The organism is Pseudoalteromonas sp. A601, assembly GCF_002165575.1.
Lineage (GTDB): Bacteria > Pseudomonadota > Gammaproteobacteria > Enterobacterales > Alteromonadaceae > Pseudoalteromonas.
On sequence record NZ_MXQF01000007.1, the window covers coordinates 57,672 to 115,342 of the forward strand.

Here is a 57,671-nt window from a genome sequence, read left to right on the forward strand (position 1 = left end):
GATTTATAGGTAAACTGAATTTGCCTCGATAGCTCAGTCGGTAGAGCAGAGGATTGAAAATCCTCGTGTCCGTGGTTCGATTCCGCGTCGAGGCACCATTATTATTGTAATAATGTTTAAATATACTTAAATGTTGTTACGCGTGCCAAAGCACATGATTTAGTGTGCCGACTTAGCTCAGCTGGTAGAGCAACTGACTTGTAATCAGTAGGTCAACCGTTCGACTCGGTTAGTCGGCACCATTTATTTTAGATAATTTGAACAGAGCAACTGACTTGTAATCAGTAATTCATTTAAGTTATCCGTTCGACTCGGTTAGTCGGCACCATTTATTTAGATAATTTGAATAGAGCAACTGACTTGTAATCAGTAATTCATTTAAGTTATCCGTTCGACTCGATTAGTCGGCACCATTTATTTAGGTTAAATGTTTTAAACATTTAATTAGCACTATTAAGTGCCTCGATAGCTCAGTCGGTAGAGCAGAGGATTGAAAATCCTCGTGTCCGTGGTTCGATTCCGCGTCGAGGCACCATTTATTTGAAAAGGCTTCGCAATAGCGAGGCTTTTTTAATAAAAAAATTTAAGTTAATCAATCTTTAAAATTGATATGTGCCATAGCACACAGTTTAGTGTGCCGACTTAGCTCAGCTGGTAGAGCAACTGACTTGTAATCAGTAGGTCAACCGTTCGACTCGGTTAGTCGGCACCATTTATTTTAGATAATTTGAACAGAGCAACTGACTTGTAATCAGTAATTCATTTAAGTTATCCGTTCGACTCAATTAGTCGGCATCATTTATTTAGTTAATAGTTGCTACTGTTAACAAGCACTGTTTAAGTGCCTCGATAGCTCAGTCGGTAGAGCAGAGGATTGAAAATCCTCGTGTCCGTGGTTCGATTCCGCGTCGAGGCACCATTTATTAAAGTTAATCAATCTTTAAAATTGATACGTGCCTAGCACACAGTTTAGTGTGCCGACTTAGCTCAGCTGGTAGAGCAACTGACTTGTAATCAGTAGGTCAACCGTTCGACTCGGTTAGTCGGCACCATTTATTTTAGATAATTTGAACAGAGCAACTGACTTGTAATCAGTAATTCATTTAAGTTATCCGTTCGACTCGGTTAGTCGACACCATTTATTTAGATTTATTGTTAATTTAGCAGTAAATCAGCACAGTTGATGTGCCTCGATAGCTCAGTCGGTAGAGCAGAGGATTGAAAATCCTCGTGTCCGTGGTTCGATTCCGCGTCGAGGCACCATTTATTATAAAGCCCTGCACTCGCAGGGCTTTTTTGTTTTTGAAATAATTTGTTATTTAGATAATAAAGTTTGCCTTCTACTTGGCAGTGATTTTTAATTCTAGCACCTAGCACCTAGCACCTAGCACCTAGCACCTAGCATCTTTCACTTTTAACCTTTCATCTTATTAATCCTGCACTTTAACGTACTGTATGCTAAGAATTTGTAATGTTATGTAAAGTCAGTTGAGCAAATAGGAATTGAATGCTTGAATTACACTTAGTGATCGATGTATTCAGGGTTAAACATGAACTGGCAATTAAAGCCGAGTATTGTTGCATTATCTGTGCTGTTCATTGGAGCATGCACCACACAGCTTACTCAGCAAGAGCGTGTGCAACAACTCGAAACGCTGCCAAATAATTGGCAGCAAAAACTAGAACAACAAACGGCTGGGACAGTCGCAAATGATTGGTTACAGCAGCTTGAAAATCCACAAGTTTATGCACTTGTCGATCAAGCTCTGAAGCATAACCAGTCAATTTTACAAGCTAGCTATGATGTTGCTATAAAAGAGCAGCAACTGGTTGCCACAGGGGCTGCTCTTTGGCCAAGCTTAGACCTATCTACACGTACAAGTAGAAGTAAAGATAATCGTCCCGTTAGCTACAATAATGCCAGCTCTGCCGATTTGGCATTGAGCTATGAGGTTGATTTATGGGGTAAACTATCAGCAGCAGAGCGTCAAGCAAACTTAGAGTATTTAGCTGAAAAAGCAAATTTTGAGCAGTCTCGTCAGCAATTGGTCGCTGATGTCGTCAGTGGTTGGTTTAATGTAATAACTGCCCAGCAGTTATTAGAGCTATATCAACAAAGAGAAAAAATAGCAGAGCAAAATCTTGCGATTATCGAATCTGGCTATCGCCAAGGCTTAAATGAGGCGCTTGACGTGTACTTGACTCGTAACGAGCTAAATACTGAGCGCTCTAATATTGCTGAGCAACAAGCTACATTAACAGAGTCTATACGGACACTTGAGCGTTTAACTGGCGAGTATCCAAAGGGGGCATTGAGTATAGATGCAGACTTACCGTTGCTTGATAAACCAATCCCTAAAGGGCTACCTTCAGAACTTATTACCCGTAAACCAGATTTGATGGCAAGTTGGTATCAGTTATTGAGTACTGATGCTGGTTTAGCATACGCTCATAAACAGCGCTTCCCTAGCTTAAATCTAACTGCTTCACTCGGCGACAGTACTGATAAAATGAGTGATTTATTTTCGCCATCCAGCTTAGCCTGGTCATTGGTTGGCAGCATCGCGATGCCGATTTTTGATGGTGGAAGACTAGCTGCAAATGAAGAACAAGCACGTCTTACAGTAAAACGCCAAGAACAAATATATCTTGAAACTTTATATGATGCGTTTGGTGATGTTGAAAATGCAATTACACAAGAGGTGTCGCTACAACAGCGCTATGAAAAAACACTTGAAGCACAAACTAATGCGATAGCTGCTGAGCAATTATCGTTTGAGCAATATCAAAGTGGTTTAGTAGATTACACGACTGTGCTTGATGCACAGGATCGCTCTTTCACTGCGCAAAACTCAGTTATCAATATTAAAAATCAACTCATCCTTAATAGAATCAAGTTACATATTGCCCTTGGTGGCGATTTCTCAGAGCCTAACCAAGAGTCAGAAGAGCAATAACTATGAATAATAAACTTCGTAAATTTCTAATTCCAACCATTATTATCGCCGTGACAGCGACAGTTATTCTCGTTATCAAAGGAAATCCTCCGCAGAGTAAGCGCTTTGGCTCTGCGCCTAAAGCAAATGTGACAGTTGCAGTGTTTCGCTTAGAGGCTAAGCCTTATCAAATTATGATCAATAGTTTTGGTACAGTAAAGCCAAAAACACAAAGCATGCTAGTGTCGCAAGCATCGGGGCAGATAATTAAAATTAGTGACCAGTTTCGTGAAGGGGGCTTTTTTGATAAAGGTGAAGTGTTGCTTGAATTAGATGATAGAGATCATCGCGCAGAGGTTAAATCTGCTCAAGCTAACCTTCTCACTGCCCAGCAAGCCTTACTGGAAGAGGAGGCGCGTGGTAATCAAGCACAAACAGATTGGCAGCGTTTAGGAAATGGTGAACAAGCAAGCTCTTTAGTGCTGCGTAAACCGCAACTTGCTGCTGCACAGGCAGAAGTGCTTTCAGCTCAAGCGCAACTAGAAAAAGCAGAACTGAATCTAGAACGTACTAAAATTACAGCCCCTTATGCAGGCAGAGTATTAAGCCGCAGCGTCGATTTAGGTCAAGTGGTAAATAATAACACTGAACTTGCCTCGATTTATGCAATCGACAGTGTCGAAATTCGCCTTCCAATTAAAAATAAAGACTTACCTTTTATCGAATTACCAGAACAGTTTCGCGATGGCGTAAGTAATGAGCAGGGCTCCGCAGTTGTTTTTCGCTCCGATCTTGTTGGCGAGCAACAATGGCAAGGGCAAGTGGTACGAACTGAAGGTGCAATAGATTCATCTGCTCAGCAGCTTTATGTGGTTGGACAAATTCACGACCCATATAAAGCAACTGCAAATAATCAATACCCAATTAAAATTGGTCAATATATAACGGCTCAAATAAAAGGTGTTGAGGTACAAAATGCCATTGTTATTCCTAATAGTGCTATTTACCAAGGCAGTTATGTTTATATTGAAGAGCAAGGGATCTTAAAGCGCAGAGATATTAGCTTAAGATGGCAAAATGCGGATGATGCAATTATTGCATCAGGCCTTAGTGCCGGCGACAATTTAGTTATTACGCCGCTAGGACAAGTGAGTTCAGGTACACAAGTAAACATCATGGGTGAGCAAGCTTACCAAAATACCCGTGGTAACAAGCAAGGCCGAGGTGAACGCCCAAGTAAAGAACAACTAGAGGCAATGGCCAAAGAACAAGGCATTTCAGTTAAAGAGTTAATGCAGCAGCGTCGCCAAGCTCGCGGCCAAGGAGCTGGGCAATGATTGCTTGGTTTACTAAAAACCATGTAGCCGCCAACTTACTGCTTATTAGTATTGTGTTGTCTGGGCTATTTAGTTTATCGACTCAAATTCCTTTAGAAGTTTTTCCTTCATTTGAAACGGATCGTATCAGCGTCAAAGTCACATTACGTGGTTCAACCCCGGAAGATGTTGAAAAGGGTGTCACTATTCGTATTGAAGAAGCAGTGCAAGACTTGGAAGGAATTGAGCAAATTTCAAGTAGCTCTTCTGAGGGGTCATCATCGGTCAATATTGAAATCGAAACTGGTTATGATGCTCGTGACTTATTGGCTGATATAAAAAGCCGAGTTGATGCTATAAATACCTTTCCTGTAGACGCAGAAAAGCCAGTAGTAGCACTTGCTCAGCGTATACGTGAAGTTATAGCGGTAACAGTTTCGAGTGAATATGGTGAAAAAGAAACCCTCGAATATGCTGAAAAAGTACGTGATGACTTACTGCGTATTCCATTAATAACGCAAGTTGAGTTAAGCGGTGTTCGTGATTACGAAATCGCAGTTGAAGTAAGCCAAGATGTACTACGCCAATATGATTTAAGCCTTGCGCAAATATCATCTGCTATTTCTCGCTCAAGTACCGATGTCTCTGCGGGTAACTTAAAAACTGAAGGTGGTGAAGTACTTATTCGCTCAAAAGGCCAAGCCTATCGCAAAGATGAGTTTGCTCAAATCGTAGTTAAACAGCAATCTGACGGCACTATTATTCGCTTAGGCGACATTGCTAGTATTACTGATGATTTTGAAGAAACCCCAGTGCGCACCCGCTTTAATGGTAAGCAAGCTGCATTTATCGACGTTTATCGTATTGGGCCGCAAAGTGCGATTGATGTGGCTGATGCAGTAAAGGACTATATTAATGAACAACAAACAAGCCTACCGCAAGGTTTTCAGCTCAGTTACTGGGATGATGATTCGCAAGTTGTAAAAGGGCGTATTGCCACTTTAACAACCAATGCGATTCAAGGTGGTATTTTAGTGCTGGCGTTACTGACGTTATTTTTACGCCCAGCCATAGCAATATGGGTGTTTGTTGGTATTCCGGTATCGTTCATGGGCGCATTTTTAGCGATGCCTTTGTTTGGTGTTACGCTAAATATAATGAGCTTATTCGGGTTTATCTTAGTGCTGGGTATTGTTGTTGATGATGCGATTGTCACCGGCGAAAATGTTTATACTCATTTAAAAACCGCAGAGTCTGGTGAGCAAGCTGCTATTCGAGGTACGCAAGAAGTAGCGACACCGGTAACTTTTGGTGTGTTAACAACCGTCGCTGCATTTCTACCGCTGGCATTTATCGAAGGCGGACGTGGTGCTTTGTTTGCGCAAATTCCCGTAGTGGTTATCCCGGTATTACTATTCTCATTAATTGAATCTAAGTTCGTTTTACCAGCGCATTTAAAATACATCAAACTGCGTAACCAAAAATCAGAGCCTTCAAAGCTAGAGCGTTTACAGCAGCGTTTTGCCGATGGCTTTGAAACGGCGATTATGAAGTATTATCAACCAGTACTTAATTTAGCACTAAAAAATAAGTTAGCTACAGTAAGCGCATTTATTGGTATATTTTTAGTGATTTTAACACTGATATCGAGCGGATGGACTAAGTTTGTTTTCTTCCCGCGCATCCCGAGTGAGACTGTACGTGCCAACGTTACTTTCCCAGCGGGTACACCTTTTGATGTGACTAATAAATATATTGTGCTTATGGCAGACAAAGCCAAAGAGTTACAAGATAAGTACCGTGATGAAGATGGCGAAAGTGTTATCTTGAATATTTTGGCAAGTACCGGTGGTCGAGGAGGCACATCAAATACTGGCTCTGTACGTTTTGAAATTACGCCAGCAGAAGAGCGCGAATCTAATATTGGCTCGCAGCAGTTATCGAGCGAATGGCGGGACTTGATTGGTGTGATCCCAGGGGCAGAAACAATTACTTTTAGAGCTGAGATTGGCCGTAGTTCAAATCCAATTGATGTTCAGCTCTCTGGTAGCACAATTGAGACATTAGAAACCGTCGCTGAAAAAATTAAAGAGCGTTTAGCAACCTACCCAACGGTATTTGAAATTGCAGATAGTTTGTCAGACGGTAAAGAGGAGCTGCAAGTTGAACTGACCGATCAAGGTTTAGCGCTGGGTTTAAACCGTACTGATGTATTACAGCAAATCCGCAATTCGTTCTTTGGTTCTCAAGCGCAACGTATTCAACGTGGTCGTGATGATGTACGTGTAATGGTAAGGCTACCACTTGAAGAGCGTCGTTCAGTAGCAGATTTAACTGATATACTTATTGATTTACCAGGTGGTGGCACAGTGCCATTATCACATGTTGCTACGCTCAAAACAGGTGAGAGCCCATCGAGTATTCGCCGTATCGATCGCTACCGTACTTTAAATGTGACCGCTGATGTTGAGAAGAACAACACCAATATGACGGTTCTTCAAGCGGATCTTAAAGGTTACTTAGACGAGCTTGTGCAACAGTACCCTGGTGTTAATTATACCTTAGAAGGTGAGGCGAAAGAGCAACGAGAGTCGTTTGGTTCACTGGCGTGGGGCTTGTTGTTTGTATTCTTTATTATTTACGCATTACTCGCGATCCCGTTTAAGTCTTACTTACAGCCATTGATAGTAATGAGTGTGATCCCATTCGGTATGATAGGTGCGGTAATGGGGCATTGGATCATGGGCATGGACTTAACCATTATGAGTCTACTCGGCATGTTAGCGCTTGTTGGTGTGGTCGTGAACGATTCATTGGTATTGGTTGATTATGTAAACAAAAAGCGCAGTGAAGGTGGTGACTTACTCGAAGCTGTAAAGCGCGCTGGTGCGGCACGTTTTCGTCCTGTAATGCTAACGAGCTTAACGACCTTCATCGGTCTAATGCCATTATTATTTGAAAAAGCCACACAAGCGCAGTTCTTAATACCGATGGCAGTTAGCCTTGGCTTTGGTATTATCTTTGCGACATTCATTACCTTGTTACTAGTGCCCGTAAATTATATGTTGATGGAACGCTTTCAAGGTTGGTTTAAGTAGTTAGAATTAATCTTTCTGCTTAAAATAGACAAACAAAAATGCCGCAGTTTAGCGGCATTTTTTATTGAGATTAAAACAAGAGGTTGAGTTATTTCTTGTATCGCTCAAACCATGCTAGCGTGTGCTCTACTTTAGAGATCATGCGAGATGGGCGCCCTGCAATACCATGGTGTGAGCCAGGCACACGAATAAGAACTGTGTCTACTTTTTGTAACTTGAGAGCTTGATAAAACTGCTCAGATTCTGAGATCGGCGTGCGTCGGTCTTCTTCACCTGTCATCAGCAAAGCTGGTGTTGTAACATTGCCTACGAGTGATAATGGTGAACGCTGCCAATAATGCTCCACATTATCCCAAGGCATACCTGGGAATTGATTGCGGATTTGGCCGATATAACTGTCAGCCGTTAACGTTTTACTCAGCCAGTTAATTACCGGCTTTGTGATTGCCGCGGCGTTAAAACGATTAGTTAAGCCAATGGCGTAAGCTGTGGCAATACCGCCTGCAGAGCCGCCCGCAATAAATAAGTTTTCTTCATCAATAAACCCTTTAGCTATCATGGCATCAACCGCTGAATTATGGTCTGAAAAATCTTCTTTAGAGCTATATTTTCCATCGAGTAATAAGGCGAAGTCTTTACCGTAACTGGTTGAGCCTCGGTAATTTACATACACCACAACATAGCCTTCACTAGCGTATCGTTGTAGCTCAGCTGTAAAGTTTGGCCCGTAAGCGAGATGTGGGCCACCGTGAATTTCAAGTAATAAAGGATACTTTTTAGTTTTGTCGAAATTAGGTGGGGTAATGTACCAACCTTGAATATTTTCATTGTCAAATGATGACTTAACATTTAACTCATGGACCTCACCCAGTTGCTTATGACCTAGTAAGTCTTCATTTAAAGCCGTTAAGGTTTTACTTTTTCCTTTGTATAAATACGCTAAATCAGCAGGGCGCTGACTACTACCTTTGGTATATGCAATTGCTCCGTTTTTAGCGAGGCTGAAACTACCACTGATATACGGGCGACCGATAGAAGTTCCTGATAGTGAGTCAACTAGATCGGATACTTTACCTTTGAATGATAATTTTGCCAGCTTGCGCTTACCAAAATCGTCATATTGAATAATAAAATCACCTTTACCTGACCATTTGTAATCAGCAACAGAGCGGTCAAAGCTATTACTTACATTGGCAATTTTTTTATTACTTTTAGTAATGACATTGAGCTGGTAATTTATATACGGAACAGGAGCATTATCACGGGAAATAAAAGCAATTTGTTTGCCATTTTCTGAGTAGGTAGGACGAAACTCTCGACCAGGTAATTGAGTTAACTGGGTATAAGTCTTTTCGTTTATATCCACTTCATATAAATCAGATTCAGTGGTGCGATATTCCCAATCAGTATGTTGGTCTGATGAAAAAGCAAGTTTGCTATCATTAGGAGACCATGCAAGTGGTCCATAATGCTGGAAATTACCAGTCGTTAATTGTCGGGCAGTGCCGCCATTGGCAGGTATAACAAATACATGACGATAGGCTGGCTCTAAATAGCCCGAACCGTCTGCCTGATAACGCGCTTTTTCATAAACCTTTACAGGTTTTGACCAAGAAGCTTCTTTAGGCTTTTTAGGTAATTTAACGGACTTTACAAAGTCTGTTTTACCAGCGGGTATATTCATCGTAAATGCGATGTTGTTACCATTGTTAGACCAGCTTAAACTGCGAATTGATTTTGGCAGCTGCGTTAATAATGCTAATTTGTCTTGCTCTAACCAATACACGTAAAGTTGATTACTGCCGCTTCGATTAGATGTAAACGCGATTTTTTTAGAATCGGGTGACCAAGTCGGTTGCCCGTAATTATGTTCATCAGCGAGTAATGGGTAATGCTGATTTTGTTTTACATCGTACATCCAAATACTGCGTTTTGCAGAATCTTTCATGATGTCATAGCCACTCCTTAGGTAGATAATTTTCTTACCATCAGGACTTATTTGTGGATTATTAACATATTCTAGTTGAAAAATATCTTCGGCAGTGAAGGTGTCATTTGCGTAAAGGTTTACGCTGTAGGAGGCACATAGTAGCGCCGAACTTAATGTTAGTAATGCATTTAATTTCATAGTTTTTCATTTTTGTATAATAAAACACCATCCTATGACGCCTCAATTTTTTGAACAAGAAAATTGAGATTAATCAGCGCATCGTTAAGTTAAATGGCAATACATACAAAACTGCTAATGACGATATTTTTGGGGGATATGGGCAGGCTTTATTCACGTTTACTTAAAGTAGGGCAATCATGACTGTTTGAAAATAAAAATGCCGCAATGAAGCGGCATTTTTTATCTATAAATTTTACTTACTGTTTATTTAATGGCTTTTTTTACTTCACGCCAGTCAATAATCTTAAAGTTTTGTGGCTGAAGTGGCATACGGTTGTAGCCGTCTTGCACTATAAGCATGCCTTCAGGGTAACCAGGTAAAGCTGCTGAGGTAACAGTTAAACCGTCTGTTTCACCTGCGCCATCAATGCCTTTATCAAGATTCGCGATGACATTAAACTTACCCGCAAAGCTCAAGCTTGGCTGAGTATCATCTGAGATATTATAAAGCACATAACTATTATCGCCTTGGCTTGATACCACTAAATAGCGCTCATCATCGCCATGGTAAATTTCCATACCTTCAACATCTGCCACAAGTTGTTCATTAACACCTTGCAGCATAACTGGTGAATTACCCGCTGTAGGCTCTGCACCGATATACCAGATACCTTGATCTTCTTCGCCAGCAAATAATTGGCCTAGTTTATCATCTGCAGTACAGCCTTCAGGTTGGCTTGGTAAAGTAAACTCTCTGACTAATTCGCCGCTGACGTTATTTTTCTCACCGGTTAATTTGTATTGCTGAAATAAGCCAGATTTATCATTTACATAAACATAATGGCCAGAATCAGATGAATACATACACATACCGTAAATTTCAGCTAGGTTTGTTGCCACTTCTGTTACATGTTGTACCTTGTTGTCGTTATCGACTGTAAAAACGCTGATGCTGTTCAGTGTACGGTTACTGGCAGTGATCCAGGTGTTAGTTTGATTGTTTATACCTTGATGTTGACGTACATCAACATTATTTAAGCGGCCAATATCTAGCGACTGTACTTTGTTACCCTCAAGGTTATAGACCATTAACCCACGGCGTTTATCTGTGCCCAATATTAAGCTGTTTTTAGCGTCTTGCTCGTTGACCCAAATAGCCGGATCATCAGCTGCATCACCAAATGCTGCAACGGGTGTTGTTTGTGCATTGGCATGAATATGAGTCATGGCAACTTTATTTATTGAAGGCGCAGGCTGTGCACTGTAGTTAACGTTTGCTTCGATATATGCGCCCGTTTCATCATCTATTAAAACAAGCTGTGCTTGACTATCATTAATCAAATTTGCTGCAACGGATTCAATTGCTAACTCGCCACTTAGTGACCATTTGCTTAGTTTTTCTGTTTGGGCATTATAGGCATAAACCATATTGCCATCAGTGGCACTGAGCCATAAAGTACCGTCTTGTGATACTGATAAAGCCCCGATTTCAGTTTTTAATTCACCGTAGGGCTCAACTAGTGCAACAGGCTGTTTATTGGCATCTGATTCGGCATCAGCATTAATTGCCCACACGCCGAGCTCTGCTTCACCAACATACAGAGTTTTAGTTTCATCATTTACGGCACAGCCTGAAGCCTCAGTGACTGCTGAGAACTCACGTACTGCAATGTTTTTAGCTTGGCTTGTCGCTAAATCATAAATAATAGTTTCGCTTATTAAACCACGAACATCAGGCACAAATGCAGATACGGTTTCGGTATTGTTGTTTTTAAATAAACAGACGGCATCAGGTTGGGCTTGAGGCGGACTAATGCGAGTGAGCTCTTCTAGCTGCCAAGATGATGCATTGTTGACTAGATTAAAAATAACGACATTGTCTTGATTGTTATCAATACTTGCGAGTATGAAATGCTGCGCCGATATTTTTTTCAGTGAAATTGACTCGAAGTTACCAGCCAACAACACACTGCTTTGTTTGCTATCGCTAAGTAATAAACCTTGGCTTTCACTTGCTACTAACCATTGATTATTACCAAGAGCAGCCGCTTGTGACCCTTGCATATTTTGTTGTGGGCCAAACGGCGTTACCTTGATAGAGCTTGTTGCTAATAGCGCTTCGTTTTGAACGGCTTCTTTATGGTTACTACACCCGTTGAGTACAGTTAAAAGAAGTGCGCTTGATAGCACTGTTGAGATTGTATTTAGTTTGAATTTCATTTTTTATCCTTTACTTTCCAATGTGCTTTTCAGTGCTAAAACGTACTTCACCCAAATGGTTGATAGCGCTAACTTTGAGTGTTTCACCATTGATTGATACACTTAAAAAGCCTGGGGTTGCTTCTGCATAGCGGGTAAACTCACGCTGTTTCACAAAGCGTGCTTCACTGCCTCCACCAGAGACAAAGTGAGCAATATTGCTATTTTCAGGTTGGTTGTATTGCAAGTCGTGCTCGTGTCCTGCGATATAAGCCTGCACGTTATGACGCTCCATAATGGGTTCTAAAATATCGCGAAGACCTTGGTTACGACCAAAGCGTTTACCACTTGAATAAAGCGGGTGATGGCCAACCACAATCTTCCATTTTGCGTCACTACCCGCAAGTTGGGTTTCAAGCCAAGTAAGCTGGGTTTTATAACCTTGCCCTTGAGTTGAACGGTATTTGTCGCGGGTTTTATATTCAGGCTGAATTGGGTTGGTATCTAAAAATACCATCAATACTTGCTCGTTGTTTTCAAGCTCAAACGCTTTGCTGTAATACCTTGCTGGTAATTGCCAGCGCTGACTTTTATTTGTGTAGTCAATTTGGGCTTGAGCATTACCTAGGTAATCGTGATTACCCAAAACAACGTACCAATCTTCAAATGTGTGCGGGCCGTGGTAAATATCTTCATAGGCTGATTGCCAAAGAGGATCGTTAACGCTTGCCACGCCATTTGGATAAAAATTATCGCCAGTTGAGACGATAAAGTCGGCATCGGTTTGGTACATGGCTATCTCTAGTTGGTGAGCCACTTCTTTTTGATAAAAGTGGCCATTGTGTCCCCAATCACCAATAACCATAAAGTTAAGGCTATCAGGTAGCGTATTTAATTTGGTTATTTTTTGCTGTTGATAAAGCTCATCTTTATATATAACTGGTTCGCCAGCACTGAGCGCTGATGAGCTCAGTAGGGCAGCCACTATGAAAGACAATTTAAACATGTTCTAACTCCAAAAAAGCACGTGATAGCAAGCCATTACGTGCCTAATATGATTATGGCTGTTATTAAAATGCGTAACGTAACATTAGCTGAATGACAGGACCTGCTTCTTCAGATTCAAGCTCGTACTCATCAAAGTCACGGCTGTTTTGGTCATCAAGTGAGTCAAACTTGTTGAAAACTTCATCTTTACTGGCATCAAGTAAGTTTGAACCAACTAGGCGAAGGGTTACGTCATCCCAGCGCTTTTCAACGAATAGCTCTAAGTCAGCACCGTAAGAGGTTGTTACTTCTTCACCCACAAAGCGTCCGTATGCATCACCTTGGTTGCGGTAAGTTGCACCAAATGATGCACGTAATGTTGGTAAATCTTGAATAAAGCCAATGTTATAAACATAATCAGATTGGTCGTTAAATTTACGCTTGCCAAAACTGTCTTCAACTTCACTGTCGAGCCAAGAGTAGTTTAAGAAGATACCGGTGTTAGGCATGTTTAATGCGCTAAGTGGGGTTGATAAATCAAACTCAATACCTTGAACTGTGCCATCGCCGGTATTTTGTGGTTGCAGTACAAATGTACCTTCGCCCTCAGAGCCTTCAACACCTGTACTGGCAATTTCGATTAAATCGCTAACGTCACGATAGAATACGTTCACACCGACAACACCACTTTTACCTAATCGGTATTCGTAGCCTAAATCGATACCCCAAGATGATTCTGGTTTAAGGTTTGGGTTACCTAAAAAGTCATTATCAGCGAGTTCTTCTTCAAGTAAGGCGGGTGTCATGTAGTCAAAGTCAGGGCGACGTAAGCTACGTGCAACAGAGGCACTCACCCGACCATTATCACTTACGCTGTAACGAAAGTGAGCCGACGGTAAGAAAAAGTCATAATCATTTTCGGCTGTTACGCCCTCATTGGTATCGTTAATGCTTGAGTCAGTTGACTCCCAACGCACACCCATTTCCCATGAGAACACATCAGCTTCGTGTTTAATGAGTGCAAATAAATCAAAGCGGTCTTCTTCAAGCGTATTAACGCCTCCGTCTACTGCTTCAAACTCGTTATTGAATACAGCGAGTGACATAGGTGTCTGGTAAAATTGGTCCCAGCTAGTAAGTGTTTGCTCACTCTCATCTTCAGCTTCAAAAATTGCGGTGTCACGTTCTTTACCTTGTACAAAAGCACCAAACTGAATTTCTTTTGAATCACCGACTAGTAAACTGTGCTGCCATTGTAATGACCACTCTTTATCATCGATATCAACGGTTTCTTCTGCTTCTTCAAAAACCATGGGTAGTTCGGATGTATCAAGCTCAACTTCTTGCTCGTAAACGGACTCTTCAAAGCTTGCATAGCCTACTTTGAACTTACTGGTACCGCCCAATAACGGTAATTCATAACCTGAGTTAATGTTGTAGTTAGTTTGGTCAATAAACGAAACGTTTGCGTTATCAGAAAGTAAATTACCGCCTTCTACAACCGATCCTGACGTGGCCGTTGCGTCGTCATACTCAAAAGAGCGTTCGTCTTCGGTACGGTCGGTATCAACCCACATGGCGCTAATATCAAATTTGCCGCCATTATCAAATACTTTTTCAAAGCTGGCATTGAGTGATGTGTCATCACCATCTCGGGTATCAGATTGATCTTCACGGTTATCAAAATCATCTGTAGCGTAATTAGGGTTATTTTCAGGGCTATCGCCATAACGGATGCTTGATTTTTGTTTTGGGTTATAACGACCTTGTAAATTAGCACCTAATAGTAAACGGCCACCTGCAAACTCAGTACCGTAAACACCGGCAAAGCTTTCTTTTAGCTCACCGTCATCATAGCGTAAGCCACCTGCGCGAATGTAACCACCGTCTAAGCTGTAGCCATCGCGAAGTACAATGTTAAGGGTACCCGCTATTGCATCGGCAGAGCGGTTGGCACTTGATGAACGAATAATTTCTACACGCTCAATTAATTCTGCTGGAATACGGTCTACAAAAAATGAGCGATCAGCGCCAGCACCTGGCACTTCCTCGCCATTGATAAGTACTTTTGTGTAAGCAGGGCTTAAACCGCGCATACGTGCGCCGTCAGACTCAAGTACGTCAGATAAAAAAGTAACACTAGGAACACGCTTTAATGCATCGCCCGCTGTGAGAGGTTCAAAACGTTGAAAATACTCTTGTGAATATTCAAGTGTTGGTGCTAATTCTTGCGAGCGGTTGCGATAACCAATCTCACCATATACAACAAGCTCTTCAGAGACTTTTACTTCAGGCTCTGATAGCGATGTTTGCTCTTGTGCATTCACGCTAACACTAAATTGACTCAGTGCTAATGCCGTTACAACAGCATTTAATTTAAATTGTTTCATTGATTTGCTCCGGTTGTCCTTGGTTTGGTGAGCAAACTAAAAAAAGTTAATGACGCTAATGTGACAGTTTCATCGTTAATGAGTGAAAAAATCTTTATTTACAGGCTTTCTAATACCTATTTGAGCTTTTAAAACAGCGCTGAAGGTCGCTAAAAATGGCTGTTGCGAGATAATTTATTTATAAACTTTAATCTGAATGTCATATCAATGAGCCAAAATGACCCTGACGTATAAAATGATCCCGCGCTAGCATATGGATCAAACCAAGCTTAAGAAGATTCAATATCATGCGATATAACCCATTTACCAGCCATGTAAAATTAACTAATACGATTATTTTATTCTTGGTTATTGCTGTAGCAATATGCGCTTACTTTGGCGAACTTAAGCAATGGCAAGAAATTGCATGGCTCGATATTGTCGGTGAAGGCGGTATTGTGTTGATGACCCTAAGCTGGATAATCGCTTTACTTATCTCACGCCCGCCAGGCAAAGTAACTACCTTATTAGTGCTGGGTTTAGGTTTGTTTATGTTTTCAGCCACGCTTGATTTACTCGATGAGTGGTTAAAACAACCTTCGCAATTATGGCTCACTTGGTTTGAATCATTACCAGCACCATTTGGTATGTCGCTAACCAGTGTTGGGCTTTATTATTGGCATCAAGAGCAGTTTGTTTTAAATTGTCAATTACGTCGACGTGAAGCACATTTAAGAGAGCATGAAAAAGTCTGCCCTGTAACAGGGTTATATCGAGTTAACTATTTACATTCGCTAATACAGCAACGCCAAAGTGAACAACAAGCAGCCACCTTAGGCATTATTGATATTCGAGACTTTGCAAAGTTTAATGCGCAGTTTGGTTTTAGTGAAGGTGATAGGTTACTACGAGAAATTAGTGACTTATTAGTAATGAATTGCCGTTTGAATGATGTGCTTTGTCGCTATGCGGGAGATTGTTTTGTTGTGCTTATACCGGGTACAAGTCAAAGCCAAGCAAAAGAATTATTAGCGCAAATGAAAGCGGCGCTTAACCATTGTGCGTTTAAAGTCGCAAAAAGCAAAGGTGCACAGTTTCAGCATATTTTAACTGCCACAATGGCTATGGATTTAGCGCAAGACCCAGTGCAGCAAACCAGCCAACTACATCAACAATTACAACAACAAAAGGCGCTTGCAGGTGCAGCAGTATATTAGCCTAGATGATAAGTACATCAGTGCTGAAGGTATTATCACTGCGCTGGTGGAGCTTGCTCAAGGACGTGGGATCCCGCTACATAAGTTGCTCCGTGGTACGGGTATTTTTGAGCAAGACTTGTATGATTTATCACAGCGCTTTAGTTTGTCGCAGCTACTGGCATTAATTAGCCAGTTTAAAACCTTAATGAAAAGTAACGACAGTGGCTTTTTACTTGGTCATCAATTAGTTAATGACTTTAGCCCTGCAATGCAAAGTGTTCAGCTAAGCCCTACGCTAGGTGAGTCTTTAAAACAATTACACCTAATTCGCGCCACGCTTGCGCCTTTATTTTTTACTCGCCAGCATATTTTTCACGATGATTTTTATCTGTACTTACAGCCAAGTGTTGGTATGGACGAGTCATTAAAAAATTATTGCTTTGAAATTTACAGCGTTGCGTTTATGAGTTTACTCAAAAGAGTTAGCAATCACTATCCGCACTGTTATTTTGACTTTACCTGTAAACGCCCGCGGCATATTCAAGAATATGAGCAACATTTAGGTTTACGGGTACGGTTTGAGCAACCGTTTACTCGCTGGCATTTAAATAAACAGTTATTGAAGTGCCCAAACCCAGAATCAAGCACGTTGCGCTGGCAGCAGTGTTTAGCTCAAGTGCAGGGGGGAGCGGTGACGTTTGTCGAGGCTGTGTGCCAACGAATTCATCAAAATAAAAATAATAGCCTAGTTAGTAGCGCAGAATACTTTGCAATGAGCCCAGCTACGTTTAAACGTAAGTTAAAACAACACGGTATGAGTTATTCACAATTACAAGATGAGCAAAATAAACTCAAAGCTCTGCATTTACTGGGGGTTTGCCAGCAAGGTAATGAGCAAGTCGCAGAGCGCTTAGCATTTTATGATATTCCCAATTTTCGCCGCGCTTTTAAGCGTTGGACCGGCATTACACCGAGTCAGTTAAAAATATAATAGCTAATTTTAGTCACCCTAAGTTAGACTCATGTTATTACAATCTTTTACCGAGTTTTAATATGATTGAGTACCCAGTTGATCAACTCCCTCAGCTTATTGATGAGCTATTACAGTGCGACACCACAGCACGAAAAAACAAATTATTAGCTGATGCTAAAGAAAAACTCTCCACTGAGCATTTGTCGCTATTATTCGAAGCCTTGCCAAAAGAGCAGCGCTTGGAGGTGTGGGAATTACTTGATGAAGACACCCAGCACGAAATATTTATAAATCTAGGCGGTGATAGTTGTCGGTGGCTCTTACAAACCTTAGATGAAACACAAGGCTTTAAGTTATTAGACGAAGTAAGCGTTGCAGAGCTGCTTGAGCTAGAAGAGTTTATTCCTGAGCGTTTTATAGCATATGCTCGCCAGCAACTTGATGAAGTACAAACTAAACAATATGAGTTAGCGCAGCAGTTTGATCCAGAACAGCTGGGCCACTGGCTTGATTTTGACGCTTTAAAGGTGTCAGAAAAGCTGACCGTTGGTGGCGCACAAAAAATCTTACACAAAGGGCTGCCACAGTTTACCGAAGTGATTTATTTAGTTAGTCGAAAAGGCACGCTTATTGGAGAAGTCAGTGTAAATAACTTATTAAAAGCCGCAGAATCAGCTTCATTGTTAGAGTATGCCAATTTAGATGTAGCTTCACTGCATGCTGATGACGACTTATATGAAGCAGCTGAAGTGGTGATCCACAGTGAAGCTATGGCAATGCCGGTGGTAGATGCTGAAAACAAATTACTTGGCCGTTTAAAAATATCCTCTGCTTACGAATTACGCCAAGAAGTGACCGATGAAGCGGCTGCTAAAGCGGGTGGTTTACGTGAGGATGAGGACTTGTTCTCAAGCGTTGCAAAATCAGCTAAAAACCGTGGTATTTGGTTGGGTATTAATCTAGCAACCGCCTTTTTGGCTTCGTGGTTTATCGGCTTGTTTGGCGCCACTATTGAGCAAGTTGTTGCTCTAGCTGTGTTAATGCCTGTGGTAGCGTCAATGGGCGGTATTGCAGGTAGCCAAACGCTTACCGTGATAGTACGAGGCTTAGCGCTGGGACAAGTAACAGATTCGAATCGTAAAGCATTGCTGAAAAAAGAATTACGGGTAGGGGCCGTCAATGGTTGTGTATGGGCTATTGTTATAGGTGTACTCACTAACCTTTGGTTTAATGATGTTATGCTCAGTATTACTATTACGGTCGCAATACTGTTGAATTTAGTGGCCGCGTCGCTTTCGGGGGTTATTATACCGTCAATTTTAGACAAAATGAAAATAGATCCTGCTTTGTCTGGATCTGTTATTCTAACCACTGTCACTGATATTGTTGGCTTTGTGACCTTTTTAGGGTTGGGTAGTTTGTTACTTCTTTAAAAGGTGGCTAGATTTATTCACTAAATTGAGTTTGAAGTGGGTACGGAAATAGCGAAAGGGTTAGCACTTTTTTGCATTATTTTTGTGAAATGGTTATGTCCATCAGCTTATCTGATTTCAGTTTTATTTCTGCTTTATGAATTTTTCGTGAATAAGTGGTCGCAGGCTATTAACTACTACTTTTTTATAATATTGTGGCTTTCTCTGCAACCAGAGATTCATCAATTTTAAAGGAAAAATAATGTCAAAAAAGCCAGCTAAAGCTAAGAAAAGTGACGCAAAACTTGCTAAAAAAGAAGTAAAATCAATCAAAAAAGAAATCAGTGCACGTAAAGAAAAAGTTGCTAAGCAAAAAGCAAAAATCGGTAAGCTTAAAAAAGCACTTAAGAAGTCAGCTTAATTTTAAGTGGCAGCAGAAACGCTGTTTAGTGCTCGACAATGATGATAAAGCTATCACCATTGTCGGCATCTCCTTCCTTAACTAATTTTTATAGAAGCTACTCTTTAACCATAGTTAAAAGCTATAAGTGATATTGCCGTAAATAAAACGGCCATCTAGGCTATATGGTGTAAACGGGCTATAGCTAAATATTTGATTAAAATCACTAAAGCCAATATTACTCACAGTATCTTGTGGATATTGGTCAAATAAGTTGTTCGCACCGACTGCCACTTTCCATTGCTCAGATGGGCGATACGCCACTTCAAGATCAGTGATCCATTTTGCTGCAATGACTTCATCGCCTTCAGGCGTACTTGAAGTATCCGTGACTTCGCCGTAGCGAGTTGCGCGTAATGTTGTTTGAAAATCAGCGAAATCCCACGTTGCTGATAGATTCCATTTATCGGCTGGGGTGCCTTCTTCAAAGCGCGTGATTTCACGACGAGCAAAATACTCGTAGTCATCGCCCAGTGCTTCAAGTTCTGGTGGGTTTTCTTTTACATGAGTCACTTCGGTATCATTAAAGTTCACAGCAGCGCTTAAGCGTAAATCACCATAATTTTCTAAATTTAACGAGTAGGTTGCCACAATATCAACCCCTTGCGTGCGTGAGTCAATTGCATTAGTGAAGTAACGAACGCTTTGCGTGTTTAGCTCGCCTGACTGAGCTAAAATTTCTTCAACTTCAGTCCCTTGTAGATTTTCAGATAACACAATTCGATCATCAATTTCAATACGGTATGCATCAAGCGTTAGGCTTAAATTACCTCGAGTAAAGATAAATCCAGCTGTCATATTCACCGACTCTTCAGCATCAAGATCGCGGGCACCAAGCGCTATTGCTGCTGGCTCATCTACTGGGAATAAGCCAACTTCACTAGGAACACCGTTTTCAAATACCGTGCTCACAGATTTATAACTAGTTTGTGCAAGCGAAGGAGCTCTAAAACCTGTACTAATTGCGCCACGAAGCGATAATGACTCGTTAATGCTATAGCGTGATGCAAGTTTTGAGGTAAAGGTACTGCCAAAATCGCTGTAATCTTCAAAGCGCCCAGCTAATACAAGATTCCAATCTTCAGTTAAATAAGTATCAAACTCAGCAAATACAGCTATATTATAACGGCTTCTATCAGTGGTGTTCTGTGGTGAAAAACCGGCTAATACTTGTGCTCCGCCAGCAGCAATCGGATCACCGTTGTCATCAAGTACAGTAATATAAGAAGCTTCTTCACCGGCTTTTATTTGATATCTCTCGTGGCGGTACTCAGCCCCAATAGTAACAAACACATCATCAGGTAAGCCAAAGTCAAAACTGTTGTTTGCATCCATGTTTACTAGGTATTGTTCGTAAACTAATGCTCCGTTATCAAACTCGGTAGGGCTATCTATGCCCATTGAGGTATTTATACTGTTACTTACGCCTAAACCAAAGTCATTTAAACCATAGTTAGTACTTACATCCCATGCCCAGTCTTTGGTTTCGCCATTCAGGCCAATAGCAAATGAGTAGTCGTCTACGTCAGTATCAATTTGTGGTAAAAAGCCGTCAGGGTAAACCTCAGGTAAATTACGTATGTCGCTCGCACGGCGATAAAAACCAGCTGAGTTACCTTTACGATTTGAATAGCTAGCAAATGAATACAGTGACAGCGAATTGTCAAAATCGTAGCCTAGGTTGTAAAACAGGGTGATGTCTTCAATATCGGCTTTACCAAAACGGTGGTTATAGCGGTCAAAGTCAAATTCACGTGAGTCTAAAGCATCATTTGCATCGCGGCTGTATTGCTCACGTTCGTCTATACCAGAACGATTGGTCGGTTCATTATTACGCGATTCAATAGATATATTAATAAAGCCGTTATCAGCCAACGAAAAGCCAGCATTAGCACTAGCAGTACGTGAAATACCATCTTTTAGTTTACGGTCGCTGCCTTTGGTAAAGCTTAACCCGCCAGCTTGGTCAGCGCTGGTGCCTAACAATTGGGGGGAGCCTGCCATTTGTGTGTTGTACTGGCCAAAGGTGTAACTAACGGTTCCACCGTCATCGGCATCCTTAAGGATGATGTTGATCACCCCTGCAATGGCGTCAGAACCATATTGCGCAGCTGCACCATCGCGTAGTACTTCAACGCGCTTGATAGCTGAGGTTGGAATATTATTTAAATCGACTGCAGTTGAGCCACGCCCTACAGTGCCACCTAAATTTAATAATGCACCTGAATGACGGCGTTTACCGTTGACCAACACTAGAGTGTGATCTGGCGCGAGGCCACGAAGCACTGCAGGTTTTGCATGATCAGTGCCATCAGCAAGGGTAGCACTTGGGTAATTAAAGCTCGGTAATTGTGCGGCAAGAACTTGGCTGATTTCTAGCTGACCTGTTGTTGCAAGGTCGCGGCTTGTTAATAAATCTACAGGCACTGTGCTTTGGGCAATACTGCGTAAGCTACGGCGTGTACCAGTGACTGAAATAACTTCAACCTCTTGTGCTGTTGTATCCACTATCTGTTCAGCAGCGATTGCAGTCACTGAAGCCCCAAGTGTAGTTGCAATGGCGAGTTGCAATGGCGAGTTGCAAAGGTAATTTCTTAAAAAATGTCATAGTTGATCCCATCTGACTATCGTGTTTTAGCGCAGTCTATATAGCCAATTAGGAACAAACAAATAACATTAAAGTATAGTATATGTGTAACGAGTACGACTTGTTAACCTATTTTTTATAATGTTAAGCAGGTGTTTACGCACTGACAATTATTTTATTTCTGCCGTCGGTCTTAGCTCTATATAAAGCGGTGTCGGCTGCGCAGATTAATGCTTCATAGGTGCGGTATTGGTTATTGTTTTCGCAGGCAATACCTTGGCTAACGCTAATTTTAACGCCTGGCGGTAGGCCAATATCGGTAAAGGTCATGGTGTTTATTTGTTGCTGTATATGTTTTGCCACTACGTTTGCGCTTTCACGGTTACAGCGTGGCAATATCACTGCAAACTCTTCACCGCCGTATCGCGCTGCCAAACAATCTCTTGAAGGAGCGCAATCTAGTATAACTTTGGCTATTTTTTGCAGGCATTTATCACCTTTAATATGGCCATAGGTATCATTGAATTTTTTAAAGTGATCCACATCAATGAGTATACTGCTTAATGCTTGTTTACTTTGGATGCTTTCTTGCCAGTATTTTTCTAATGACTCATCGAGCGTTAACCTGTTTGCTAAACCAGTTAAATGATCGGTCGATGCCTGTATTTTTAATTTATTATACATAGCTTTATGTGAGCTAATATCATGCAAAATACATAAATAGAGTTTTTGTGCGTTCGCTATGCTATTTGGAATACTTGAAATAGATAAGTCGGCTTCAATAATATTGCCATCAGATTTAGCTATTTTTACTTCGTTTGGGCCAAAGTTAAGGCGAGTGTCTTTAATATCTAGCCAATTTAATAATGTATACATGTATTTGTCACGATCAGTATTATATAAAAAGTCTAATATACTTTTACCAATTAACGCTTGTTGTGAGTCCCCCAATAATTGAGCGGCTACTGGGTTTACAAATTCAAAATTACCATGTTGGTCGATTACAAACATGCCCTCAGCTGTGCCGTTAAACAATTCAATTAAAGAACCAAATTGCAGATGAGACAAAGAGGTAGACAGGCTATTTCCAACTTGCTCTGTTTGTACATGTGTAGCCAACAGTTGGCTGTTATTATTAGTTTGGTTAGACACGTTAATTCCTTTACGCTTTACTATACGTTTTTGGTGTCTACTAATTTATGAAAAAAACAGCAAATATACCTTCTGGTAACCTTCTGATTTTAAATTGTTGATTTTAATGTTTTTATAAATATTCACAGGTTCTTAAAAAACCTGTGAACTATATAAACTTAGTGAGTACTAGCGCCTTAATTAAACCTCTTCTTCATTTTTAACTTGAGGATCGCGGCTTTTATAGCTCTTTCCGTTGCACTCTACGATGAAAATCATACACACTACACCAGTATTTTTATCTGTATCAGCAATATGTATTGACTGGCCGTTCTCAATCAAAGAGAAACTAAAATCTTGAGCGCAGTCGCCTTCAACATTTGTAAAGCTTGCTTCTGTAAATACAAAACCTTGCTCAATTGTTGCATCATCTAACGTGTAAACCCCTAGGCTGTTTCTTTCGTTAACTGTACCACCGCCAGATACTTTTTGAGCATTTTTATAATAAGTAAATACCGCTTCATTATTACTATCTAATTTAATGCTTACCGTAAAGTTATAGGTTTTATTCTCGCTCATGTTACTTCCTTTTTAATTTGGTTTATAATGTGAAATCACTAATTCCTAAATCAATAAGTTTGTTTTTTAGTGTGTCTAGTTTACTTGCTTTATTTAAACAGCTGTATGCCTGAATGAGAGGGTGAATTTTATTTATACTTTTACTGCCATGATTTTTTTCAATGCTCGTATTTATAATTTTATTGCATGCTGCCAGTTTCTCTAATTTATTGCTAGCAAGTTTTGCTTTTATTATATTTATTCTTAAAAAGTTTAAATAGTTTTCAGCTTTGCTCATGTCATTAATTTTCTCTTTAAAATCGGAACTACTTTCAAGCTTGGCTAAAAGCTCTTTCGCTTCATCAAAATATTTACGATTAATAAAGTAGTGAACTAGGCTAAGTTGGATGTTGATAATACTTGTGTTTGAAAACCCCTGCTGATTGACATAACCTATAATTTCTTCGAGTCTGTTACTCGTTTTGTCGTTATCTAACAGCATCAACTGATATGCAAGAGACCGATAGTACTTTCGTATGAAGTTTTGATTTTCTGGATCTTGAGCTTTTGCTTGCTCTATTGCATCCGTTGCTTTCACTGCTTTTATATAGGCGTTATTCTTTTGCGGGAAATAACTTAAAAGGTAGCTTTGTTGCATATATGTATTTGAAATATCATTTAGTAGGCTTGCATCATCTGGCTTTATAGCTAATAAGGTATTTAGCTGAGCTATTGCTTGATCAAGCATATTAAATGCTGCGTTAAAATCACCTAAATTTTCTTCTGTTTTTGCAAGCCAGCTGATGGTGTCGGCTTTGTCGCGCAATAAGTTTTTATTGTTTGGCTTTAGTTTAAGGGCTTTGTTTTTAAGGGCGAGCGACTCTGTAAAGCTTTGTTTTGCTGCGTTATAGTTAAATTGCTTTAAATACAATGACCCCAGTGAATTATGTGAGTACGATAGCTCCATAATGGAGTTAAAGTCATTCGGTGCTAACGAATACATGGTTTCACTATAAGCGTGGTATTTTTTAAATAATGGCTCAGTGGCGGCGTAGTCACTGTTATCATAATTAAGTTGACCCAACCAAAAGGCATTAGCTCCTGCAAGCGTGAGTATCTCTATGTTGTTTGGTTGGGTTTTTAATAATGCCTCAAGACGAGTGCGGGCGTTTTCAAAGGCGGTAAAGGCTTCGTCTGTTTTACCGCGGGAATAGGCCACTTCTCCCATAGCCTCAAGGGTTTGTGCATATTGAAAGCGGTTGTTAAAGTCTGTTTTTTGGTCGGTAAAACTAAACAGAGAACTGGACTCTTCGGCTTGATTGGTAAAGTATTCAAGTGCTTTATTGCTTATGCCATCAAGTAAATCCATACGTTTTACACTACGCAGTTTATCGGCAAATTCACCTACCATAAAGCCGAGTAAGCTCTCTGCTTCTAGTCGTTTTTGTTGGGCTACTTGCTCAGCGTGGTAGCTGCGGACACTCATCGTAATGGCAATGACACTGATAACAAAAAACACCCCAGTGGTTAATTGTAGTAAGCGTTTATTACGTTTTGCTTTTTTGTTTGAGGCTTTAAGCAGAGCAGCTTCAGAGTTTGATATTTTAAACAGTGGGCTATTAGCAATACTTTGCGCTTCTTGCAGTGGTTTACCTTGAGCTAATAAAAAGTCAGGGTGTTTTTGCTCGTTTAGCCAGCGCTCAGCAGCGTGTTGCAATCGGCTTTTTATCGCAAGGCTTTCTTGGTGCTCGCTTATCCAACTAATAGCACGTTGCCAATGACGCAGTAATGCTTCATGCGCTAAGCTAAAGCAGGCTTGCTCATTTTTAAGATGTGATACAAATAAGCGGCTGTCGACCATCGCTTGTACTAGCTGGGTTTGCGCTGGATTGCTTAGCTCATCCCAACGTGCAGCGCGGCTGGTCAGGGTTTCACCATCTGCGTTTAAGGTAATTAATCTTGATAGTATTAAACCCAGCTCGGCTTGTTGTGGTTTGGGTAATTGCGTAAATACTTGTTCGGCTTTTTGGCCAATAGCGCCTTCAATACCGCCTAATGCTTGGTAGTGTGAAACTAATAATTCATCGTTGTCACTACGCTGTAAATACAATTGTTGCAAGGTGTATTGCAACATGGGTAGGGCATCTGGGTTATTAATGGTGTCGTTACAGAGTATTTCATCCAGTGGTGTTTGGTGTTCAGGATCAAGCTGCCATTTAAGGCCAGCAGCTAAAGCTGGAAGGCGTATCATCTGTTTGAGTTCAGCGCGCGTTGGCGCAAGTAAATCAAAATGAGCACCATTGGCTTTGCCTGCCATTAAGCTTGGCTCGTTGACAATATGGGGATAGAAGTCATTACGGCAAGCACTAAAAATTATCATGCAATCGCTGCTAGCAAATAACTCAATTAAGGCGAGAAATTGACTGCGCTCTTGCTCGCTAAATAACGCTGATGAGAGTAATACTTCAAGGCGGTCAATAAATAAAAACAAGTAGGGTTTTACTTGGTTTGCTTGTTGCTTTAGTGATTTTTTACATAGTTCAATTACTTGCTCTGGTGATGTTAACAGCAACTCGCATAGCGCATCTGCACTAATATCGTTGAAAACAGGGGTATGGTTAATTTCTAAATCAAGTAAGGTCGAGGCTAAATCAAGAAACAATCGCTCTTTGTTAATATCGGCAAAATCGAGCTGACAGTATGATTCAACCCGAAAACCATCGTAGCCGGCGCCACTCATTAATGCTGGTAAAACACCGGCGTTGACTAATGATGATTTACCAGAGCCACTTGAGCCAAGTAATAAACAAAACGCGCGGCCATAACTAATTTGTGCTGAAACACGTTGTAGCAAGGTGGAAATTTGTTTGGAACGACCAAAAAAAACATTGGCTTGCTCGGGTGAAAAAGCGCTTAGGCCAACAAAGGGCGAGTCACCTTGCCAGGTTGTATTATTTGCTTTTTGCTCGTCATCAAGGGTGAACCTAATAGGAGCAATAACACGATAACCACGTTTACGAATGGTTTCAATGTACTTAGGGTCGCTCGCTTTATCATTAAAGGCTTTACGTAATTGAGTGATAACTTTGTGTAACGGGTTGTCACCTACAGCAATATTTTGCCAACAATGATTTATTATTTCGTCACTGGAGAGTAGTTCACCTTGCTTTTCACAAAGTAATAACAGCACATCCATTGCTTTGGGTTCTAGTTGCTTGACGTTATCGCCCAAGCGAAGGGTGTTTGTTGCTGGCGTTACTTGCCAATCACCAACAAAAAAGATAGATGTGCTCATGCTTTGCTCATTATTGTTATTTAAGCAGTATTTACTCTATTAGCATCCTACTGCAAGAGTAAATTTAATACAATATTATGAGGTTCATGAGGCTGACAAGATTAAACAGTAGCCGTTAAAGCTTTATTTTTGCCCATCTGCATGGCACTTATAAGCCACATTATTAAACCACCAGCAAATAAAGCAGCTGCAACGTAGCCGGTTTGATTGGGTAGAGCACCATTTGCTATAACTAGCCCACCAACCCAAGGGCCAATCGCATTTGCAACATTAAATGCGCATTGCACTAATGCTCCTATCATGGCATGGCCGTTTGGTGACACATCCATTAGCATAGTTTGAATAACGGTACCTAGACCTACGCTACAGCCAATAAAGAAGATAACTACATACATGAGCCAAATATGCTCACTTGCACTGACGTACATAGCTGCAAAGGCAATAGCGCTTAATAGTGCTATGCCTGTTGTATATAACGGTGAGTGATCTGCCGCTTTACCGAGTATGTAGTTACCCAATGTGCAGCCAATACCAAACATAATCATAGCAATAGAAATAGTATAAGCTGGGGTGTGTGTAACTTGTAAAATTGTATCGGCTATATATGTGTATATGCAAAATACACCACCAAAGCCAATAATTATGATGCCTAAAATAGACCAGACTAATTTATTTTTAAGTACGCTTACTTCACCTTTTATATTTGATGCTTGTTGATTGTCTTTATTTGGCACTACTTTATAAACCAAAAAGAATGCGATAAAAGCCAGTATGGCTGCACCAGCAAGGCAATAACGCCAGCTAAAATTTTGCCCGATTAAGGTAACTACGGGTACACCCACAATGGTTGCGACGGTCAGGCCCATAAATACTTTAGACATAAAGCTTGCTCGTTTACCTGATGGGGCAATGTCTGCTGCCAGCAATATAGCAGCGCCAAAATAAGCGCCGTGGGGTAACCCACTTAAAAACCGAAACAGTACTAATTGCTGTAATGATGTTGCAATAGCACTTAGACCATTAGCTACACACATCATAGCTAAAAAAATTAACAAAGCTTTACGCTTACGCATATTAGCCGTACTGAGCATTAATATAGGTGCGCCAACCACCACACCTAATGCATAGGCGCTTATCGCAAAGCCGGATTGCGCAGGTGTTGATGCAAATGTTTCGCTGATCAACGGGAGCATCGGCATCATAGAAAATTCAGAAAGACCTAAAATAAATGTGCCAAGTGCCAGCACCAATAAAATAGCAGAAGTACTTAGCGCATTGTTAACAGCGCTAGGTTGTAAAGACATAATTAACCCTTGTAGATAGAAGCATAAAGAATATGAGAGAAGAACAAACTATGTTAAAGCTCTGAACCAGTAATGCAGAATACGTAATATTGGTATACTTTAATTTTATTAGGAACGTTCCAATAAGTGTGATTTTACAGCTCGATATTTAATAATCAATGATTAATTTGATCTATTAGCAAGTAAATAAGGTATTGTGTGGGTCAAGTTTAAATAAATATTGCGGAGCAGTAAGATGAAAAAATTAAGTAGTATAGTATGCCTATTAGCTATTTTGCTTGTGGTACTTCCTGGGCCTTTGTATAAATGGCAATTAATTGAGCTTAGTACCGCTTTTACCGGCATTCGCTATGGTGTATTTGCTGCAATTGCAGGGCTTATTCTACTTGTTGTTCAAGCTGGTTTTTTTCGTAAAAGCACATATTGGCCATTATTTGCTATAAGTGCAGTACTTGCTATTGTTGCTGTGGCTATGCCTCTTAGTATTATGAGTAAAGCTAAAAGTGTACCGCCTATTCATGATATTTCGACCGATGTAGTTACCCCACCTGAATTTGTTGCTATAGCAAAATTACGAGCCGATGCTCCTAATCCGGTTGAGTACGCAGGACCAGAAACTGCCGCGCAGCAGCTTAAAGCCTACCCAGACCTAACTACATTAAGATTTAAAGAGAATACAAAACATGTGATCCGTGTTTCTATTGACTCGGTAAAAAGCTTAGGTTGGGAGCTAGTCAGTGCTGATATTGAAAACGGAATTATTGAAGCCACAGATACGACCATGTGGTTTGGCTTTAAGGATGACGTTGTTATCCGAGTGATTGCTAAAGGTGATGGTAGTGAGCTAGATATCCGCAGTAAGTCACGAGTAGGTAAAAGTGATTTAGGTAAAAATGCTGAGCGTATAAATCAATTTATTGCGCAATTAAACACAGAGCTTAGTCAACTTTAATCACCTCAGGCCTTTGGTAGGGCATGCTGCTAGGTAGCATGCTCACTATTTGTAATTATATAAAACAGGGGGTGCGACAATTTGTCGCGTTTTCAGGCTTGTTACCAAGTTATATACTTTGCTCATCTTAAACCTATTGTAAATAAACAATAAAATGAGCAGCAAATTATCACTATCTCATCCTCAGTATGTACTTTCTCCTTTAGCTATTAGTATTGCATGTTTACTTTCTCCCTATGCAGTTGCTGATAATTCAATTGAACATATTGAAGTTCAAGGCCAACATCTCAATTCACATGCAAATTTAGGTAATGCAGATCAGCTACTAAGTGAATTGGGCGTTGATTTTTCTGCCGCGGGCGGTGTGTCTAGCCTACCTATTCTAAATGGTATGATGGGCGATAGAGTAAAGGTTTTAGTTGATGGGGCAGATATTACAGCGGCATGCGGTAATCAAATGAATCCACCTTTGTCTTATATATCAGCAAACCAAATTACCTCATATCAAGTGGTGGCAGGTGTTTCACCTGTGAGTGCTGGTGGCGATAATATTGCAGGGGTGATCAGTGTTAATTCTATAGCTCCTCAGTACAGCAATAGTGATTCATTAAGCTGGCATTCGGGTTATGTTTCTGCACAATACCGCAGTATTAATAACGCGCAAGCTGTGGGCGTTGGCGCTCGTATTGCCAGCGACACATTCAGTTTAAGTTATCAAGGCGCATATGAAGACGCGGATAGTTACGAAGATGGTAACGGAGATCTTGTTTTAGATACCTTGTATCGCGCCCAAAACCATGCACTAACAGCTGCATTAAGAGATGAAAAACAACAACTAGTTGTTAAATTAACACATCAAAAAATACCGTTTCAAGGGTTCCCAAACCAATATATGGATATGACTGATAACACCAGTTACGGTTTGATCAGTCAATATAAACGCACTCTCGAAAGCGGTGAGTTTCAAGCTCAGATTAACTATAACGATGTAAAGCACGAAATGGGTTTTTTCACGGCTGAAAAAACTGGCATGATGCCGATGAATACCGATGCGCAAGATATGAGTTATCAACTTAACTGGCGTTTAGAACTCGATAAAGATACTACATTATTATTAGGACAAGAATACTTTGGTTATCGCATTGATGATTGGTGGCCTGCGATTGAAGGTTCAATGATGATGGGGCCAAATGATTATGTAAATATAAATGATGGTGAACGCGATCGCTACACTGCTTTTGCAGAGTTACAAAAGCAGCTAGATAAAAAGTGGTGGGTATCAGCGGGCGCACGAATTGAATATGTGCACACGGATGCTGGCGAAGTACAACCTTATAGTGATATGACCATGGATGGCGGCATGGACGATATGTCAGGTATGGATGCAATGGGTGATATGTCGGGTATGGGCGACATGTCATCGATGATGATGGATGACCCAAATCAAGATGCAGCAATGGCATTTAATGCTATGGATAGAGAACGCAGCGATACATTAGTAGATGCAAGCCTACTCGTGCGCTATCAAATAACAAATGAAGATGAGCTAGAACTTGGCTTAGCACGTAAAAGCCGAGCCCCTAATTTATATGAACGTTACAGTTGGGGAGTGAGTACCATGTCAACCAGTATGATTGGCTGGTTTGGTGATGGTAACGGTTATATTGGTAACCCTGATTTAGAAGCAGAAACCGCACATACACTCAGCAGTAGTTATACTAAATCTGCGAAAGATGATACTTGGCAGATAAGCGCCAATGTTTGGTATACCCAAGTTAATGATTATATTGATGGCACAGTTGTGGGGAACACTAATCGAACTGAAATGGCCATTACGCAGCGAAATACGCTCCAGTTTACTAATTTAGACGCTACATTATATGGTGGAAAAATTGAAGCTGCTGTACGTGTGAGCGATAGCAAAAGCGCAGGTATATGGGACTTAACAGCGGCTATTACCAGTACTCATGGTGAACGTGATGACAGTAATGAACCACTTTATCAAATTATGCCATTACACAGTAAAATAGCATTAGCACAGCAAATGGGTAATTGGCAGAGTTCACTCAGTTGGGAGTGGATTGATAGTAAAACACGTATTGATCCTCGTCGTCTCGAAAATCAAACAGATAGCTATAGCTTATTAAATTTACAGACGAAAGGTACGTGGGATAAGCTAACCGTTAAACTAGCTATAACAAACTTACTTGATGAATACTACCAACAGCCATTAGGCGGCGTGAGTATCGCGCAGTTTAATGTAGATCAAAGCCAAGGCTTTACGCAACTTGCAGGACAAGGTCGCTCGATTAATTTGGGTATGAGTTATAGTTTTTAGAATTTTTAATTAAGAATAAAGCTATGACTATAAATAGCTTTATTCTTCTTCAGTTTCATCTACATGATCAAGTTGGCTTTGCTCTAACGCTAACTTTTCACGCTCAGCCTTTGAAACATAAGCAGGCTTATTACTTTTATGTAATTTTGCGTTAGCGCGTTTATCTTTTTTCTGAAATTTAGTGACGATCTTCTTTCTACGGTTCATGTTTGATTACGCTAACAGCTACTTAAAATTGGTGGCGTAGTATACAGCGTATAAGCCATGTTTAGCTATTTAAATATTCAATCTTTAATAACTGGTACAAAGCTGGCTAAGAGGGAGTTAACAGCGTTACAATTATAACTTCTTGCCTACCTTTCATTTATAGGAATTTGCTTTGAAAAAGTTTGTTATAGCTAGCCTCGCATTACTCACCGCCAGCGCTCATGCTAATTTACACCAAATCAGTGATGATGCGGCTGCATATGCAGTAGATACATACCAAAATGCACAAATTCATACTTTGACTAATTTAGTGTCATACCCAACAGTCAATCAAGAGGGAGTAGCTACGCCTACTAACCCAGACTTTATTGGCTTTAAAGCGTTGTTAAAAATGAAAGCGGCAGAGCTTGGCTTTGACTACCAAGATTTAGGCTACACCGTGTTGATTGGCATGGGGCAGCAGGCTGAAAAAGTCACGATTGTGACCCATGGGGACGTACAACCGGCTGATGCGAGTAAGTGGCAGCAAAGCCCATTTAAAGTAGATAGCACGTCGGAGCCGGGTAAATTAATAGCCCGTGGTACTGAAGATGACAAAGGCGCAATCGCTACAGCACTTTATGCGATGAAAGCCATTAAAGATCAAGGCATAAAGCTTGAAAACCGCATAGAGCTGATGATTTATTTAGCAGAGGAGTCTGACTGGGCACCGCTTGAAGAGTTTATGAAAACCTATCAGCAACCTAAATACGCAGTAACGATTGATGCATCGTATCCAGTTGTTGTAGCAGAAAAAGGCTGGAGCTTAATTGCACCCACGTTTTCAGGCAACTCAGACCAAACAAGTGCATATGTAAGCAATTTAGAAGGCGGTGCATTTGTAAGCCAAATCCCAGAAGACGCCAGCGCTATCTTACATAATGCGACAGAGGCAGATATTGAAACGCTTAATACCAATATTGCCGCACTCAAGGATGTCAAAGTTGCCGTTACTGAAGTTAATCAAGGTATTAAGGTATCAGTAAAAGGCACGTCGGCGCATTCATCAGAGCCAGAGGCGGGTTTTAACGCCATTGCCCACCTAGCAGAAGTCTTTAAAGATATTGAGCTTGAGAATAATAGCGACGGCCAAGCAATTGAGTTTATAAACCAGCTCATAGGCTTGGATTTATATGGCAAACAGTTTGGTGATATTGCGTATACACATGACTTTATGGGGCCGATGACAGTTTCACCTACGTTATTAAAACGAAATGATAGCGATATTACTTTATCTGTTAATATGCGCCGCCCAGTAGGTAAAGATGAAACTGTGCTAAAACAACAAATCGACTCGGCATTGGCTAATTGGCAGGCTATTAATCAGGTTACATTAAAAGATACACAGGTGATCATTGGCACACCGATGCTGCTTGATAGCGCACCCCATGCCCAAGCATTACTGGATATATTTAAATACTTTACGGGTGATGAAGATGCTGGCTTTGTGTCGATAGGAGGGGGCACCAACGCAAAATTATTTGATAATGCAGTGTCGTTTGGCCCATCTATGCCTGGTAAAAAATACACAGGTCATTCAGAGCATGAGTTTATAACCACTGAGCAGTTAAAGTTAAATCTTAAGATGTACACCGCAATGATGATAAAACTGGGTAATATGTGATGACTTTAATTTAGCCTATACAAACGTACTTAAAGCTCGACTACTCTATGACTAGTAGTATCCATGTTGAAAAAGGCATGGATACTATTTTGCTTTAAAAATCGCAAGGTGGATTCTCAATAATTGCTTGTGATGTTACTTGGCCGAATAATGCTTGAGTAGCAGCATCACCTGGTAACGTATCACTGAATGTTAATAAGTCTGCAGATTCACCGGTTATTGTTTCGTATAAAACAAGCGAAGTGAGGAGTTTACCTAACTGTTTTGCATGGTTTCCATCTGAGCTATGAAGGTCTAACCCGGGGGACAGCATTAACGCTTTATTCCATGTTAATCCAATAGGTGCAACACAACTGTATTGTTTTTGTGCAATTCTTGTGTGTATACCGTGCACGTAAACGGCATCTTCCGGCCTATTTTTCAGCGGATGTTCTGGAAAAAGAATTGGCGTGGCTCCTATCGTTTTAGCACGTTGAATCCAAGTAACTGTCGCATCTATAGGGTACAAAACTGAATGACTTTGAGAGTATTTTTGCCCTTGTAAAATAACATGTGTCCATTGGTTATTTTGTAATGCTTCAACAATACTTTTGTTGTTGATAATAGTATCGAGAAACATACCCCCATGAGTTTCAATATTAATAGTTTTATCGGCTTTGACATGAGTGAATATTTTAGTTAGTAAAACCTCAATGCCTGCGACATGGCTGTTACCCAGTATTAAAACATTATATGTATCAAATTCCCTATTGTTGGGAATAGATAAATTTTCCGTCGATTCGATAGGTTGGAATGGATCATCTGTAACCGGAACTTCATCCTCTGGAGTGTTTGTAGAGCCTCCGCCACACGCACTTAGCATAAATATTACAGCATAGATAATTAAATGTTTGTTCATCATTCCCTCGTATTTATTAGTTTCAAGCGCAGAATGCAACCCTGTTATAGTTGAATATTGCGTACCTATATTTTATTTTTTGTAAAAATATAGAGTCTTATGCTAGGTTAAAAATAACCCACTATGTTATGAGTACAAATTAAACTTGGTGCGCTATTAAGTACAAAAACATCTCTTTATGTCAATGGAAGGTTGATTTTTTGTATCTTGGTTTTAAGCATAGCATAGGTACACGGGTTAAAAGCAAGTAAGCGAATGCAATTTGTTTGAAGATCTTTTAGTTGTAATTGTGCACATAATTAGATCTATCTTTTATAAAGTACCTAACAATTGTGCCTTAAAATGGTAAAAATTTTCTATAAGGATAATAAATATAAAAGCTGAGTAGCAGTTACAATGGATTTTTTAAATTTAGCATTTACTTTCCCTACAGCCATTTTTACGGCGCTTCTTTTGGTTGTGATACTTTTTTGGCTGATAACCCTTGTTGGTTTTGCCTATATAGGTATGTTCGAATCAGATCTCGATATTGATGCCGATGCAGCGCAAAGCCCAAGTATATCTTCATGGTTTAACATGGGGTTTGGGGGGCCAATTACGGTTTCATTGAGCCTCATTGTGTTGACAAGTTGGCTTATCTCTATATACGCTCATAAGTCCTTTCATTCTTGCTAGGTAATGGCATATTATTTTACATTTTTGGAATATTAATGGTGGCTACCAGTGTGTTAGTGGCTATGCCTATCGCCGCGATTATTTCAAAACCTCTACAGCGCTTTTTTAATAGCGCCGAAACTTCAAAAAGCTCTGACTTATTAGGCTTAGAGTGCACAGTTGTCACGGGCAAAGTAACAAGTACATTTGGTCAAGCGCGCGTGCAGTTTCAAGGTACTGAGCAACTTATTCAAGTTCGCGCAGATACTGAACAGTTTACCTCAGGTGACACAGCCGTGTTGCTTGAACACCTCAAAGATCAACGCTGCTACACCATAACTCGTAAACCGTGGTAAGCAGATTGCCTGAAATGGTATGCGTAGAATATAAAAACCGATAATTACGTTAGAGGACATAACATGGAATTTTTATATAATCTCATCCCTATACTAACATTTGTAGGTATAGCAATAGCGATCATTTTTGCTATCTTGCTTATCGTTGGTAAGTTTTACCGCAAGGTTGAGCAAGGCCAAGCTTTAATCATCAACAAAATGAAAAACGAGCCTGATGTCACTACAACGGACGATATTGTTTATCCTGTGAACCATAAAATGGAAGTCATGGATATTTCGACTAAGCGCATGGTTCTGCAGCGCGTTTTAAACTGTTTTCGCAAAGCATTACCAATGCGCTGAATAATGCAAAAACCCCTGAAGCCTGTGATGACCAACTTTCACGGCTGCTTATCCAGCTAGAGGAACTTGAATCTCAATTTAGTGAGTTTGATGAATACCTCAGCGAAATTATCGCCAATCAAGCATTGTTTGATGTAGAATTTGAAAAAGCCGTTTTAGAGGTCGTGACACCACAAGCAGGCGTTATTCATAACTTTAAAGCAAAAGTAGGTGATATTGTAAGCTCAGAACAAGTCATTATGCACCTACGTGAAAAACGCCATGGCGAACACACTGCAGATAAAAAATTACCGCTGGAAGAGGAAGTTGCGTTATTAAGAGAAGAAAACGAGCGACTCAAAAAACTGCTAGCACAACAGCAACTAACAGCAGCTGGTTAATTTTCATTGGGCAAGTATCAGCGCTCATAACGTATAACCATCACTTGCCATAAAGTAATACGTGGAGAGTGGAGTAAGCTACTAAGTATCGTATTTGCCATAAACATTAAAAAGCCAAGCAAAGTAGCTTGGCTTAAAAATAATTAATAGTTAACTAACGTATTAATTTAAATGAGTTGACAGTGATATCTCAGCATTCATTAGTTTTGAGATAGGACAACCTTCTTTGGTTTGTACACACAGTTCGTCAAACTTTAATTGTGAAATACCCTCAATCTTAGCCTCTACATTAAGCGCAATGTGGCTTACTTCAAAGCCATCATCTACCTCATCTAGGCTAACGGTTGCGGTGGTTTTGATATCATCGGCTACATAATCCGCTTCAGTGAGTGCCAGTGAAAGCGCCATGCTGTAACAAGCACAGTGGGCTGCTGCAACCAGCTCCTCTGGGTTAGTGCCGGCTTTGTCTTCAAAGCGGGTGTTGAACCCATATGGCTGGCTCTCAAGTGCACCACTTTCGCTACTTATTGATCCTTTACCTGATTTAATATCCCCTGACCAATTGGCTGATGCTGATTTTTTAATCGTCATAATGTCTCCTTGGGTTTGTTGTGTAAAGTTTGCAATAACATTGCAAGCTCTTCATGCTTATACCGGCTAATCGGTATTTACACGATACTCAAGTAGGGTTTTGCAATATTGACACCAAGGTTTATTTTGCGTTTCGCCGACACCGCTCTGAACAGTAAATTACGTTGTCCCAGTCCCGTTGCCATTTTTTTCGCCAGGTAAAGTCACGCTTGCAAACGGGGCAGTTTTTTTGCGGTAAATGTAATTTCTTATGTGCCATGTTTACCATTCTTTTTAGTGTTTTTGGGTCACGGTGTAATACTTACGAGGGCTTTGAGTATCGCAGGGATGGCCCGTTGTACATCAACCCGTTCACGGTATTGCCACAGCCTATCGCGCGCTTCTTTTGAGGCTTTTGTTAAATCTACCATGGGTTCGGGGTAGTCTTCGCCTATTTTAAAGTCGTTAAATAACGCTTCCATTGGCGTTTGTTGCCATGGTTCATGTAAGTATTCAATGGGCAGTTTTTCAAGTTCTGGGCACCACTTTTTAATAAACTCTCCGTTTGGATCTTGATCCTCAGATTGTTTAATCGGGTTGTAATGGCGAATAGTGTTGATACCTGTCACTGAGGCTTGCATTTGTATTTGCGGATAGTGAATGCCTGGCTCAAAGTCTAAAAAGTAATTAGCTAAGGGGAAGCTTGCTTGCTGCCAGCTAATGTTTAAGTGGTGGGTCACAAAGCTCACTAACATGGCGCGCATTCTAAAATTAATGTAGCCGGTGTGCTTTAAACAGCGCATGCAGGCGTCAATAATCGGCACACCTGTTTGCCCCTGGGCCCAACGCTGTATATCCTCAGCGACCTGATCGTCATCGCGGTAGGGAAATTGATAATACCCCGCATTAAGCGCTTTAAACTCCATTGAACATTCGCTTTCAAACTTTTGCATAAAATGGCAATGCCAATGCAAGCGCGAGACAAACGCCGCTAGTGGGCGCTTCCAGCATCGTTTGTCAGGGTGTTTTGAGTCATATGCATCGATTGCTTTTTGGTACACTTGCCTAAGGCTAATGTTGCCCCACGCTAAATAAGGCGAGAGCCTAGAGCAATGGATTTGGCTTAAACTGGGACTTGAAATGCCTTTTTGATAGCCTTTGCCTCTACTTTCAAAAAAACTTTGCATAACTTGCTGGGCTTCCAACGCACCGCCAATTTGAAAGTGCGGATGTTGCTCTGTGTAGCTATCGGGTAACGTGGGCATTTGGTAATCATTTAATGCCACCGCATTGACGTTTTTCCAGTTTGGAATAGCAATAGGGCTATGCATGTATTGATGCCAGTGTTCGTTCCAGCCTTTACGGCTTTTAGCCCCGCGTATAACCCCACCGGTAGGAAACTCAAGCCAGTTTATTGCATGGTGTTTACACCATTTTTTAACTGCTTTGTCGCGTTCAAACGTATTATTTAAGCCAATTTCTTGATGGCTCAATAAGCTAACAATTTCAAACTGCTTGTTTAATGAATCAAGTAGCTCATCCATTGGGCAATTGAACAGATAAACGCGGGCATTAAAGCGCGCGAGCTGTTTATTCATTTCAATCAACGATTGATAAACAAAACGCCAATGACGCTCGTTATAATGAGCATCATCAATGAGCAGTGGCTCAAAATTATAAATAAGCAGGGTCGGTAGTGCGCTGTCAAACGCGTACTTAAGTGGCTGATGATCAGATAAACGTAAATCTCGTTTAAACCAGACTATATTAACCTTTTCGCGCATTATTAACTGCTTAATGGCCAATCTGCAGCATCGGCAGAGTCTATGCTATAAACCTCATCACCTCGCCAGCGCTTAATAAAGGTATTTTCGGGGTCATAAGTGTGAGTTTGTTTAACTAAATTAAAATGCCTGCCAGAGCGAGGATCAGCACCCACCCCAGCAAGGTATTGCCAGTTGCCCCAGTTTGCTGCCACATCGTAATCAATGAGTTGTTGTTCAAAGTAAGCTGCACCAAAACGCCAATCTAATTTGAGCTCATTCACTAAACAGCTAGCAACAAGTTGGCGTCCGCGATTAGACATATAACCCGTTTGATTTAGTTGTTTCATACACGCATTGACAATGGGGTAGGGGGTGGTGCCCATGCACCATTGTTTAAAGCGTCCAGAATAAAAACTGGTCAGTGGTTTGTTTGCACTTATGCCACTAAATGCAAATAATTGATGGTCATAGCGCACACTATAAAGCTGAAAATATTCACGCCAAAGTAGCTCAAAGTAAATCCAGTAAGTTGAATCATTCGCGCCGTGTTGTTGCTCATACTTTTGCAGTGCGTGCATTGTCTGTCGCACCGACACATTACCGTTGGCAAGCCAAGGCGAGAACTTAGTTGAGTTTGCCATGCCATCAAGGGCATTGCGAGTCAGTTTATATTCGCTCGGAGCTGAACTTGAAAAATACTGTCCAACGTGGTGCTGAGCTGCTACTTCGCCTGCATCAAACTCACAGTATAACTGCTCAACCTTAGGTAAAGATTTAGGCCAAGGTACTGGGGCAATTAACGGCGCAGGGAAATGGCTCGGTCTCTCAACGGGCGATTTTATAGAGAGGTTTGATGATTCTACCTTTTTACGAAATTTACTGAATGTTGACGGCAGATCACTTAGCTCAAAGGGCAGTTGATGCATGTCATACAAGGTAAATGTATTACTTTGTTTAAGTGTAATTTCGCTGTATTTATCAGTGATTGCACTGAGTGATTGCCGTTCGTATAAGCCAACTTGGTCGCTACAGTAAATTACTCGGGTATTATGATGAGAGTAATAATGATCAATCACGTCCAGCGGCGATTTAAAATAAACAACTAAGTGTTGCCCACGTGCATTAAGCTGACTGTTTAATTGGTGCAGCGATTTAACCAAAAACGCCCATCGTTGTTCGCCCAGTATTTGGCAGTTAAAACGGTTGCTTTTAAACCAATCAGGGTCAATGCAATAAATAAAGCTGATTGATGAGCTTTGCTCGCATGCATGGCGTAGTAGCGCGTTGTCAGATAACCGTAGGTCGTGAGTGAACCAATATACAGAGTGTGTCATATAATAAACTTGTCATTAGGGTTTTATTAATCCATTTTGTGTCAATACGTGACAAACACTGAACACGTTTAATACGTGTGACTTTTTATTTTATCAACATTAAAGCGAGCGATACGTGTTTTTAGATTTAACTCAATCCCTTGAAAAACCAAATATCTATAGTCAATTAGTCGGCGGCATAACGCCAAGGCCGATTGCGTGGATAAGTACGCTTAGTAGTGATGGAGTGGCAAATATTGCGCCTTATTCATTTTTTACAGTGGCGAGCGTTAACCCGCCTGTATTGAGTGTTACCCAAGTTAACCCCGGTGAAAAGCGCAATAAAGACACTCTAAACAACCTGCTGGCGAGCAAAGAGTGTGTGGTTAATATTGTCAGTGAGCAGCAAGTTGAGCAAATGAACCAAAGCTGTGCAAACTACTCATCTGAGGTCAGTGAATTTGATGCGGCACATATTGAATCAACAGCAAGTCGGCTTGTTAAACCCATCAGCGTAAAAGCGTCAAAAGTCCGCTATGAATGCTCCCTCCGCGAGGTGATTACCATTAGTGAACAATCAGCTGGTGGGCAAATGATGTTACTTAATGTTGTGGGAGTTTATATTGACGATGCAGTACTTGTTGATGGTTATATCGACCCCGTTGCTTTAAAAAGCGTAGGTAAACTGGGCGGAGATGAGTTTACTAAAACAACGGACATGTTTAGTTTAAAGCGGCCAACTTTATAACGCTGCCATTAAGCTTATAGGGGAGTGCTTTTTTAAAGTGTTAAACGAATCAGTGTTAATGTTTAAAGGCAGATTGGATTAACAGACGCGATCTGACAGTCGCAAAAGTGTCTATCGCAGGTATTCAAATAACAAGTGTCAAAAGGTAAGACGCGGTCTCATTTTGAGTAAAAGCTTAATTAACCATCAAATTAATCAGTTCGGGGGGTCTGTAGCTGATTGATTTCTCCCCTGCGACAATTTGTCACATTCTCAATATTCCTAAAATCTTTATCATAAGCGCCTATTTTTAAAATAAAAATTTTAATAGGTCATATTTATGAATAACCTCATGGCACTTTCTGCCATTTCACTTGCACTGATAAACTTTAACGTATTTGCTAATAATAAAAACGATAATATTGAACGCATAAATATTACTGGCTCACACATTAAACGCACTGATTTTGAAAGTGCCAGCCCGGTAACGGTTATTGATGCTGCGCAAATTGCTCAGACAGGCATAGTAAATGTGGAAGACTTACTACAGCGTATGTCTTTTTCTGCGGGAGTTGCAGGTAATGCTACTAATGCCTATTGGACCAGTGGTGGTTATGGCACGGCTCAAGTTAACCTTCGTGGCATGGGGATCAAACGTACTTTAGTTCTACTCAATGGGCGACGTATAGTTAATGGCGGTACAGGGGCAAATAGTTCAGTTGATGTAAATATGATACCTACCTCAATTATAGAACGAGTTGAAGTTCTTAAAGATGGTGCATCAGCTATATATGGCGCTGATGCGGTCGCAGGGGTGGTTAATATCATCACTAAAACACAACTAGATGGCGCCGAGTTCACCGCTAAAATAGGTGCTGCCGATGATGGTGAAGGGCAAAGCCAAGAGCTAAGTTTTAATATAGGTGGTGAGTTTGAACGAGGCCATTTTGTTTTTAGTGCAAGCTATATAAATACCGAAGCAGTCAGGCAGTCAGACCGAATTGAGTGCGCTAAAAGTGAAACGATTAATGATGATGGTAGTAGCCAGTTAGATTGTTTTGGTAGTGCGACAACCGCTGGTGGACGGGCATTATTAGCAGATGGCAGCAGCGTGCAGTTTAATCAAGACCCAAATGGTGATGGTAATAGCTATGAAGCTTATGACTCAGCTAAACACGGTTTTAATTACATCAGTTACTTAAATGCCGTTAACCCAAGCGAACGTATTAATTTATCGACTAATTTTACCTATCAGCTGACCGACAACTTAAATTTATTTACCGAAGCGCAGTACAGCAATCGTCAATCAGAGCAGATTGTTACGCCGCGTAGTATTAGTGGCATCATGGTGTCAAAAGACTTTGCTTATAATCCAACAGGGCAAGATTTAGAAATAACACGACGTCGTAATGTTGAGCTTGGCGCCCCGTACTTTTTCCAAGAAACCAATACTACACGTATTGTTGTTGGCCTTGATGGGGTTTTAAATAATGATTGGACTTGGCAGCTAGCTTATAACTATGGTCGTAATACAGGCACTGATGGCTGGACGTTTGATCAAGATATTAGCAAAGTGGCCAATACGCTCGATGACAGTATTTGCAGTTATGAAAGTGGTGCTGTTATTCCCTGTGGAGATTGGTTTGGTGTTGATGAATTAAGCCCAGAGGTAATTGATTATGTAAAATATCGCCGTGAAGGCAATGGCGGCAATGAATTAAGGTCGCTTACTTTCAATTTATCAGGCGATATTATTGAATTACCAACAGGGACTTTAGCTTTTGCTGCGGGGGTTGAAAAGCGTGATGAAAAAGGCTGGCGTAACCCGGATTCAACAGTACTTGCCAATGGCGGTGAAGATGCCATTGATGGCAGTTACTCCGTTACAGAAGGTTTCATTGAATTTGCAATTCCAGTACTTGAGAGTGTTGAGGCGCAAGTTGCTACGCGGTACTCAGATTACAGTACATTTGGCAGTAAGATGACTTATAAATTGGGTTTAACATGGCAAGTTGTTGATAGTTTAATGCTGCGAGGAGTTAAATCAACAGCCTTTAGAACACCGATGATCACGGAGCTATTTGGTGGTACAAATGCCGAAAACCTGCGCACTATTGATCCTTGTGAAGGGGCTACTGGTGATATTGCTACAAACTGCTTAGCAGCTGGTTTACCCGCTGATTTTGTTCAAGATGGTACAACAGTGCGTACCTCAGTTGGTGGCAACCCCGATGTAAATCCAGAATCAGCAGACACACTCACCCTAGGTATGGTGTGGCAGTCTAATACTATTGAAGGCTTATCGACTACCGTTGATTATTTTGATATCGAAGTTGAAGATGCCATTACCTCAGTCAATGGCTCTGATGCGCTCAAATTATGTTATACCGATCCTGATGTATATAGCGCTTACTGCGATACATTCACGCGTCATCCTGTGACAGGTCAAGTTAACTCCTTAAGTCAACGCCCGGTAAATGCAGCATTTGAAAAGGTCAGTGGGATAGATTTCAACACGCGCTACAATACCGAGTTATTTGGTTTAACTAGTCAGTTTGAATTAGATGCCACACGCTTGTTAAAGCACGAAACAACCCCGTTTGCAGGTCAAGATACGCAAAGTCTATTAGGGTATATCACCGAAGATCAGGGCAGTTATACCAAATGGCGCGCTAACTTAGGCGTGAGTGTCAAAGCTGATACGTGGTCGGCACATTATGCGATGCGTTATATTGGTACCGCAGACGATGTTAATGGTGGTGGTCCAATTGGCAGTGCAGTACCGAGTATTATTTATAACGACATTCAAGGGCGTTATTTTATTAGTCAAAACACTTTCTTATCGATCGGAATTGATAATATTTTTGATAAAAAAGCGCCGTTTTTAACATCATGGAATGATGCCAATACGGATGTAATGACCTACGATTTACTCGGTAGACGAGGTTATTTAAAGCTCAATATTAATTTTTAGTTGTTAAGCCAGATACACATTTATGTATCTGGCTATTTTTAGTTAACCAAAATTTAAGTTAATTAATAACGGTTTTAATGCTGCTAGTGCCGTCTTCTTCGGTGAATTTAAAAACAAAGTCTTTCTTATCGTCATTGTTTATATCGACTAAAAGTATATCGCTGTTGTTATCAGGGAGTTTATGTTTGATTTTTTTGCGCTTTGAGCTGAGTAAATTATCATTACCATAGTATACCGACAGTGTTTTACTGCCACTTTTATAAATGGCGTCGAGTTTGCTATCACCGTTGATATCAGCTAAAAATAAGGGTTTTAATGATGAATCGTTAGACATAGAAAGTGGGGTTTCCACCTCAAAGTCTGCATTAGGTTCTTCGCTAAATGTACCATCTGCAAGCTGCTTATGAACAGAGAACTCAACATCAACATCAGTATCACCGCCCCCCATGGCCATGGACGCTAAGGTGCCAAAGCCAAAATCGATATTAAATCGTTGTAACTCCATTAAGCCATCGTTATTAAAGTCCTCATCAAACTTTAAGTTACCTATCATACTTGTTTGTGGCAGAACGATCGCTTGTGTTGAAAAACCGCCGCCTGCAAGGCCCATATAAAGGCTGCGGTGCACTGTCGCATTCATGGCATCCATGCCATCAGCATCAGGCATAATTTTGGTGATAAGATCGACAAAACCATCATTATTAATATCATGTATTAAATCTATATAGTGGAAATTGTCGTTTTCTATTTTTCCAAATTTTACAGGAAAGGTAATGTTAGTCACCTTATCGGCAAAAGTTGTATCTTTTGTTAGCAATACTTGGGCTTGTTTATCATTGCTAAACACCAAGTCAGTGCGGCCATCTTGGTTTACATCAATTACTTGTGGGGTAATACTTATATCAATATCTAATTTAAATCGTTTAGATCTAAAATCGCCCTTAAATTGTGCTTGTTTGGCAAATACGTAAGGGTGGAACTGCCCTTGTTGATCTTGAACGTAGAGTGTATTGGTTTCAATATCAGGTAATAAAATGTCACTTAGGCCATCATTGTTCGCGTCAATGACAAAGTTAACTTTAGTAAATTTGCTGACTTCTAATTGATTTAATACAGATTCAAATTTAAATAGCGGCGTGCTTTTACTCTGCTCGCTCAGATAGACGCCATCAGTGGTTAAAACAAGCGCTTGAGGGTTTAAAGTATTTGCCAGCGTGGCAGTATCAAAGCCAATTAAATTTTTAGGTAAAGTAAGCATCTGGTTTTGGTTATTTGCTAAATCAACCTTCGCAAGCTGTTGCAGCTCGTCATTATAAGCAAACACAATTGGTGAGTCTGTTGTAATTAATCCTTTTGTGGTTTTTATAGTTAATTGCTGACTAGCAAAAGCAAGTGGCGCTAGAAGTAATACTGTAGTGGCTAATAAAGGCTTGAGCATTGTAAGTTCCATTTAAATTTAATCGTCGATAAATTTTGTAAATATATTATTAACAATTAAGTGGTTTTTACAATCTTAGTTTTGTAAGCAAGTGTAATAAACCTAAATTTGTAAAAATGAGGAAGGGAAATTGAGTTTGTATAATTATACTCGCAACATAATCAAACGCTGCGAGTAATTTCCTAGAAGCTAACTAAAGTCATTAGTGTTATGGCGTTCTGCTAATTGCTCTTCTTCAGGGCCCCAAACGCGATTAACTCTTTTGCCGCGTTTTACCGCTGGGCGTCGCTCAATTTGTTTAGCCCAGCGAACTACATGTGTATAAGACTCAACATCTAAAAATTCAGCAGCTTCATATGAATTGTTTATCACTAAATTGCCGTACCACGGCCAAATAGCAATATCGGCAATTGAATACTCACTACCTGCCATATAATCATGGTCACTTAAATGACGATTAAGAACATCTAGTTGACGCTTAACCTCCATGGTAAAACGGTCAATAGGGTATTGCATTTTGACCGGCGCATAAGCGTAAAAGTGGCCAAATCCACCGCCTAAATAGGGGGCAGAACCCATTTGCCAAAACAACCAATTACGACATTCAGTTTTACTGGTGTGATCGCTTGGGATCAAGACATCAAATTTTTCAGCTAAGTATTGTAAAATCGCACCTGACTCAAACACACGTGTAACTGGATTGGTGGAGTGATCCATTAAGGCGGGTATTTTAGAATTAGGGTTAACACCGACAAAGCCAGATCCGAACTGATCACCATCACTAATTTTAATTAAAAATGCATCATACTCAGCTTCACTAATACCAAGCTCTAACAGCTCTTCGAGCATAATAGTGACTTTTTGGCCATTGGGAGTCGCTAAAGAGTACAGCTGAAGCGGATGCTCACCAACGGGTAAGTCTTGCTGGTGGGTTGCACCTGCTATTGGCCTATTTATTTTAGCCCATTCACCGCCACTTTCTGCATCCCATTGCCAAACTGCTGGGGGCGTATAGTCGTCGTTGTTACTCATCAAAACTCCTCAAACGTTGGTTACTTAAATCAAGGTATAGATGCTATTACGAATACTCCATCCTAGTTGATCATTAAGACCAAGGGAAGTAAAGTTGTGCTTCATCATAAAAAACCAATCCTTAATACTCAACTGAGCAAATTTTGATAAAAAACACGCAACTTAAAATTGCTACCTTTAATCTGTTTAATTACCTTGAGCCGCCTAATGCATTTTATGAATTTGAGCGTATTTATAGTGCGCAGCAGTGGACCAAAAAGCAGCGTTGGATAACGGATTATTTAACTGAATATCGACCAGATGTAATTGGCTTTCAAGAAGTATTTAGTATTGAGTCCCTCAAACTATTATTAAGTGGCCTTGGCTATGAATATTTCGCAGTAGTTGATGAGCCAGAGGTGATAGATGATTTTATATATAAGCGCCCTGTGGTGGCTATTGCCTCTCGAGACCCAATTGTTGCTGTGGCTGCCATAGAACATGATGTTGAACTTGCGCAAGCTCTTGGCTTGGCTGATTCATTTACATTTAGCCGCCAAGTGCTTAGAGCGACAATTGAGCTGCCACATATAGGTTTAAGTGATTGTTATGTGGTCCATCTTAAATCTAAACGTTCGATGATAGAAGTTGCAGAATGCAAAGTTACAACACCTGAAAAGAATATTATTGAACATTTGAAGGCGGATATCGCAGGTGGTTGGGCATCAACTGTCCAGCGAGGGAGTGAAGCCACCTTATTAATGCTTGAAATGATCAAGCGCCGCGAGGCCACTCAAAACCCAATGCTGCTAATGGGGGACTTTAATAATAATCTAACCGATGGCGTACTTAGTCATTTGCTCACCAGCTCACTACGTTTTGCTCCAGCATTTGATAGCAAAACCTACCTTGAAAAATATTGCTTAAATGATGCGTGGCAGCTATTCGTAAAGGCGCAAACCGATTGTACTGAACAAGCAAAACAAGAAGCTACAACTGTGCTTAAGCGCACTCCCACACATTATTTTGGTGCAAGCAGCTCAGTACTTGATTATATATTGTTATCTTGTGAGTTTGATGCAAGTTACGACGATAGCTTCTTTTCAGTAAGTGATTATTATACCTACGATAGGCATTTGGTTAACCCCGTGTTTGAGCGAGATGACCAAAGCACGGACCATGCAGTGATACTTATTACATTAACCTTGAGATCTTAAAATTGAGTAAATCGATACATTTATTGTTATCAATGGTGGCATGCCTAGCGTGTATGAAAGTAAATGCTGAAAACATTAAGCCTTTTACATCAGATGGCTGTAGTTCTTTTCCTGATGGTACATTTAAACAGAATGAACTTTGGCTAGGGTGCTGTACTGATCATGACTATAGTTATTGGCAAGGCGGTACGTATAATGAAAGACTTGAAGCAGATAAAGAGCTACGAGAATGTGTACATGCCGTCGGCGAACCGCAAATAGCTCAGCTTATGCTCGCAGGTGTTAGAGTAGGTGGCAGTCCTTATTTACCAACATCATTTAGATGGGGTTATGGTTGGTCTTACCCACGCTGGTATCAAGCGTTGACTGACAATGAAAAAGCACAGATAGAAAAACTTACAGTTGACGATGCGAATTGATACTTGATTTTCAACTCGCCAACTCGCCAACTCGCTAGAGCCTCGTTTTCTTATCTTTTTTTGCTAGATAATAACCAATCACTATACCGGCAATAGCCCCAAAAAAATGACTCTCAAAAGACACGTGGGGTCGCTGCGGTAATACGCCCCAGATTAAACCACTATATAAAAATACCACTACAACGCTTATTGCCATGGCTTTAAATGAGCGATGCATGAAGCCGTAACAAATTAAAAAGCCCCACAAACCATACAATACGCCACTAAGTCCAACATGAATATTGCTACGGCCAAATAACCAAACTAACAATCCACCAGCGAGGGCTGTGAAAATAAACACCAACCAAAACCGCTTAACACTGTATTGGCAAACCAACCAACCAAGCACAGCAAAGGGAATTAAATTACTTATTAAGTGAGCCCAACCGCCGTGTAAAAACGGTGCGAAAAAAATTCCAGTTAAACCACTAAGGCTGCGCGGGTATATACCTAAGCCATTTAAATTAACACCCGGTAAGCTATTAAAAACTTGTAATGCAGTACATAGTAAAATGATGCCAATAAGTGTAAAGCGCTTACTGGATAAAGGAGGGACGCTCAAAGAGCTTTTTTTGGTTGGCATACTTAGCTTAATTGAAAATGGGTTTGGGTGAGTATACCTATCTTGATGCTTAAATGAAAAGCCTTGCACTAGGGTCTGTTGACCTTTCAGGATTAAAATTTGTTCAACCTAGGTGCGATTTAATCGCGGCGCGAGATTTGTAACCTAGTGGGCTAAGTAAAAATCGAGCAACAAAGAGTTAATCGCACTTAGGAAGAACCCGAAGGGCAGCGCGCGTTTGGCATTTATGCTGCGTTATCGCCTATTTATGGGGAATAACCACACTACGTAGGCTCTGCCTTGCCTAAAAACCAAACGCACTGCTGCAAAATCAACCTCGAAAGATAAACAGACCCTAGGCAAGGCTTTAAAATCAATAGTTAACCTAATTTGGTTAGTAGCTTTTTAGCGGCAAGCTCAGAACTTGCTGGGTTTTGACCGGTGATCACAAGCCCGTCTTCTAGTGCAAGTACGCCCCAGTTATCGGTTTTTTGATAATCGCCACCTTTTTTGATTAGCTCGTCTTCAACTAGAAATGGCACAATGTCAGTAAGTTGTACTGCGGCTTCCTCTGTATTACTAAAGCCTGTTACTTTTTTACCTGCAACTAATGCATTTCCGTCTGTGTCTTTAATATTTAAAAATGCAGCACTCGCATGGCAAACCGCGGCAACGGGTTTTTGTTGCTGAATAAAGTTTTCAATTAAGTTTATTGAGTCAGCATTATCAACTAAATCCCATAGTGGGCCATGGCCGCCTGGGTAAAATACTGCATCAAAATCGCTGGCGTTTACTTCGCTTAAAATTTTGGTATTAGCCATCAATGTCTTTGCTGCACTGTCGTTGTCATAACGTTTAGTGGCATCCGTTTCAAAGTCGGCTAGTGTACTTGTCGGATCAATCGGTGGCTGACCACCGTCAGGTGATGCCAAAGTTACTTCTGCACCCGCATCGATGAAAGCATAATAAGGGGCTGCGAATTCTTCTACCCAAAAACCTGTTTTTTCACCTGTGTTGCCTAAATCAGCATGTGAAGTAAGAACCATAAGTATTTTTTTAGCCATAACGATATTCCTTCTGATGAAATGAATTTTAATCTGTTAATTACTATATGCGCCAAGGTTAGTTTAAACAACGATGATAAATTTAACTTTATTGATTTATAAATTGATACAATAAGTGCGTTTAAAGTTGGAGAGACCATGAAAGTTTCATTTGAACAATTAAAAAGTATGGTAGTGTTTGCACAAATTGTTGAGCAAGGTAGCTTAACAGCAGCTGCAAAACAGTTAGGTTTAACCCGTGCAGTGGCGAGCTATCACTTAAAAAAATTAGAAACCCAGCTTGAAGTGAGTTTACTAAATCGCTCTACACGGACCATGGCGTTAACAGAGGCGGGTATTGCCTACTATGAACGTTGCAGGGTTATTACAGAGCAAGCAAATGCTGCAAACCAACAGATAGAAAACATTAAAAATGAGCCTCAGGGGTTATTAAAAATAAGCTGCCCTGTAAATGTTGGTATGCAATTGATAGTACCGGCCATTAACGACTTTAAACGCCAATACCCGAAAATCGATATCGACTTACAGTTAAGTGATGAAGTTGTTGATATTATAAAGCATGGGTTTGATTTTGCGATTCGTGGTGTAGCTCTTAATGATTCCAATTTACAAGCAACTAAGCTAACAGTGATGAGTACTTGTATTTGTGGCTCGCCAGATTACTTTGCTCACTTTGGTAAGCCTAAAACCCCTGAGCAACTTAAAGCGCATAAATGGGTGGTGTATCAGTTAGGGAGTAAATCACTGACATTGCAAAAAGAGGGCAAAAAATACAGTTTGATTATGCAAGGTGGGTTAAGCACGAATAACGCCGCAGCACGTACTGCGTTTGTTGAAGCTGGGCACGGTATCGGACGTATTCCTCTTTATGATGCGTGGCCTAAAGTGCAAGCCGGTTTGCTAGAAATTGTATTGGATGATTACAAAAGTAAAGACATCGAGCTCTATGGCGTATTTCCGCCTGGCGGTGCTGGGTCGAAGAAGTTGCGTCTATTTATTGATTACCTTAAAAATTACTTTGTAAAAAAGCACACCGCTTTGGGTATGCTTAAAAGTAACTAACGCAGCAGCCAGTTGCTTAAAATAAGCTTATAAAGTACGACTGAACAGTGCCACTGCTTGCTGATACATGGCAATCGCTAATGCAGGGTCGTAGCGCTCGCCTTCGTCTCGCATAAACGCATGCTGTGCATTTACCTCTTGCCATTGGTAGTTAATGCCCGTTGTTACAGCTTGCTGATAGATTTTAGCGCGGCCTTCTTGTGGTACATGCGGGTCTTGCTTCCCCCAAATAAAGTGAATTTCACCTTGGATATCTGCCATACGTTCGAACGAATTATTGCCAATTTCTGCGGGCAGGGTATCGCTATGAATATCTGTAGCATATAAGCAAAATGCAGCTTTAATTGCTGGGTTTAGTGCCGCTCTGTAAGCTAAATGCCCACCAATACAGACACCCATCGCACCCACTGAGCCAGTACAATAGTGTTGTGTTTGTGCAAAATCTATTAATGCTTGAGTATCGCTGTCATGGGATTCAAGTGGTTTTGCCCATTTATCCGCATTGCCTTTGTCTTTACCTTCGTCGTCGTAAGCAAGTACAGTCCCAATAGGGTTTAACTCATGAAACACTTCTGGTACGAATACTACAAAACCGTGACCGGCTAAAATAGCTGCGCTGCGTGCAATGGGAGCGGTTTGTTGGAAAATCTCAGAGTAAAAAATTATAGCCGGGTACTGTCCATCCGCTTGAGGGCGATAAACACTGGTACGCATAGTACCCGTTGCCGTTTCGATATCATGGCTTTGGTGCTGAATAATCATAGTGAGCCTTATACTAAAGAATATGGCCTATCATAACAAAGCAAAAAGGATTACTCACTGTTTGCCATATTCATGCAACTGGCATAATAACTTACCGTTGCGGGCCAGTCTGAAAATATGGCCATTACGCCAACTTTTTGGGCGAGCACATCAACCACCTTCATCATGTCGCCATCGCGATCAATTGCTTGTTTAATTGATTGATAGTAATAACCTCCACCGCTATTTAGCGGGCCAGAGCGTTCAAGGCTCCATGCTATAAGTTTAAGCCCTGCGGCTTTAGCGGAAGTAGCGTAAGAGGACGGCACAATCTGTTTGTTGTCATCAAGCGCTAACAGCATCCAAATAGGTGGTGCAAGAATACGTATGCCGTCATCATAAAGCTCTGCCATACTCGGTTGCCACGTCGCAGGGTTGTTTGGGTTAAAATTAGCTGTTTCGTCGCGACCATCTAAGTACACACTGTTGTTTGCAAACTCAGGGTTATTGTTTATCCAATATTTTACGTCATCAAGGTTAAATGATTGTGGAAAAACGTGGTCACTTGGCACGTTTTGCGCTGAGTATTCATTAAGCATCTTTTGTGCATAATGGGCTCGAGTAAAGCCATTAAATGGCATGGTTACTTGCGGCGACTTAAGCTCTGGCGTCATTTTTACATCCAGCTGCTTGAATAGGGTAATGCTTTGTTTATGGCTCATTAATGTGCCATTACTTGCGTATAAATCAGTGCGCCAACTCGGCGTACCATTTAAATATTCAGCGACTGTGGTGGCTTTGGGGTTCGCGCCGTCCATTTTACCTTTTAACGTTAAAAACTCAGCGAGAGTAATATCGCTGGTGCAGCATTTTGCTTGAGCCGGTTGGCCGTTTTGAGCTGGCTTAAATGGCACGGTACATTTGGCGGCAAGTTCAGGTACGGCTAAAATATTGGTGGTGGTATGTAAATCACATTGAGAGTGGCGACACACAAGCTCTTTATCTTTGGTAAAGGCTACATCACACTCCAAAACACCCGCGCCCATTCGCGCTGCTGCGATATAAGACTCTTTAGTATGCTCAGGATATTGCATTGGCGCACCACGGTGACCAATGGAAAAGTCTGTTTTGTAAAAAGGGCCTTCGCTACATGCCTGTAGTTGTGTTTTTAGCTCACTGGCTGGCAGATCGTTAATGAGATAATAAGGCCGAGAGCCCACTTGAATATTTTTACTTTGGGGTGTTTGGCTACAAGCACTCAGCAATATTATCAATGATGTACAAATCAGTAATTTCATAAAACCCTCACTACTCATTAATGACAGTCTAGGCTTTATTTGTGGCATTTCTATTAAGGTATTGATTCAATAATAGAGCTGAGATAATAATCGCACCGCCAACACTGAGTTTTACAAGGTCAGCTTCGCGATTCCAAATAATAACGTTAACCAAAATACCGGCGGGAATGAGTAAATTATTCATCACTGCTAGGCCACCGACGTTAACCTGAGTTGCGCCCTTATTCCATGCAAAATAACCAAAGCCAGAGGCAATTGTCCCTAAGTAAATAAGAATTCCCCATTGAGTGCTGGTGGTGGGAAGCTTACTGGTATCACCAAATAAAGCAAAACATACACATGCAACAATCAGTGCGCCAACGAAAAACCAGCCAAACACGGTACGTTGTGGTAGCTCACTACCAGCCATTAAGCGTTTGTAGGTGACTTGCCCGGTGGCAAAACATAAGTTTGCAGCTTGAACCAATAATAAGCCCAAAATAAAGTTTTCATCAACACCTTCATAACGAATCGCAATTGCTCCTGCTATAGCAATTAATGCAACCAGCAAATATTGGGGATTAAACCGGCGTTCAATTACATCGTTCAACAGTGCGATGTATAAAGGTGTCATTACAGTAAAGAGTAATACTTCGGGTACGCTAAGGTATAAAAACGAATGGTAATAAAAGCTATACATGGCACCCAGTTGTATTGCACCAATAAGCATAAGCTTAGCAATGACAACTTTGGGGACGGTTTTAAATTTTAAAAATGGTAGAAATACCAATGTCGCTAGAGCTACACGCATTAGCACGCTAAACCATGCATCAACTTGGGCTGCCAAGTACACGCCGATTAAACTAAATGAAAAAGCCCAAAGTAGGGTGGTAGCTAACAGGTAGGTCATGGTATTACATCAGTAAGTTTAAAGCCTTACTATAACAAAAAGCCCGCAACAGTGTGCGGGCTTTATTACTAAAATTAAGTAGTTATTATTCTACTAAACCACGGCGCTTAAGTAATGCGTCTGTAGTTGGCTTTTGACCACGGAACTCAATGTAGCTTTGCATTAAGTCGCGGCTGTTACCTTTTGATAAAATTTCTTTACGGAAGTTATCACCGTTTTCACGAGTAAGGCCACCTTGCTCTGTCATGTGGGCAAATGCATCGGCTGCAAATACTTCAGTCCAAAGGTAAGCGTAGTACCCCGCTGAGTAACCACCGGCAAAAGTATGACTAAAGTAGCAAGACTTATAGCGTGGCGGTACTGGGTAATAGGCAATACCGTGTTTTTCTAGTGCTTCGTGTTCAAACTTTTGAACGTCGCTGATATTCATATCAGAACCAAATGAGTGCCATTCCATATCAAGTAATGCAGCAGCTAAGTATTCAGTTGTGCCAAAACCTTGATTGAAGTTTTGTGACTCAAGTACTTTATCCAGTAGCTCTTTTGGAATTGGCTCACCCGTTTTGTAGTGTTTAGCGTAGTTAGCAAGGACTGTTGGTTCAATATTCCAATCTTCATGTGCTTGAGAAGGAAACTCAACAAAGTCACGTGCTGTTGCAGTACCGGCAAGGCTTGGGTATTTAACATCTGAGAACAAACCGTGTGCTGCATGACCAAACTCATGGAACATAGTGGTTACTTCAGAGAAGGTCATTAAGGTTGGCTGACCTTCTGCAGGCTTAGGAATATTTTGCGCATTATAAATAACAGGTTTGGTGCCTTTTAAGCCACTTTGACCAACGTATGAGCTCATCCATGCTCCGCCACGCTTACCTTCACGTGCATATGGGTCCATATAGAACAAGCCAATTGCGCTGCCATCGGCATTAAATACTTCAAACGCCATTACATCTTCGTGGTAAAGCGGTAGGTCTTTACGTTCTTTAAACGTAATACCGTAAAGTTTTTCCATTGCGAAGAATAAACCGTTATGGATCACTGATTGCATTTCAAAATAAGGTTTTACTAATGCAGGATCTAGGTCGTACTTTGCTTGACGTACTTTTTCAGAATAAAATGCCCAATCCCATGGTTGCACTGCAAATGTTTCGCCTGATGCATCAATTACCTTTTGAATCTCAGCAGCTTCAGCTTTTGCTTTATTTACGGCTTTTGGTGCTAGATCATCTAAAATACCGTAAACGTTCTCGGTAGTTTTAGCCATACGCGTGGTCATTACATATGACGCCCAATCTTTATAACCGAGTAACTCCGCTTTTTGTGCACGTAAGTTGGTTTCTTTAATGATGATAGGGCCGTTAGTGTTTTGTGCACGTGTTGCAGACGCTTTAAAAATACGCTCACGAAGCTTGCGGTTTTCAAGACTGCTTAAAATAGGCTGTTGTGTCGTGTTCACAAGGGTGATCATGTAGCCTTCTTTGCCTGCTTTTTTCGCAGCAGCGGCTAGGCTTTCAATTTCACCTTCAGATAAACCAGCAAGTTCGCTTTTGTCTGTTACTAGTACAACGTCTTCTTTGAACGACTTTAATACATTTTGTGAAAATGCGGTTGAGAGCTTAGCAAGCTCAGCGTTAATTTCACGCATTTTTGTTTTTTGTGTTTCGTTTAGCTTTGCACCTGCATTAATAAACTTAGTGTAGTAAAACTCAACTAAACGTTGATCTTCAGCGTTTAAGCTGTCTTTATCGTTGTACACACTTTCAACACGTGAAAATAATGCTTTATTTAGGAAGATATCATCAGAATGGGCTGACAATACAGGTGCCATTTTAGCGGCAATGCGTTGGTATTCTGAATCAGAAATTAAACCTGACAAGTTATAAAATGCAGTTGAGACACGATCAAGAAGCTCACCAGAGTATTCCATTTCAACTAACGTATTTTCGAATGTTGCAGGTGCTGGATTATTAGCGATAGCAGCGATTTCGGCTTTTTGCTGTGCAATACCGGCATCGAAAACAGGTTCATAATCTTTTGTGCCAAACTTATCAAACTCTGGCGCCATATATTGCAGTGGGCTTGGCTTCATTAAAACGTTATCAACATTCATTGTTTGTACTTGCGTTGCTTGTTCAGTTGAATCTTCAACGTGTTGTGAACTACAAGCTGAGAGTAATAAAGCGCTGGCGATAGTGCTAGCGATGAGAGATTTGCGCATAAGAGCTCCAATAAAAAAATTAGCCTTTAAAAACAAATAAGGCATTAGCATCTTAACTTAGCAAATTTTGGATTATATACAACAAAGTTTATCGGTTTAATGGGGGGATTGAGCGCAAAAAATGAAAAAAGCAGATAAGTTATCGGTAAAAATTAAAAAAGTAGCTTAATTATAAATTATATAAAAAAGCTACTGTTGGGTTGTTGTCATATTACTTAATGGGTAATTTAGAAAAAAGTTAATCATGCTAAGCAAAATTAGTTGTAGCCAAGTACAAACTTCTTTTCGCTACCAAAACCTTCCGGTTGTGCATGACCAAACTCTTTATTAATTGAATTAAGCGTTTGCTCTTGCTCGGCAAGTACACATAAAATTTTGTTACGGTAAGCTAAGCTAGATTCGAATAGCGCTAGATCAACCAATGGCTGTAAGCTGGCTAATTTTTGATTTAAGGTTAGTTGTGACATCGCGTTCTCCTCGTGCTGTATTGACCTTACAATATAGGTATAGCAGCGGTTGTAAAGAATTGTTAATATTTTGTTCATAAAGAGCATAATGAACTTAGACGTTCTGCACTTAAAAGGTATTATGGCGTGTCAAACTTACTAACCCCTGAATAGCTAAACTTTTTTTTGCAGATGCTTATGAACTTAGAACAGATCGTTCATTTTGTTTGTCATGTAGTTTAATGCACAGCGATATTCACTTAGGTGGTGAGATTGTGATATCGCGTAAGGACTATTAAAGCTAAATTGATTTAATCGCTGTGGATTATTGAATAGGTATAAATGCCTTGAAACAGTAATGCTCCAAGGCTTTCTCATTATTGTAAAGTACCAAGCTTTTTAAGCTTCAAAGAAAAACCAACAATTAAGGTACCAAAAATAACGGCGTATGTTGCAACTAACCACAGTAGGGTATGAATACCCGCACTTGGATTAAACACAAGGTATAAACCAAATATTACCGATAATGCACCAGTAATAATCAATAGCCACTCACCTGATATCTCAACCCTTAACTTGACCGCTACGAGTATCTCAACAGCGCCGATAGCGATTGCCCAAGCAGCTACATAATAAAGTAATAAAATAGTTGTTATGTTTGGCGCTAGTAGGGTAACTAATCCAGCAATAATAGATAACACACCGCCTATCAATAACCAACGCCAATAGGGGTTATTTTGCCGGGAGTTCCATGCAATCCAACTACGCAGTAAACCGTCAAATAAAAAGTAACCAGCAAAAAACAATAACATAATACTCAACGATGCTTGTGGGGCTAGCCAGGTTAGTACGCCTAATACGATTGCTATTAGTCCACGTATAAAAAGCACAGACCAGTTTTTTGCAAGTGTTGTTGTTAGATTCATCTTGTTCCTTAATGATAAGCATAAGTTTACGAATTTCGAATACACTATTTTACTCTGTTTAAGAATTCAAACTCCACGAGACATATTAGCCTTTTTAGCATAGCAGTTCGCAAGTAGCTATTAGATGGCCATGAAAAAATAGCGGATGATCCTTGCCGTGTTAAATTCAAAGGAGTCACACCTAGGGCAGTACAAAGTGATGTACTAAGCTATGTTAATACTATCGATTTTGCCAGAGTGAGTGGTTAAATACGAATTAAGCAGTTTAACCTTGTAAGTGATAGTTATTGTCATTTATAAGATTTGGCTATAGCTTTGCAAATGCTTGATCAAGGACATATGTCCGCTAAGTTCAAAAATATATGCATAAAACTGCCTAAGTTCGCTGATTGTGTCGTTAATTGTTGTAAAAAGTTTATTTAAATGTACATATTTATGCAGTAATAATGTCATGAAGTGTTATAATCTTCATCGTTCGTTCAGCCTCACTACTTCGTTTTGCACTCTCGACAGTGAGGTCCGCGCAGCTTAATATAAGGCGCGAAAAATTGGCCGAGCCCGCTAAGTGAACTAGCGCAACACATACACCGTTGAACAAGAGTGCACACAAAAGGCTAAACCCCAACATGAAAGCAATGAAAAGATCTACGTTAGCAACCCTTATTAATGCAACGTTGTTCTCTGCAGTAGCAGGTACTTCATTTTCAAGCGCAGCAGAAGACGCCCCCGCTGCAGAAAAAAGCAATCAATTAGAAGTTATTCAAATCACCGCACGCAAACGTGTAGAAAACGCACAGGAAGTTCCTGTAGCGGCATCTGCTTTACAAGGTGATGGGTTAGAAGCAGCAAGCTCTGCTGGTATGGACATTCGCTTTTTAAATGCGAAAATCCCAAGTTTAACTGTTGAATCTTCATTTGGTCGTTCATTCCCACGCTTTTATGTTCGTGGTCTTGGTAACTCAGATTTCGATTTGAACTCATCGCAACCAGTATCTTTAGTAGTAGATGAAATTGTTCAAGAAAGCCCTATTTTAAAAGGCTTCCCTGTATTTGATACGGGCCGAGTTGAAGTTCTTCGTGGACCTCAAGGAACGCTGTTTGGTCGTAATACACCGGCTGGCTTAGTTAAAATTGATTCAGCGCGCCCAACGCAAGACTTTGAAGGTTATGCTGCTTTATCTTATGGTTCATTCAATTCAATTGATTTTGAAGGTGCTGTAAGTGGTGGTTTAACTGATAACTTATCTGCACGAGTGTCTTTATTACG

General features: G+C 40.6%; 45 protein-coding genes and 7 tRNA genes (1 of these 52 only partly in view). 27 read left to right on the plus strand and 25 right to left on the minus strand.

Features of this window, described 5'->3' with window-relative positions; genetic code table 11:
* Positions 1–22: 22 nt before the first annotated feature.
* The 10 genes from B5G52_RS07355 (at position 23) to B5G52_RS07400 (ending at position 7,350) form a co-directional block, all read left to right on the plus strand.
* Positions 23–98: transfer RNA gene (locus tag B5G52_RS07355), tRNA-Phe, on the plus strand.
* 68 nt (positions 99–166) lie between these two features.
* Positions 167–242, plus strand: a tRNA-Thr gene (locus B5G52_RS07360).
* A 217-nt stretch (positions 243–459) separates the two neighbouring features.
* Positions 460–535: transfer RNA gene (locus B5G52_RS07365), tRNA-Phe, on the plus strand.
* A 101-nt stretch (positions 536–636) separates the two neighbouring features.
* Positions 637–712, plus strand: a tRNA-Thr gene (locus B5G52_RS07370).
* Positions 713–843: 131 nt separating this feature from the next.
* Positions 844–919 (plus strand) — tRNA-Phe (locus tag B5G52_RS07375).
* A gap of 57 nt (positions 920–976) precedes the next feature.
* Positions 977–1,052 (plus strand) — tRNA-Thr (locus tag B5G52_RS07380).
* A 135-nt stretch (positions 1,053–1,187) separates the two neighbouring features.
* A tRNA-Phe gene (locus B5G52_RS07385) sits at positions 1,188–1,263 on the plus strand.
* A gap of 287 nt (positions 1,264–1,550) precedes the next feature.
* Positions 1,551–2,957, plus strand: a complete 1,407-nt coding sequence (locus B5G52_RS07390) for an efflux transporter outer membrane subunit (protein ID WP_087532014.1) — start codon at positions 1,551–1,553, stop codon at positions 2,955–2,957.
* Positions 2,958–2,959: 2 nt separating this feature from the next.
* Positions 2,960–4,273: an efflux RND transporter periplasmic adaptor subunit gene (locus tag B5G52_RS07395; protein ID WP_087532015.1), complete on the plus strand. Its 1,314-nt coding sequence runs from the start codon at positions 2,960–2,962 to the stop codon at positions 4,271–4,273.
* On the plus strand, positions 4,270–7,350 hold the full coding sequence (locus B5G52_RS07400) for an efflux RND transporter permease subunit (protein ID WP_087532016.1): 3,081 nt from the start codon (positions 4,270–4,272) through the stop codon (positions 7,348–7,350). The genes B5G52_RS07395 and B5G52_RS07400 overlap by 4 nt, the downstream gene beginning before the upstream one ends.
* Positions 7,351–7,438: 88 nt before the next feature.
* Here B5G52_RS07400 and B5G52_RS07405 read toward each other — a convergent pair whose 3' ends face one another.
* From B5G52_RS07405 to B5G52_RS07420, 4 genes are all read right to left on the minus strand, one after another.
* Entirely contained in the window at positions 7,439–9,478 is a 2,040-nt protein-coding gene (locus tag B5G52_RS07405; protein ID WP_087532017.1) for a S9 family peptidase, read from the minus strand.
* Positions 9,479–9,724: 246 nt separating this feature from the next.
* A complete protein-coding gene (locus B5G52_RS07410; RefSeq protein ID WP_087532018.1) occupies positions 9,725–11,680 on the minus strand; it encodes a phytase in 1,956 nt (651 codons plus the stop codon).
* A 10-nt stretch (positions 11,681–11,690) separates the two neighbouring features.
* Positions 11,691–12,665, minus strand: coding sequence for a metallophosphoesterase (locus B5G52_RS07415; protein WP_087532019.1), 975 nt, complete (start codon positions 12,663–12,665; stop codon positions 11,691–11,693).
* A 64-nt stretch (positions 12,666–12,729) separates the two neighbouring features.
* Positions 12,730–15,036, minus strand: a complete 2,307-nt coding sequence (locus B5G52_RS07420) for a TonB-dependent siderophore receptor (RefSeq protein WP_087532020.1) — start codon at positions 15,034–15,036, stop codon at positions 12,730–12,732.
* 287 nt (positions 15,037–15,323) lie between these two features.
* Here B5G52_RS07420 and B5G52_RS07425 point away from each other — a divergent pair, with 287 nt between their 5' ends.
* The 4 genes from B5G52_RS07425 to B5G52_RS22040 all read left to right on the plus strand — a co-directional run bounded on the left by B5G52_RS07425 (position 15,324) and on the right by B5G52_RS22040 (position 19,020).
* The gene (locus B5G52_RS07425; RefSeq protein ID WP_087532021.1) at positions 15,324–16,232 is read left to right on the plus strand and encodes a GGDEF domain-containing protein; all 909 of its coding nucleotides are present in this window, start codon (positions 15,324–15,326) and stop codon (positions 16,230–16,232) included.
* The gene (locus B5G52_RS07430; RefSeq protein WP_087532022.1) at positions 16,216–17,205 is read left to right on the plus strand and encodes an AraC family transcriptional regulator ligand-binding domain-containing protein; all 990 of its coding nucleotides are present in this window, start codon (positions 16,216–16,218) and stop codon (positions 17,203–17,205) included. Before B5G52_RS07425 ends, B5G52_RS07430 begins: the two co-directional genes overlap by 17 nt.
* Before the next feature lie 62 nt (positions 17,206–17,267).
* Positions 17,268–18,620 carry a magnesium transporter gene (locus tag B5G52_RS07435; RefSeq protein WP_087532023.1) on the plus strand — a complete coding sequence of 451 codons (1,353 nt, stop codon included), beginning with the start codon at positions 17,268–17,270 and terminating at the stop codon, positions 18,618–18,620.
* 241 nt (positions 18,621–18,861) lie between these two features.
* Complete coding sequence (locus B5G52_RS22040; RefSeq protein WP_176372522.1) at positions 18,862–19,020, plus strand: hypothetical protein; 159 nt, start codon at positions 18,862–18,864, stop codon at positions 19,018–19,020.
* A 114-nt stretch (positions 19,021–19,134) separates the two neighbouring features.
* Here the strand turns inward: B5G52_RS22040 and B5G52_RS07440 are convergent, their stop codons facing one another.
* The 5 genes from B5G52_RS07440 to B5G52_RS07460 all read right to left on the minus strand — a co-directional run bounded on the left by B5G52_RS07440 (position 19,135) and on the right by B5G52_RS07460 (position 27,934).
* Positions 19,135–21,630 (minus strand): TonB-dependent siderophore receptor, encoded by a 2,496-nt coding sequence (locus B5G52_RS07440; RefSeq protein ID WP_087532024.1) that lies wholly within the window; start codon positions 21,628–21,630, stop codon positions 19,135–19,137.
* Between the two features lie 172 nt (positions 21,631–21,802).
* Positions 21,803–22,768 (minus strand): GGDEF domain-containing protein, encoded by a 966-nt coding sequence (locus B5G52_RS07445; RefSeq protein WP_254911170.1) that lies wholly within the window; start codon positions 22,766–22,768, stop codon positions 21,803–21,805.
* 210 nt (positions 22,769–22,978) lie between these two features.
* Positions 22,979–23,356: a DP-EP family protein gene (locus B5G52_RS07450; protein WP_087532025.1), complete on the minus strand. Its 378-nt coding sequence runs from the start codon at positions 23,354–23,356 to the stop codon at positions 22,979–22,981.
* Positions 23,357–23,378: 22 nt separating this feature from the next.
* On the minus strand, positions 23,379–26,630 hold the full coding sequence (locus B5G52_RS07455; protein WP_087532026.1) for a winged helix-turn-helix domain-containing protein: 3,252 nt from the start codon (positions 26,628–26,630) through the stop codon (positions 23,379–23,381).
* A gap of 101 nt (positions 26,631–26,731) precedes the next feature.
* Positions 26,732–27,934 carry an MFS transporter gene (locus B5G52_RS07460; protein WP_087532027.1) on the minus strand — a complete coding sequence of 401 codons (1,203 nt, stop codon included), beginning with the start codon at positions 27,932–27,934 and terminating at the stop codon, positions 26,732–26,734.
* A gap of 235 nt (positions 27,935–28,169) precedes the next feature.
* On the opposite strand from B5G52_RS07460, the gene B5G52_RS07465 reads away from it, so the two are divergent.
* On the plus strand, positions 28,170–28,886 hold the full coding sequence (locus B5G52_RS07465) for a DUF1499 domain-containing protein (protein ID WP_087532028.1): 717 nt from the start codon (positions 28,170–28,172) through the stop codon (positions 28,884–28,886).
* A 154-nt stretch (positions 28,887–29,040) separates the two neighbouring features.
* Positions 29,041–31,224, plus strand: a complete 2,184-nt coding sequence (locus tag B5G52_RS07470) for a TonB-dependent receptor (protein WP_087532029.1) — start codon at positions 29,041–29,043, stop codon at positions 31,222–31,224.
* Positions 31,225–31,263: 39 nt separating this feature from the next.
* On the opposite strand, the gene B5G52_RS07475 is transcribed toward B5G52_RS07470, so the two are convergent.
* Positions 31,264–31,431, minus strand: coding sequence for a DUF2986 domain-containing protein (locus tag B5G52_RS07475; RefSeq protein ID WP_087532030.1), 168 nt, complete (start codon positions 31,429–31,431; stop codon positions 31,264–31,266).
* A 172-nt stretch (positions 31,432–31,603) separates the two neighbouring features.
* Here B5G52_RS07475 and B5G52_RS07480 point away from each other — a divergent pair, with 172 nt between their 5' ends.
* Complete coding sequence (locus B5G52_RS07480; RefSeq protein WP_087532031.1) at positions 31,604–33,094, plus strand: dipeptidase; 1,491 nt, start codon at positions 31,604–31,606, stop codon at positions 33,092–33,094.
* A 94-nt stretch (positions 33,095–33,188) separates the two neighbouring features.
* Here B5G52_RS07480 and B5G52_RS07485 read toward each other — a convergent pair whose 3' ends face one another.
* Positions 33,189–33,995 (minus strand): hypothetical protein, encoded by an 807-nt coding sequence (locus tag B5G52_RS07485; protein ID WP_140394308.1) that lies wholly within the window; start codon positions 33,993–33,995, stop codon positions 33,189–33,191.
* A 393-nt stretch (positions 33,996–34,388) separates the two neighbouring features.
* Between B5G52_RS07485 and B5G52_RS22340 the strand changes: the two genes are divergently transcribed.
* From B5G52_RS22340 to B5G52_RS22045, 4 genes are all read left to right on the plus strand, one after another.
* Positions 34,389–34,667: a hypothetical protein gene (locus B5G52_RS22340; protein WP_254911162.1), complete on the plus strand. Its 279-nt coding sequence runs from the start codon at positions 34,389–34,391 to the stop codon at positions 34,665–34,667.
* 35 nt (positions 34,668–34,702) lie between these two features.
* Positions 34,703–35,002 carry a YqiJ family protein gene (locus tag B5G52_RS22345; protein ID WP_254911163.1) on the plus strand — a complete coding sequence of 100 codons (300 nt, stop codon included), beginning with the start codon at positions 34,703–34,705 and terminating at the stop codon, positions 35,000–35,002.
* Between the two features lie 63 nt (positions 35,003–35,065).
* Positions 35,066–35,344, plus strand: coding sequence for a hypothetical protein (locus B5G52_RS07495; protein WP_254911164.1), 279 nt, complete (start codon positions 35,066–35,068; stop codon positions 35,342–35,344).
* Positions 35,345–35,454: 110 nt separating this feature from the next.
* A complete protein-coding gene (locus tag B5G52_RS22045) occupies positions 35,455–35,724 on the plus strand; it encodes a biotin/lipoyl-containing protein (protein WP_254911171.1) in 270 nt (89 codons plus the stop codon).
* 162 nt (positions 35,725–35,886) lie between these two features.
* Here B5G52_RS22045 and B5G52_RS07505 read toward each other — a convergent pair whose 3' ends face one another.
* From B5G52_RS07505 to B5G52_RS07520, 4 genes are all read right to left on the minus strand, one after another.
* The gene (locus B5G52_RS07505) at positions 35,887–36,315 is read right to left on the minus strand and encodes an OsmC family protein (protein ID WP_087532034.1); all 429 of its coding nucleotides are present in this window, start codon (positions 36,313–36,315) and stop codon (positions 35,887–35,889) included.
* 121 nt (positions 36,316–36,436) lie between these two features.
* The gene (locus tag B5G52_RS07510; protein WP_087532035.1) at positions 36,437–36,574 is read right to left on the minus strand and encodes a DUF2256 domain-containing protein; all 138 of its coding nucleotides are present in this window, start codon (positions 36,572–36,574) and stop codon (positions 36,437–36,439) included.
* A 28-nt stretch (positions 36,575–36,602) separates the two neighbouring features.
* Positions 36,603–38,078, minus strand: coding sequence for a cryptochrome/deoxyribodipyrimidine photo-lyase family protein (locus tag B5G52_RS07515; protein ID WP_087532036.1), 1,476 nt, complete (start codon positions 38,076–38,078; stop codon positions 36,603–36,605).
* Between the two features lie 2 nt (positions 38,079–38,080).
* Positions 38,081–39,394 carry a DASH family cryptochrome gene (locus B5G52_RS07520; RefSeq protein WP_087532037.1) on the minus strand — a complete coding sequence of 438 codons (1,314 nt, stop codon included), beginning with the start codon at positions 39,392–39,394 and terminating at the stop codon, positions 38,081–38,083.
* A gap of 115 nt (positions 39,395–39,509) precedes the next feature.
* On the opposite strand from B5G52_RS07520, the gene B5G52_RS07525 reads away from it, so the two are divergent.
* Positions 39,510–40,121: a flavin reductase family protein gene (locus B5G52_RS07525; RefSeq protein ID WP_087532038.1), complete on the plus strand. Its 612-nt coding sequence runs from the start codon at positions 39,510–39,512 to the stop codon at positions 40,119–40,121.
* Between the two features lie 319 nt (positions 40,122–40,440).
* Entirely contained in the window at positions 40,441–43,074 is a 2,634-nt protein-coding gene (locus B5G52_RS07530; protein ID WP_087532039.1) for a TonB-dependent receptor, read from the plus strand.
* 58 nt (positions 43,075–43,132) lie between these two features.
* On the opposite strand, the gene B5G52_RS07535 is transcribed toward B5G52_RS07530, so the two are convergent.
* Complete coding sequence (locus tag B5G52_RS07535; RefSeq protein WP_087532040.1) at positions 43,133–44,512, minus strand: VCBS repeat-containing protein; 1,380 nt, start codon at positions 44,510–44,512, stop codon at positions 43,133–43,135.
* A 189-nt stretch (positions 44,513–44,701) separates the two neighbouring features.
* Positions 44,702–45,544, minus strand: a complete 843-nt coding sequence (gene yghU / locus B5G52_RS07540; RefSeq protein WP_087532041.1) for a glutathione-dependent disulfide-bond oxidoreductase — start codon at positions 45,542–45,544, stop codon at positions 44,702–44,704.
* A 182-nt stretch (positions 45,545–45,726) separates the two neighbouring features.
* On the opposite strand from yghU, the gene B5G52_RS07545 reads away from it, so the two are divergent.
* Both B5G52_RS07545 and B5G52_RS07550 read left to right on the plus strand, forming a co-directional pair.
* Positions 45,727–46,740, plus strand: coding sequence for an endonuclease/exonuclease/phosphatase family protein (locus tag B5G52_RS07545; protein ID WP_087532122.1), 1,014 nt, complete (start codon positions 45,727–45,729; stop codon positions 46,738–46,740).
* 32 nt (positions 46,741–46,772) lie between these two features.
* The gene (locus B5G52_RS07550; protein WP_087532123.1) at positions 46,773–47,159 is read left to right on the plus strand and encodes a hypothetical protein; all 387 of its coding nucleotides are present in this window, start codon (positions 46,773–46,775) and stop codon (positions 47,157–47,159) included.
* A 34-nt stretch (positions 47,160–47,193) separates the two neighbouring features.
* Here B5G52_RS07550 and B5G52_RS07555 read toward each other — a convergent pair whose 3' ends face one another.
* Positions 47,194–47,781, minus strand: a complete 588-nt coding sequence (locus B5G52_RS07555) for a rhomboid family intramembrane serine protease (protein WP_087532124.1) — start codon at positions 47,779–47,781, stop codon at positions 47,194–47,196.
* Between the two features lie 359 nt (positions 47,782–48,140).
* On the minus strand, positions 48,141–48,824 hold the full coding sequence (locus B5G52_RS07560) for a type 1 glutamine amidotransferase domain-containing protein (protein ID WP_087532042.1): 684 nt from the start codon (positions 48,822–48,824) through the stop codon (positions 48,141–48,143).
* Between the two features lie 138 nt (positions 48,825–48,962).
* Here B5G52_RS07560 and B5G52_RS07565 point away from each other — a divergent pair, with 138 nt between their 5' ends.
* The gene (locus B5G52_RS07565; RefSeq protein ID WP_087532043.1) at positions 48,963–49,886 is read left to right on the plus strand and encodes a LysR family transcriptional regulator; all 924 of its coding nucleotides are present in this window, start codon (positions 48,963–48,965) and stop codon (positions 49,884–49,886) included.
* 27 nt (positions 49,887–49,913) lie between these two features.
* Here the strand turns inward: B5G52_RS07565 and B5G52_RS07570 are convergent, their stop codons facing one another.
* The 6 genes from B5G52_RS07570 to B5G52_RS07595 all read right to left on the minus strand — a co-directional run bounded on the left by B5G52_RS07570 (position 49,914) and on the right by B5G52_RS07595 (position 56,404).
* A complete protein-coding gene (locus B5G52_RS07570; RefSeq protein ID WP_087532044.1) occupies positions 49,914–50,648 on the minus strand; it encodes a dienelactone hydrolase family protein in 735 nt (244 codons plus the stop codon).
* A gap of 50 nt (positions 50,649–50,698) precedes the next feature.
* Positions 50,699–51,925: a glycerophosphodiester phosphodiesterase family protein gene (locus tag B5G52_RS07575; protein ID WP_087532045.1), complete on the minus strand. Its 1,227-nt coding sequence runs from the start codon at positions 51,923–51,925 to the stop codon at positions 50,699–50,701.
* A 28-nt stretch (positions 51,926–51,953) separates the two neighbouring features.
* Positions 51,954–52,814: a carboxylate/amino acid/amine transporter gene (locus B5G52_RS07580; protein ID WP_087532046.1), complete on the minus strand. Its 861-nt coding sequence runs from the start codon at positions 52,812–52,814 to the stop codon at positions 51,954–51,956.
* A gap of 85 nt (positions 52,815–52,899) precedes the next feature.
* Positions 52,900–55,032 (minus strand): M3 family metallopeptidase, encoded by a 2,133-nt coding sequence (locus B5G52_RS07585; protein ID WP_087532047.1) that lies wholly within the window; start codon positions 55,030–55,032, stop codon positions 52,900–52,902.
* 257 nt (positions 55,033–55,289) lie between these two features.
* Positions 55,290–55,499 carry a hypothetical protein gene (locus tag B5G52_RS07590; RefSeq protein WP_087532048.1) on the minus strand — a complete coding sequence of 70 codons (210 nt, stop codon included), beginning with the start codon at positions 55,497–55,499 and terminating at the stop codon, positions 55,290–55,292.
* Between the two features lie 356 nt (positions 55,500–55,855).
* Positions 55,856–56,404, minus strand: a complete 549-nt coding sequence (locus tag B5G52_RS07595; RefSeq protein WP_087532049.1) for an HdeD family acid-resistance protein — start codon at positions 56,402–56,404, stop codon at positions 55,856–55,858.
* 626 nt (positions 56,405–57,030) lie between these two features.
* Here B5G52_RS07595 and B5G52_RS07600 point away from each other — a divergent pair.
* A protein-coding gene (locus B5G52_RS07600; RefSeq protein WP_087532050.1) for a TonB-dependent receptor crosses the window boundary here: on the plus strand, positions 57,031–57,671 show its beginning. Its footprint extends 1,639 nt past the window's final position; only the first 641 of its 2,280 coding nucleotides appear in the window; it begins with the start codon at positions 57,031–57,033; its stop codon lies beyond the right edge, outside the window.

Coding starts and splice junctions, on each gene's coding strand:
- B5G52_RS07395 (WP_087532015.1), top strand. CDS start 2,960: ATGAATAATAAACTTCGTAAATTTCTAATTCCAACCATTATTATCGCC.
- B5G52_RS07410 (WP_087532018.1), bottom strand. CDS start 11,680: ATGAAATTCAAACTAAATACAATCTCAACAGTGCTATCAAGCGCACTT.
- B5G52_RS07465 (WP_087532028.1), top strand. CDS start 28,170: ATGAAAAAATTAAGTAGTATAGTATGCCTATTAGCTATTTTGCTTGTG.
- B5G52_RS07530 (WP_087532039.1), top strand. CDS start 40,441: ATGAATAACCTCATGGCACTTTCTGCCATTTCACTTGCACTGATAAAC.
- B5G52_RS07515 (WP_087532036.1), bottom strand. CDS start 38,078: ATGCGCGAAAAGGTTAATATAGTCTGGTTTAAACGAGATTTACGTTTA.
- B5G52_RS07405 (WP_087532017.1), bottom strand. CDS start 9,478: ATGAAATTAAATGCATTACTAACATTAAGTTCGGCGCTACTATGTGCC.
- B5G52_RS07555 (WP_087532124.1), bottom strand. CDS start 47,781: ATGCCAACCAAAAAAAGCTCTTTGAGCGTCCCTCCTTTATCCAGTAAG.
- B5G52_RS07495 (WP_254911164.1), top strand. CDS start 35,066: ATGGAATTTTTATATAATCTCATCCCTATACTAACATTTGTAGGTATA.
- B5G52_RS07435 (WP_087532023.1), top strand. CDS start 17,268: ATGATTGAGTACCCAGTTGATCAACTCCCTCAGCTTATTGATGAGCTA.
- B5G52_RS07460 (WP_087532027.1), bottom strand. CDS start 27,934: ATGTCTTTACAACCTAGCGCTGTTAACAATGCGCTAAGTACTTCTGCT.
- B5G52_RS22340 (WP_254911162.1), top strand. CDS start 34,389: ATGGATTTTTTAAATTTAGCATTTACTTTCCCTACAGCCATTTTTACG.
- yghU (WP_087532041.1), bottom strand. CDS start 45,544: ATGAGTAACAACGACGACTATACGCCCCCAGCAGTTTGGCAATGGGAT.
- B5G52_RS07510 (WP_087532035.1), bottom strand. CDS start 36,574: ATGGCACATAAGAAATTACATTTACCGCAAAAAAACTGCCCCGTTTGC.
- B5G52_RS07475 (WP_087532030.1), bottom strand. CDS start 31,431: ATGAACCGTAGAAAGAAGATCGTCACTAAATTTCAGAAAAAAGATAAA.
- B5G52_RS07415 (WP_087532019.1), bottom strand. CDS start 12,665: ATGTTTAAATTGTCTTTCATAGTGGCTGCCCTACTGAGCTCATCAGCG.
- B5G52_RS07450 (WP_087532025.1), bottom strand. CDS start 23,356: ATGAGCGAGAATAAAACCTATAACTTTACGGTAAGCATTAAATTAGAT.
- B5G52_RS07560 (WP_087532042.1), bottom strand. CDS start 48,824: ATGGCTAAAAAAATACTTATGGTTCTTACTTCACATGCTGATTTAGGC.
- B5G52_RS07550 (WP_087532123.1), top strand. CDS start 46,773: ATGGTGGCATGCCTAGCGTGTATGAAAGTAAATGCTGAAAACATTAAG.
- B5G52_RS07505 (WP_087532034.1), bottom strand. CDS start 36,315: ATGACGATTAAAAAATCAGCATCAGCCAATTGGTCAGGGGATATTAAA.
- B5G52_RS07565 (WP_087532043.1), top strand. CDS start 48,963: ATGAAAGTTTCATTTGAACAATTAAAAAGTATGGTAGTGTTTGCACAA.
- B5G52_RS07390 (WP_087532014.1), top strand. CDS start 1,551: ATGAACTGGCAATTAAAGCCGAGTATTGTTGCATTATCTGTGCTGTTC.
- B5G52_RS07570 (WP_087532044.1), bottom strand. CDS start 50,648: ATGATTATTCAGCACCAAAGCCATGATATCGAAACGGCAACGGGTACT.
- B5G52_RS07520 (WP_087532037.1), bottom strand. CDS start 39,394: ATGACACACTCTGTATATTGGTTCACTCACGACCTACGGTTATCTGAC.
- B5G52_RS07575 (WP_087532045.1), bottom strand. CDS start 51,925: ATGAAATTACTGATTTGTACATCATTGATAATATTGCTGAGTGCTTGT.
- B5G52_RS22040 (WP_176372522.1), top strand. CDS start 18,862: ATGTCAAAAAAGCCAGCTAAAGCTAAGAAAAGTGACGCAAAACTTGCT.
- B5G52_RS22345 (WP_254911163.1), top strand. CDS start 34,703: ATGGTGGCTACCAGTGTGTTAGTGGCTATGCCTATCGCCGCGATTATT.
- B5G52_RS07400 (WP_087532016.1), top strand. CDS start 4,270: ATGATTGCTTGGTTTACTAAAAACCATGTAGCCGCCAACTTACTGCTT.
- B5G52_RS07590 (WP_087532048.1), bottom strand. CDS start 55,499: ATGTCACAACTAACCTTAAATCAAAAATTAGCCAGCTTACAGCCATTG.
- B5G52_RS07585 (WP_087532047.1), bottom strand. CDS start 55,032: ATGCGCAAATCTCTCATCGCTAGCACTATCGCCAGCGCTTTATTACTC.
- B5G52_RS07470 (WP_087532029.1), top strand. CDS start 29,041: ATGAGCAGCAAATTATCACTATCTCATCCTCAGTATGTACTTTCTCCT.
- B5G52_RS07485 (WP_140394308.1), bottom strand. CDS start 33,995: ATGATGAACAAACATTTAATTATCTATGCTGTAATATTTATGCTAAGT.
- B5G52_RS07420 (WP_087532020.1), bottom strand. CDS start 15,036: ATGAAACAATTTAAATTAAATGCTGTTGTAACGGCATTAGCACTGAGT.
- B5G52_RS07595 (WP_087532049.1), bottom strand. CDS start 56,404: ATGAATCTAACAACAACACTTGCAAAAAACTGGTCTGTGCTTTTTATA.
- B5G52_RS07580 (WP_087532046.1), bottom strand. CDS start 52,814: ATGACCTACCTGTTAGCTACCACCCTACTTTGGGCTTTTTCATTTAGT.
- B5G52_RS07535 (WP_087532040.1), bottom strand. CDS start 44,512: ATGCTCAAGCCTTTATTAGCCACTACAGTATTACTTCTAGCGCCACTT.
- B5G52_RS07455 (WP_087532026.1), bottom strand. CDS start 26,630: ATGAGCACATCTATCTTTTTTGTTGGTGATTGGCAAGTAACGCCAGCA.
- B5G52_RS07425 (WP_087532021.1), top strand. CDS start 15,324: ATGCGATATAACCCATTTACCAGCCATGTAAAATTAACTAATACGATT.